We start from the raw sequence: 42,827 nt of genomic DNA, 5'->3' as shown, positions 1-42,827 counted from the left end.
GCAACCGAAGGGGGAATTATCGACTGTCATCGGGCAAGTGCCCTCACACTGGCTCCGCGACGACATCGTCGCTTTCACAAGCGGGAGCCAGCGCTACCAAGTGTGATCCGGTGCAGCATGCGCCCTCACCGACACTTCTCAAGGTGGTGCGCCGCGCACCGTTCGTCAAGGGCTCGTGGGAAGCATGCGCGCCCGGGCCGGTCGGTGGCGGCGGATTTGTTTCCGCGCGGCGGCTGGATGCCAGATGGACCGCGTAGCCGCGGTAGCCGGTGCCCGGCCTATCTTCTCTCGGGGATGGAACAGCGTGTCCAGCGGCACCCCGGATGATCTCGTCGACCACGACCCGCTGTTAAGCCTTAAACGTTTTTGCTTAATATCTCTTATCGCGCCGACGCACCAACCCGCGTCGTAGCAACGAACAAACGGTCCATGGTCACCCGCTCGCTGTATCTCTCATGATTGCCGTTGTAGTCATCGATTGTCAGCCGCCTTGCGGGCGCGGCGGGATCGGGCGGTGCTGGCGATCGGAATGGCGGCGGCGCTGCGGCGTTCGGAACTGGTTGGGCTAGCGGTGAGCGACGTCGACGTGCTGGAGACCGGCCTCGACATTCATCTCGGCCGCACCAAGACGGACCAGGCCGGGGAGGGCGCCTCGATCGCGATCCCCGAAGGGTCGCGGGTCCGGCCGAAAGCCTTGCTGATCGACTGGATGGCGGCCGCGGGCCATATCGACGGGCCGCTGTTCCGCCGCCTCACCCGCAAGGACGCGCTGACCGACGAGGCCATGTCCGACAAGGCGGTTGCGCGGCTGGTGAAGCAGTATGCCGGCGCCGCCGGGTTCGATCCGGCAAAATTCTCGGGCCATTCGCTACGTGCCGGTTTTCTCACCGAGGTGGCCGCCCAAGGCGCGACGATCTTCAAGATGCAGGAGGTGAGCCGGCACAAAACCGTGTGGATCCTGTCCGACTATTTGCGCTCGGCCGACCGCTTCCGCGACCATGCCGGCGGTCGGTTCCTCTAAACTCGCCGTAGGCGCGCCGGGAGCTCGGAACTCAACGGCGAGCGCAGCATGCTGACATCAGGTTAACATCAACAGCATATCAACGTTTGCCTTTACGCTCGTGGAGGGCGATGAACCCGGATGCTCGATCGCTTCGCGTCCTCAGCGAAGTTTACCGGGGTCCGACGCACCCTGGTCGCGCACTCCGCTTGGGGCGAATAGCTCCTCTCCCATCCCCGCTAGCTGCTCGAAAAATTGATCCATGAGCTGAAGGTGTGCCGTGGTCAGCCGAACGAAAATGCGGCGCCGATCATTCCGATCGAAGACTTTCTCGACGAGCTCCCGGTCAGCGAGCTCATTGATCCAGCGCATGCCAGTCGTCAGCGGTACCCGTCCCCCCGCGCACGTGTCACCTACCGATCGCTCCTGCCCTTCGAGCATCGCGATATAAAGGTGCAACAGCATGTCCCAGGCTGGATCCGCAAATTCGTCAGCGCCTAGGATTTCATCGCGTAGGCGGCGCGTATCCGTAATATAGCGCGCCAGCCTCAGATAGACGGCGCGTTTCCCATCAAGGCTCATGGCTCGCCACGCGGGGGCGATGAAGAAACGTCGAAATGGGCCTGCGGAATGCGCCAACGATGTCAATCTCTACATTCAATCTCCGTTACCTCCCTGCCGTCTTAGCGTGCCACTGAGCTCGCGCGTCTAACTGCCGTAGATAATTAACAAAGGTTGTAGCAAAACACTTTTCCTGCGCCATAGGGCGCTCGGACGCCAGGGAGCGGCAAAAAAAATGGCCGAGCAGCAAGGCTCGACCATGAAGTTTTAGGAGAGGATGCCTGAAAGGCACTCAAGTTGTGCGCCGCAGCAGGATTTTGTGCAAGTGCGGAAGGTGATGTTCAACATACATCAGTCGATTGGCCGCGTTTCCTCGATCGCAACTGAATCCTCGCTATGCTCCGGAAACGGCAAAGAGGGGCGATCAATCCCTGGCTCGCTTGCCATGTTCTGATGCGGTACGAAGGCAAGGATGATCAGGCTCGGTGACCACATTGCCCGCCGACGGCGGTTTTACCCTTCTCCTCTGGTTGCAGCCCCAAGCGTCATGCTTGTCGACATTGACGCAGCGTACCGATCCCCATCGCTTGCCCTCGGCCGCTTCTATCCGATCATCGTCGAAACGGAGCATGAGCACGTCGAACTGGAATCCTACTTCTCTGCACTGCAACCGGCGCCAAAGGCGCCAGACCTGCTCGATGATCGGCCCTCGGCGATCGAGACGCCGCGGATCCTCATTTCGCGCTACACGCCTCCGGCGCCAGGATGGCCGTGGATCGCGGTCACCTGCTGGCCGGTCGATATGGCTGCTGCCGCGCGCGACGTCGGCATTGCGATGGCGCGTGGGCGCTACACTATGGAAGTGTTCGAAGACGCAGCGGCGCTCGATATCCATTGCGCGACGCTATTGCACGCGCTGGGCCGGGATAATGACCTCGAACTGCGCATGCTGTCGCCGGAACGGATCGCAACCTCCGGGACCGCATGACCCGGTCTCCGGACGGCCGTTCCTGATGGGAAAAGCAGCCGCCGGGAGTGAACCGATCCTTTTCTGACAGGCGGCCGCGCCCTTGCTCAGGATCCGATGAATCGTAGGGGCCGAGCCGGCCTGATACGACGAACGTGCCGAGGGAATCGGCAGGCCGTTCCAGTCCCTCCTCAGATATTGAGCGCGGTCCGGAGCATGTGCGAAAGTCGACCGCTTTCCACGTCTGCCGGCGTCACCGCGACCACCGGCGCGATCCGCTCCATGCGCGGATGCGTGACCCGCTTGGCATCGAGATACTCCGGCGTCGCGAACCCCATCGCCTCGACCACCAGCTGCCGGATTTCGCCTGTGCTGCGCGAGCGTGCCTCGAGGATGAAATCGGGCCTGCAGGTGCCGAGATCGGTCAGCCGGTCGAACACCGGCTTGTTGATCGCCAGGTCGACGCCGGCGCGGTGCAGATCCCGCCGCACGCCGAGCAGGCCACGATAGACCTCGCGCTCAAAATTTGAATCGACCGGCACGAACCGTTGACCCGAGTAAATCGGCTGCGCGTAGGCGCGCAGCGGTGCGAAGCCCCTTGCTTCCGGGTACTGGCCAACCACCACCAGCACCAGGTACGGCCCCTTGATAAGGTTGCCCCGCACCGAAGGAGATTGCACCCGATTGGCGATCACCACCGGCTCGCTGCCGGCGGCGTAGATCGTTTCGGCCTGAAACGCGTTGGCGTAGAGCGCCAGGAACCCCTGCGGCGCATGATCGCGCGGCCATTGGCGGCCGAGCTCGCGCAACGTGGCATAGATCCGCTTCGAATGGAGCGGCTGCGCGTGCGTCCAGAAGGCGCGGGCGAGCTGCATCGCCGGTGCGATCTCCATCTGGCCGGCCGCGCCGATCAGTGCCTTGAACTCCGTTGCAATCGATCGGTCGGGAAAATCCTCCGCATAGGGCGGCGTATGATTCACGCCGGCAGCGTTCATCAGCCGCCACAGCAGGCGCGCCAGCCGCGGCACCGAGGCATGACGCGTGCGATCGTCGACGCTGTCGCTCTCCGGCCGCTGCGCCAGGTTCGCCGGCGCCGGCTTGATGACCTCGAAAAAGCCCGCCGGGGGTGCCGCCGGCGTCTGCCGGCTCCGCTGCTCCGACACGCGATTCGTCGCGTGGTCGCGAAAAAACGGACATTCCGGACGATGCTCGGACCGACCCGAGCCGGTCAGCCTTCGTAGGTAATAGGTTTCGGCTTCCGACAGATAGGCCGGCGTCAGGATTGGAGGTGCCTTGTCAGGCGGGAGGCAGTCGCAAGCGATCCAGCATTCGCCGATGCGCGCCTGCTGCACCAGCACGATCCCCGCCTCTTCGTCCTTGTGTGTCCCCTCCCCTACATACCAGCGCACCAGGGCTTTCCGCAGCTCCAGCGGCAGCGCCTTCCGCCAGCCCACCAAGCCATCACTGTGACGGTCGATCAGCCACATAGTCCGTGATCCGGGGCGCGCCGATGCCTGTTCGTATCGATCTCGCGCTTGAGAACAATCCCCGAACGGCCTATAAGCCGACCCGTTCGGAGGATAGTCTCATGTACGATCTCAATAGCTATCTTGTCGCCCAGCGCGCGGACTTGGTTGCGGTTTACACATCCGACTACGAGTTCAGTGAGGATCTTCAAGGAGAGATTCCTGACAATGTCGGGTTTACCGATGTGGTCATAAGTGTAGCCGGAGTGGCAATGATCCTTGCAGTAATACTCGGTGGTGCGTTTTTTCTCATTGCGCCGTAGGGTAGTCATTCTCCGGATGGGTTAAAGAACTCTTTGAACTGCTCCGAATTGATCTTTGACTTTAGGCCAGATGATCCGATGCGACGCTGATTGTGAAGCGATTTGGATTGGTTGATGGCCTCTCCAACCTCTACGCCGCCTTCTTCAATTATGCGTCCCGCGGCGTTCGGGTCACCACCTGTTGGCCCCATTGGCAGGCTCCCAACGCCCCGTGGGCTGTAAGAACCCCGCACATCTTCGACGCTATCAAAATCAGGTCCCTTAACGTCCACGAGATCAGGCTCGCGGATTTGAGGATTGATTTCGTTGAGGATCGATTGGCTTTTCTCGTCCATCCAACGCGCGATCAGGCCTTCGCGGATTTCCCGCTGGGTATCATTCATGTCGGTGGCCCAAATCTCAGGCGCGTTTAGATTGGGATGCTTGGCCTGTTCCTGACGGTACCAATTCGAAAGTTCATTCGAAAGGTTCTGGCTCAGGCGCATGCCGTGATCTTGGGAGTAGCGTGCCTCGCTCATGAGTTGCTCGGCGCGCTCGCGATGTTTGCGGGCGGTAGCCATCGCGGACCGTTGTTCGGAGAGCGAATCCTCAGAGCCGGACGTTGAGGATGTCGTGAGCGAATCTCTCTCGAACGATCCACCTCGTGCGTAGGTGCCATTTGATTCACTTGCACTTAGCCCGTTCGTCCGCTCTTCACGGGTACCGCTCGAAGCCGTATCGCTTTCATCCGCCCCAATCGTCCTTGCGCGGCGATCGCTCATACCTTCATTCTGAGTAAAGCTGCGCCTTAACCCCGCGCTGGCCTCAATACCAAGACCAGGAGCACGTCCACCTCCACCTCCGCCGCCACCGGCATCCGCGTCATCGCCCTGCTTCTTCGTCTGCCCTCCGGAGCCTTGCCCACGCGTACGTGATACTTTGCCAGCGGCCCCAGCATTCACAGAGTCAGAAAGAAGGGTGCTGTCTTCCAGACCCTTGGTGTGGCTATAGCTCTCGCTCGTTCCAGACCTGCTTTCATTACCGGAGAACTTCGATCCGGACTGCCGATCGGATCGCTCCACGTTCGTCCCGGACTGCCATCCTTGGCCGCTGTCGAAACCCTGACTGTGCTCGAGCGTGGTCTGAGTGCCGCTGCGATCAGTATGGGCGGCGGTGGTTGTCTGGCTTAGCGAATTTTCGATCGCTTCAGCTTCGCGAAGGTGCCAGCTGGCGGCCTTGCTCATGCTGCTGTTCAGGCCAAAAGACATATCGGGCGTCACGTCGAGCCTCGACATCGCTCCGCTCATATCGTCAACCACACGCCCGTTGCCATAAGTGCTGGACGTCGCGCCATTGTCATGCCGCGTCGTAAAGCCAGCCGCGCCTGTCGAGAAGCTCGGCGCCGTGCTCCACTGGTCGGACTGGCGCATGTTCGATGTGTGGTTGGCCCAACTCACATTGCCGTAGGCATAGTTGCCGGTGGTCTGCTCGTTCGCCGCCTGCTCGGCCGCGTTCTGCGCAGGCGCGAGCATCGACATCGAATGCCCGGCGATCGACATCGCGCCCCGCGCCATGCCGGCAGCGAGGAACGGCACGCTCATCAGCATGAAGCCGGCGATCGTCGCCGCCTCCGCGTTGACGGCGCCGATGCCCTCAAAGCTCGCGAGCGTCATGCCGGTGCCCGTGACGCCCTTCGCCGCGGTCTCGGCGCGCGTCGTGCAGATCATGTGGAGCACGACATAGATCGGCCCCCAGGCTGCAAGATAGAAGAAGCCGGTGACATAGCCCTTGAGCGTCCCGACGCCCGTCTGCGGCATCAAGAAAAGCGGGAAGATCACCGGGAACATCGCGAAAAACACCACTGTCAGCACGATGTGCAGGATCGGCACCCAGGTCATCGCCTGCTGGGCGATCGAGTTGTACGTGTTCCGCGCCTGCAGGTCCGCACGCACCTGCGCGAAGGTATCCAGCGACGCACTGCCGGTACCGCCCGACATGCCGGAGCGCGCCTGCAGGAAGGCATTGATCGCCATCATCTGCCGCATCTGGGAATGGAAGCTTGAGCCGCTGCCGGTGAAGGCCTGAGCGACCACCGGCACGTCCATCTTCAGTTTGGCCGCCGCGGCGGCGTTTGTGAGTTTTGGATAGACTTCCTTGCCCCACAGGGGCGCGTGCGCCTCGAGGATCGCCGTCCACTGAGCGGTCAGCATCTGGTAGGTGCGGTTGCAGGTGACGATCGACGTTGTGACCGACCCATCGCCGTTGCGCTGCGCCCATTGCTGCGCCCGTGCAGGCGAGCCCGGCCCGATCGCCGCCCACAGGTCCGTCGCCCGCGCGAGATCGGTCAGCGACTTGCGATAGAGCATGATGTCGCCAAAGGTGCAGCGCTTGAAATGCTCTTCGAGGTTGGTCGCGAACTCGGCATCGCGGATCTGGAAATTGCGCGTCGCCTCGAGCAGCCGCGAGCCGTAGATCATGCCGTTGGACGTGTAGTTGAGCTGCGACGGCATCACGAACACCGTCTCGGAAGTCCGGGTCAGATAATCGCCCACCTGGCTGGTGAAGCTGGCGAGGATGCCAAGCCCCCGCGGCACATTGTCCACCACCGCCGCCGCCAGCGACGGATTGACCCGGTCGGTGATACGGACGTCCACCGTCGGCACCATGAGGACGCCATACATCAGCGTCGCCTGCAGGAACCAGTTGAACCAGGCCCGCCAGTTGAGGGTGAAGGCGACGACGAGAAGCGTGTAGATCAGTCCCATCACCATCACGACGCGGAGCAGGGACTTATAGCCCCCTCCCCCCGTCCAGGCGGCGACGGCGTTGAAGACGTTGACGAGATATTCGCCGCCGCCGATCGTGAAGACCTCGACCATCGTCGCCCCCTCCCCCTACTGCAGACCTTGCGCGTTCAGCCCGCGCGAGAAGTTCAGCGCGGCCGACATGCCCGGCGACATCGAATTCTGCAGCGTCGACTCCAGCATGATCGTCTGGTCGATCAGCTGCGTCGTCAGCTGCATCTTGTTGCTCAGCTTGATGTCACGCTGGGAATAGCGTTCGCGCGCACTCGCGATCTGCTGCCGCCACTGTGCCGCGGTCTCGCTGTCAAACGTCTGATAGTGCGTCTGCGCCTGCTGGACCTTGTCGAGGAGGTTATCGAGCATCGCGATGAGCAGGTCGGTCGCCACGATTTCCGCGAGATTGTCGATATCGCCTTGCGCAAGGCTGCGGTGGGCGAAGGCCTGCACCGACAGGATCTTGAACAGCGGCACCGAGGAGATGTTGAGAAGCTGTTTTTCGATCGTCGTTAGCGGGGTATCCGTCCGGATCTTGTCGCCCATCTCCCGGATGTTGCGCGCGATCCGTGGCTTCAGCGCAATCCAGACCGGCACCGACAATGTCTGTCGGCCGACGCTGAAGCAGTCCGTATCGTTGCACTTGAGGATCGTGACCTGTCCATTGGTGCCCGTCGCATCGAGGAGCGCCGTCGCCACCGCCTCCTGGGCGGGTCCGATGATCTGCACCCGCCCGCCGACTGCGGGATCGTTCGAAGGCGTCGTGATGATCGTGCCAACCAGCGTCATGATCAGCTCGGAAAACTGCTGGTCGAACCCGCCAAAATTGTCGGCCTTCTTCAGCGCCTCCCAGGTGTAGTTGTGCTTCTCGCCGACAAGCTGGTCCTTCATCGCCGGATCCTTGTTGCCGGCGATCGTGCTGTCGCGGCGGTTGCCATTGTTGCAACCCTGCCGCGAGGCGGCCCAGTCCGAGAACATGCCCTGGCTGTTGCCGACGGCCTCGCAGATGGTTGAGCGCGTCGTCTCCATCTGCGGCCAGATGCCGCCCACAAGCGCCTGCGCGGTCTCGCAGGAGTTGATGTTCATCTGGTTGAGCTGCTGCACCTTCTGGCTGAACTCATCCATCACCTTGCCGATCTCCGGCGAGACGCTGTCGATCGCCAGCTTGAATGCGAAGCCCAGCGCATTGTTGGCCGTCGCCTTCAGCATCGCCACCAGCTCGGCGGTATTGATGAAGGAGAAGGAGCCCGCGAACAGGTCGATGCCGCCGCAGCCGGCGCGTGCGCTCGGCAGCTGCAGGTTGAACGGCGCGACGCTGCGCTGGGGGAAGCGCGTCCAGACATTGCCCATTGAATAATAGCCGGCGGACTGGCCCTCGAAAGCGCTCGGGCCACTGACATTGGCAGCGGCGCCGGCTTCCTCGAAATAGCCGTTCATCTTGGTCAGAACGTCGGCCTGCGCCGGTGCGATCGCCGCGAGATGGACGGCGGCCGCGATCCCGAGCGCGGCCCCACCTCGGCCGAGGGCGGCGCGTGCGCGCCGCCCCCACCGCCGGGGTTTCGTCGCGGATGGGGGAAGTGGGGTTGGGTTGGGCGTGTCGATGCCCGGCTGCTGGACCTGGCCCATCAATAGTCGCTCCCGACCTTTGTGTTGGTGAGGGTGAAGATGCGATCCATGATCTCGTCGGCGCTCAGGATCCCGAAGCCGATCGGGACCGTGGTGCGCGTCTCGGTATCGAACAGCACGAGCGCCGGCGTGGCATTGCCCGGCACGCCCATCCGCGCGCGCTGGCCGCTGTCGACGACATAGTTGGGGAAGTCCTTGCTCGGGCCGCCGTCCATCGACACCGCCATGACGGCCAGGCCATGGCTGTCGGCCACCGACCGCAGCACCGGCGCGAAGATCTCGCACGCGCCGCAACTCTGCGCGTAGAAATAGAACAGCCCGTAGCGCTGGCCGAGCTGGATCAGGACCGCGTCGCGATCGGCCTTGCGGTTGTCGATCCACGCGCGCTTGCCGAGCGTGCCGACGGGACGCTGCAGCGTGTAGTCGAGGTCCGGATTCTGCCAGAGCGCGCGCTGCCACACGTCGGAGAAGGTCGACGCACGATCGAGCTGCTCGCGCTGGAAGCGGACATAGGCAATCACATTCTCCTCGCTCGGATCGAGGATCGCGCGCGCCTTCAGCTCGTCGAGTTCCTTCTTCACGGCCGCCAACTGCTCAGCCGCGCTCGTTGCCGGCGGCGCCTTGGCCTGCTCCTCCGGCGGCTTGGGCTTTACGCAGTAGAACCACTGCCCCAACCGGCGCTCGCGGCAGTAGAAATCATCGCCCTGCTGCTCGGCCGCCTCACCCGACCGCGGCGCGACCTGCGCCGGCGCCGGCACGGCGAGCGCGAGTGCAACCAGCGCCGGCAGCATCTTCCAAGGATTGCCCGAAACCTTCATCCGACCCTCCCATTTGCAAGCTCGCGCAACGTCACGCGCAGAACATGTCTGTTCGCCCGGTCATGGACCGGGTCATCCTTCACCAAAGCCGCTGCCAGCGCGGCGCGCATCCGCGCGTCCGGAGCGATGCCGGACGCATCAAGCGCTGCATTCACGTCCCCCAGAATCGTGTCGAACCGCGCGTCGCGAACACGCTGCGAGCGCGTCCTCCAGAGGCGGCTAATTCGCATCACGATGCCATCCTCACCCGCCATCGCCGGCTCCATCCAGCTCGTTTGCCGCGAAGCCCAGCACCGACATCATCAGCGCGACCTGCAGCAGCTCGGAGCCGCTATCGAGCATCTTCACGGTCCCGCGCAGCAACGGCCGCGCCACCTCCCGTCCTTCGCGGGTAGGGCGCAGCCGATCGCCGTCCGGCGCCAGCCAGCGCCGCGCCACCATCCGGCCGACCGGCTGGACGATGCTTTCCACCGCCAGCGGATGCTCGAACCAGGTGCCAAGGCTTTCGCAGATCGCCTCGAGCCGCAGCGACGAACGCGCGCGATAGATGCTGAGGAAGATCGCCAGTTCCATGACGGTCATGCCCCAGGCGTCGGGCGCCTCGTCGCTGGTCAGGTACAGATCATTGTTGGCCATGGAGCTCATAATAATCCTGTATTTTCTGTTGGATGTCGGTCATCGTCTGGACCTCGTCGGGCAGGCGCGCCGCGTCGACGAACTCGGCATAGACCTCACTGAAATCCATCACCGAAAGATCGAGCCGGGCGAATTCCTCGACGGTGAAGCCCTCGCAGGTCTCGCGCTTCGGCCTGTCCCAAGGCTTGTTGATTTGCGGCCGGCCCTGTTCCTGCAGGATCCGGCTGAGCTTGCTCTCGAAGCAACAATAGGCGGTCTTCTTGGTGACGCAGACGCCAAGCACGCTGTCGGAACAGTAGGTCCCGACCCGGTGGCAAAACCCCATCCGGTCGCGCTGGTCGAGCAGCTTCTCCTCGGCCGAGCACAGGAACAGCGCCAGCAGCTGGGTTGCCGCGGCGAGGCTGAAGCCCTTGCCGGCGCAGCAGTTGACCAGCCCGAAAACCGGCTTGTGGCAGGTCTGGCGCGTGCCCGAGAAGACGGTGAAATTCTCTTCGTTGAACTCCTTGCCGGCCTGGTCGAGCGAATGCAGCCCGACCAGCGCATCGCGAAACTCAGTCGAGGCCTCGCGCTCGATCGTCTCGCACTCGCCGTTGATGCAGTAGACGTCGCCCCCGCACACCCAGCGTGGCGTGTCGCCGGGCCCCTCGGTCGGCATCGGGCAGCGATAGACCTTGTCCATCACCTTGCACCGTCCTTCCTGCGGATCGTCGAGGCAGTCCTCGCTGACGAAGCTGCATTGCGGGTTCGATTCCAGTTCGCTGCAATCGGTCGCGCCGCTCATGATAGCTGCACACGTATAGGACCGGTCCCACGCCCAGCATGGCTGCGTGACCGGCACGCCCTCGACGATCCGCGTGACCGGCTCGCTGTCCACGCACATCTCGGCGGTCTGTTGGCATGACGTGTTGCCCGCCTGCGCCGCGCATCCGCTTTCGCTGCGCACCATCGTCACGCTGCGCGTGACGTCCTGCGCGTACCAATACTGCCCCGTCCCCGGGTAGCGCAGCGCCCTGCCGCCGACGGCGGGCTGAGCCGTGCAGCTGACGATGTTGGACTGCGCTCCGCTGCAGCTGCCATTTGGGGTGAGCCCATAGCCGCGGATCATCTGGCAGGTGTCGGCGCTGCCCTTCACCCGGCACGTGCCGGCGGCGATCGCCGCGTCGAACGCCGACATCGGCGGCGCCACGCCGCTATGCCCACCGACCTCGGCATAATACTCATAGGTCGCGGTCTCGGTGACGCGCGGCTGCATCGTGATCCGGCAACTCTGCTGGCTCTGATCGAGCTTGGTGCCGGTGTTGCACGACGCCTCGTAGTAGCTGACTGCCGGCGGGTTCGTCGGCAGCGCCTCACAGGACGACTGGCCGCTCTCGAACTGCTCGCCGGCGAGATGGCCTTGCGGATTTTCCTCGACGGCAAGCCCCGCTGCGACCGCGCCCTTGATTTCTTGGCTGTCGAAGCGCGGCCGGGTGCGATCGCCATCGAAAACGGCGCGATAGCCCTCATGATTGGCGCTGGCAGCGCCGCCCTCGGACGCGAGCCGGTCGGGATCGTCGAAATAGTCGGCCTGCGGCAGATCGGTGCCCTGATAATGGGGCACGCGCTCGGCCACGCTCTCGTCCCTCGGGACCAGCGAGCCGTCGTTGCGCTTTTCCTTGCCGAAGGCCTGGCCTTCCTGGCGCGCCTGCTCGACCGTCGTCTGCGCGATCAGCGGCGCCGCGGCGATGCCGAGCCCGACGATAAGCGCCCCCAGCCATTTCATCTGAGATTGCCCTTGCGCATCTGCGCGAGCCCGATCGCGGCGACGCGCGCGCCCGGGCCGTTGGCGTCGGCGAAAGTGGTCAGCGCATAGTCGACGGTGACGTTGCCCGTCATCCGATCATGCGGCGGCACCGCGGTCCGGCAGGAGAAGCCGTCGCACAGGTCGAAGTCCGAAGAGACGGCGACATATGTGGGCACCGCCTGCACGTCGAAGGCGCGGAAGAGGCGGGGATCGATGCCGACATTGGCAAGCTGGTCCTGCTGGTCGACGACCTTGCCGAGCGCGGATGCAAAGGCCTTCATCGAGTTGTTCGGAAAGCCCCGGAATACGACGACGCCGCCGGCGGCCGCTGTGTCATGGATCAGCCGCTTGAGCGCTTCGGGAGGCATCGACAGGCTGGCGAAGACGATCAGTTGCGGCGCCTGCCCCGCCGGCTTCGATGCGTTGGTCGACGCCACCTGCAAGAGTTCGTCGAAGTCGATTGCGCCCTTCGGCCCGACCGGGAGATTCTTCGTCGCGACCTGGCGCATATTCTCGGTGCCACCCTCGCGCACGCTCAGCGCCTCCTCGCGGAAGGCATCGCCGCGGTTCTTCACCTGCTCGGAGAAGTCCTTGGCGTCCTGTTCCATCTCGGCCGAGCGGCGCTTGACCGCCTGCACGTCGAGCCCATCGACGGTCTGCGCGATGATGGCGGTGAGGCCAGTGACGGCAAGGATGCCGGCGGCGCCCCAGCGGATGATACGCATCAGAACGGAATCTCCGGATCGTTTGGCGCATCCTGGCTATCGAAGCGACTTCGCCACCATTGGGTCTCATGCCGCAAGGCGTAGCGCGCGAAATCGAAATCGCTGGCAATCGCGTGCGCCAGAACGCGGCGATGCTCTGCACGGCTTAGGAGATAGCCCGCCCGTACACCGAGTTCTTCAGCCAAGTTCCTGATACAGAATTGACGCCAGGGGCATCCGCGGGGATGCGCGTTCTCGACCTCAAAAGCATAGGCGTCATACGGGTTGTCTGGGAAATTTATAGAATAGAAGCGCAGCGGCTTTTTGCCCGGCACACGAACAATCAGATGTCGCCGGAAGATCAAAGCTAGAGTGTACATCAAGCGCCTCCCCTACAGCACACAACAGTTGCGCTTGCGCCACATGAGGTAGCCCATGTCCTCGCCATTCACCGGAAAGGCGCGGCCCGCATCGGGAGGCATCGTCGAGGATCCGATCGTCGAGCAGGCATATTCGCCGCTGACCGTCGGGATCGGATTGACCATCTGGACGCGGTATTGCTGCTTGCGCAGGATCGGCATCAGATACTTCTTGCACAGGCCCTTGGAGCCCATCGTCCCCCACGCCAGCGCCTGCCGGTGCATCTTGTAGGTGAAGCGCGACAGCGCGAGCCGCGACGACTGGACATGGCCGATCGAGGCAGGAATGTTGCCATTCATCGGGTACATTGCGCCTTGGCAGCCCGAGCACCAGAACAGGGAATCCAGCGGCAGCCCGACCGTCGCCACCGCGCAGTCGCCGGCGCACGCGGCCTGCGCGATCGGGTTGGCGAACACCGCCACCTCCGGATTGATCAGCGCGGTAAGCGAGTCATCCTGCCACAGCGGATCGATCTCCGTCATGTAGGCGATGTCGAACGACGCGCTCTCGAAGCACAGGAAGTCGGTCAGGATCTCCATCCAGTAGAGCAGCGGATAGACGTACCAATGGACGTGCCACTTGGCGGTCGACTGCGAACGCCCCCCAACCTGCGCGGGCCCTGCGATATAGCCCTGGCCGATGTCGAAGCCGGGGGCGATCCGCGTGCCGCCGAGGTTGACGAAGCACCACGGCTTGGTGGTGACGTCGGCCAGCCGCACCGGCTCCCAGAAGCCGACCGAAATGCCGATGCGCGGGAACGGTTCGGCGCACAGGCAGACCGGCGAGCTCGGGTTGCTGGGATCGGGGCGACCACTCGGCCAGATCTTCAGCCCACCCACTGACAGCGGGAACAGGCACGACCAGCAGACGTCGGTAATAGGATTGACGAACTTGCCGTGGCACGTCGGCGCTGCCTCCGCGCGCGACGCGGAGAGCGCGGTGACGATCATCGCGAGGATGCCGAGCCCGAGGATGGGGCGAAGCCACCGCATCATGCGTCGTCCCGGTTGAGCCATGCCTCATCGGCACGCTGCTTGATCAGGAAATAGACGGTACCGAGCACGAAGCATGCGACGATCAGCACCAGGATCAGCGCCGGTGCCGTCCGTACCAGCGCCGCCTTCAGCGGCTGAAGAGCAAGGATCGAGACACCGGCGGAGACGCACAGCGCCTGCCAGATGCGGCGCATCCGGCGCAGCAATGCCGTCTCCGGCGCCGCCATCGGCGTGCGCATCAGGTCAAGCCACAACGGCATCAGCCTCCCCTCCCTTGGCTCAGCGCATGCTCGGTGACGCGCATCATCCGGCCATCCTGACGGACGACGGCGGGCGTGTGTTCGATTCCGAACCGCGCGGTCAGCTTCCCTTCCTGGTCGAAATAGAAACGGCGCTGACGAGCGGTCATCGCCTCGAGCGGCGAGCCGCTGACGAAGATAATCTTGGCCTTCAGATCGTCGTAGCGACCCAGCGCCCAAGCCATTTGCGCGGCATCATCACCGTCGACGAACACCAGGTCCTGCTTGATCGCGACGAAATCGAGCGGGTTAACCCGCTGCCCGGCCCCGGCGATCAGATTTCCCTTCTGATCGGTGATGTCGCGCTCCATCGTGATCGACGGATCGAATTCCCAGCTGCGCTCGACCTCGGCCGGCGTGATGCCGGCGACGGGCGTGGGCCGCCTGACCTTCGCCTCCGCGCGCTTCGCGAACATCGCATTCGCGCGATCGATGCCGCCCGTCGCCTCGGCGTGGCGCAACTTCGCCTCGATCGTCGCCAGCAGGTCCGGCTCGATGATCGGGAAGGTCTGGCCCATGACGCCATGATCCATTGCGCCGATCGGCGAGGCGCTGGGGCCGAGCGCCATGCCGGCGAGCGCGACAACCGACACGATCGAGAGCGCCGCACGCCTCATAGCACCGGCACTCCAACACCGATCACCTGCCGGCGGCAGACGAAGCCAATCTCGGCATAGCGACTGTCAAAGCCGTCCTTGTGCGGCGTGCCGACATAGTAGCAGCCCTGCGGTATCGTCCCCGTCGCACCCGGCGTCAGCGTCTCGCCCTTGCGGGTAAGCGGTTTCATCCGAGCGACACGTTTGCCGGCCACGATGACGTCCGCGCCGCGATGCGCGACGATGTCGCCGGGCATGCCATAGACGATCTTGCCGAACATCTTCGGGCGAGGGCCGAAATGACTGATCACCAGCGGAACGTGCGGCGGATCGAAGAAGATGTAGCGGCCGCGCGCCGGCGCCTCGTGGCGGTTGATCACGAACGCCCAGTTCGGCAGCGAGTCCGTCGCGTTGATCAGAAAGAGATGATCGTTGCGCCACTGGCGGATCCCGCCGAGCACGGCGAAAACTGCCGCCACGAACAGCAGCAGCGCCCACAGCCGCTTGCGCGGCCTCCAGGATTGCGCTTCAGCCGTGCTCGACGGGATCTCAATTGCCGCCGCCACCGGGGCCTCCGAAGCTGGAAACCGAGGCGCCTCCGCCGACAGGTGAGCCCATCGGCACAGCCGACGGATCTCCCATCTGCGGACGATATTGCGGGGCGAAGGGATCGCCGGCCATGTTGCCGCCCGCCGGAGCGGGTCCGATGAAGGGCGCGGGCGCTGGAAGCGGCGCAGGCGCTCCGGGCAGTTCGGGCTCGGGTGGCAGCTCGCGCCGGGGCGCAGAGGCTACCGCCATCTCCGCGATCTGCTCGGGGGTGAGGCGGCGCGGGACCGGTACCCCAGATGCGAACACCGCCTTGCGGACGCTGGCGGTCACGTCCGACACGTTTTTCGTGAGCACCGCCTCGCCGACCAGCACCACCTCGCCTTCGGCGCCGCGGCGTTGCAGCTCCTTGTCGAGCGACACCATGAAAGCCGTCATCTCGGCCTTCACCCGCTCCGGCGGCGAACCGGAATAGCGCTGCGCCTCGACATAGGAGCCGACCAGTGCCGACAGCTTGACGGAAACGATGCGGTCCTGGCGGACGCCGGTCAGCTCATGCGTGACCCATGCGCCCCAGACCACGACCGACAGGACGCCGGCGACAGCGACGCCGTCGCGCAGCAGTGTCGATCGGAGAATGCGCTTCAGGCGTGACGAGGTTGCGACGACGGGCCTGGCCCTGGGCGTGTCGCCGAGGCCAAGTTCTCCCTGTTGCTCAATGACGGCTTCAGTCACCGGCTTTCTCCGCGGACGAGGTTGTGGGACGCGCCAAAAATGGTCGTGTCGCTGATCGCCTGTTCGTGGGGCGACCGGATCGGTTCTGCTTCGGTGCCGAGCGCGAGGATGAGACCGAGATTGGCGGCCACGACGATGACCGTGATGACGGCCAGCAGCAGGTTCGAGGCAAGGCTGTTGGTCATCGCGCGTGCGCCGAAGAGACGGCATTGCAAGCTGTCGGCAAGCGCCCGGCGATGTCGCCAACAGTCAGGCCGACAAGTACCCCGGAGAGCAGCGAGACCGCGCCGACCTTCAACAGCCGTATCCGGCGCTGCCTGTCCTTTTTGGAGCGATGCTCCACGGCGATCCGCGACACCTCTTCCTTTGGAAGGCGAAAGTCGGCCTGGTCAGCCATGCTTGCCGCCCTCGCGCAGGTCCGCCGGCACAATGCTGCCGCGCCGGAAGAACAGGATCGCCGCGAACAGCAGGAACTGCGTCCACAGCAGGATCTGCTTGAAAGACGCGATCCGCTCGCCATCGGCCGCGACATAGCGGCCTGCCATGTTGTTGAGCTGGTGCATCAGCCCGTCCGTCGAGAAACCGCCGAGCACGACGAAGAAGAGCACCAGCGCGCCCCAGGTCATCAACAGCGTCGTGCCCGCAAGGGCGAGAGAATGCAGGGTGACATAGAGCATGTCGCGCCACAGCGGGCGGGGCTGGCCCGCTTCGGCGACAGCGGCCAAGGAGATGGCGGTCTCCTGAACTGCCCGCGGGACGGCTGGCCCGATACCGCCCGCCGAGAAGCCCCGCCGGCCAAGGAAACGGACCCTCGCCGTCCGCGGCACGGCCGTCGATCCGAATGCTGTCGCCATCACCGTCACTCCGCCGCCATGGCGAGGTCGCTGCCGTCATCGGCATCGGACGTCGCCCATTTCTCCGGGTTGTTCGGGAAGGCGACCCGCTCGATCGCCCCTTCCATCGTATGACCATCGTGGATCAGCGCTTCGATCGCCGCGAAGGTCTTCGGGCTCGAGCTGAAAACCGTCGCGGAATAGGGATCGAGCACGAGCCGGCCGACCGCGAGCATGTCCGGTCCCTTGATCATCAGGTCCGAATATTCGAAGCCGTTGCGCTTCAGCGAGCGCAGCAACGCCTCGGTATGCTCGTCCATGTTGAAGCGATCATGCTTTCTAAAGTCGTTGATCGTCTCCAGCTTCTGCTGGAGGATCAGGAACCAGTCGCTGTTCTCCAACGCCGCGATCGAGCCCGCCGATTTGTAATAGTCGTTGAGCGACTGTGTCGCGGTCACCAGCGACGCGCCATATTTGCGGCAGGTGCGGGCATAGGCCTCGATGAAGTCGGCCATCGATCCGCCGCGCAGCAACTGCCAGGCTTCGTCGAGAAGCAGTGCCTTGGGGATCGAGCGATCGAGCTTGCGCATCGCCTGCTGCGCCATGAACATGATCGCGGTCAGCACGACGCTGCGCAGTTCCTCGCGCGAGGACAGGTCCGACAGCTCGAACACGGTCAGCTGCGCCTCGAGCTTGAACGACACGTCGCCCTTGAAGAACTTGCCGTAGGTGCCGGTCGACGAGAACGGCTTCATCGCGATGCCGAGATCCGCGGCCATCGGGTTGGCGGTCTCGTCCAGCGCAGCGATGACATCGTCGATCGCGCCCTTGCGCCCCTTCTCATGCCACACCTTGTTAACCGCGCCGTCGATCAGCCCGCGCTCGGTGTCGGTGAGCGGATCGAGATAGCGGGCCATCTGGTTTGTGATCGCCTTCAGCATCGCCATGCAGTCGAGGAGATAATCCTCGTCCGACTCCGCGAGCTGCGCATCGATCATCGAGAAGGGATTGAGGCAGAAGCCCGAGCCCATCGTGAACTCGACGAACGCCCCGCCCTGCAGCTTGGCCGAGTGTTCGAACGATCTGCCATCGTCGATCACGACGACGCGGGCACCGGCCCCGCACAGCGCGCCGCACAGCTCCTGCAGGCCGACCGACTTGCCGGAGCCCGACTTGCCGAACACCGCCACATTGTGGTTGCCGGCGCTGTTCTCGAACGGCGACCAGAAGAAGGGCTGGCCCCGCCGGCCGATCATCAGCATGTGCGGGATGTGGCCACCGAGATACTCGCCCTGCATCGGTGCGAGGTTGGCGGCAGAGGTGGTCAGCACCGTGCGCATCCGCTTCATGCGCTCGAGATCCTTGGCGAGGCCATTGCCCATCGTCATCGGCATCGCGCACAGCAGGCCCATCACCTGCAAATAGCGATCGTCGAGCAGGTCCCAGCCGGCGGCCCGGTAGACCGACTTCAGCACCCGCTCGTTGGAATCCCCCTTCCCCTTCGGGGAGAAGGCGGTGACGTTGTAGAAGGCACGCACCAGCTTGCGGCCCTGCTTGAGCTCATCGGTGACGTAGCGCCATTCCTGGCTCTGGTCGCGGAGCTGCGGCAGGAAGCGCGCCGACTTGCTGTCGGCGAGACTGGTCGTGCGCATGAACTTGTAGCCGGCCTTGCCGGCAGCCGCCTGCTCATCCGGAAAATCGATGCACAGGTTGGTCGCGACCGGGCACGGCATGCGCAGCTTGTCGGTGAACATGTCGCCGATGAGCTTGGCCATGTCCCACGGCGCCCAACGCTGCGGCAGGTTGCGCACGGAGAAGGAGCGCACATCGAACATGTCCGGATAGATCTCGCCGATCTCGGGCGCGCCCTCGATCACCTTGCCGGTGGGCCGAAAGCGCTCGGTACGCAGCAACAGCCGATCCGCCTCGATGCGCAGTTCGATGTCGCGGCGGATCGCCTGATCGGCGATCGGATCGAACGGGTTGTAGCTGACCGCATCGTCACCCGGGGCCGTCGTCGGCGAGGTGATGTCGTCGATCCAGCCGATCAGCCCTTCCGGGTCGATCAGCCGCGCCGAGACGCCGATCGCCGACAGCGCCGCCTTGAGTCCGTCGACGATCGAGAGGATCTCTTCCTCGGAGATGGTGCCGCTCTCCGGCGTCGAATAGGAAATCGCGACCCGATGATTCCGCAGACAGAACGGCGCGTCGGCCGACAGCGACTTCCAGACACCTTCGGTGAGGAAGTCGATCCGGTGCTTCGCCATCCGCTCATAGACGCCGGCGGCCGCATAGCGAGGATAATACCATTTCGAGAGACACTCGGAGACCCGGGGCGACATCCATTGGTGGAACTGCAGGCACCCTGGCGCCGGCACGCCTTCCGACAGGAACTGCGCGAGGATATCGCCGCTGCGCTCGTCAGCGCCGACCATCGGCGCGGCCTCCATAACGAAGCCGCGCGACGCGCTGTTGTAGTAGATACCCGTCTTGCGATCATAGCTGCGGTACGGGAGCCAGTGCGCCAGCATCGGCACGCCGAGATCCGGACGCCCCGCATCCGGACGCTTGGTGTCGCCAAGGATGTTGGACAGAAGTGTTTCGAGCAAACCCCCGTTCGCCATGTCAGTCCTCTCCTACCACTGCCGGGAAGCTCCCGGCTTTCACCGTCACCCTGGGCGCCGGCGTCGTCGCCGGCACAGCGGGTTGCCCCGCTCCCGCGGACACCCGTCGGGGGGCGGCATCCGCGGGAGCGGGCGTCGGGCTGCCTGCGGGGGTAGCCAGGCGGGCCGCGACATCGGCCTTGATCGCCGCGACCGGATCGCGGCCGCGCTCACGCGCCGCCGCGACCGTCGCGGGATCAGGAGGGGAAAGGGCTGGCGCCGAAGCCTGGGCCAGCTCAAGGCGATCGACCGCGTCGGCGAGGGTCTCAGTCTGGCGACGCGGCAAGTCACTCGCGACCTGCGTTGATGGTGCCGCCGCCGCATCGCTCAGCACCTGCGGCTGCCAGTCACCGCGCTCGACCACGGCATGGACCGCGCTCTTCTCGTGAAGGCGCCCCTGCTCGTCGATATAGGGCTGGAAGACGATGCGTAGGACCCGCTCGCGCGTCCGCGACGGCGCGACTGCCGCCGTGCGATAGGCAGGCCGAGCTTCCGGCGCTTCGCGATACGGGCCAGCGGGCGTCGTGGTACCACCCGGCACGGCAACATCGCCGGTGATCATCGCCAGCGCCTTGTCGTCGATGACGGCGCTCGGCGCGCAGATCCCGTCAGGTGCCTCACAGGAGAAGCTCCCGCTGACATTGCCGCCCAGCGACGCGCAGCCCGACACCAGCCCGGAAACCGCACCCAAAAGCACGAGCCTGCGCATCACGACCGCCCTCCCTTCAGCCACGCCTCGAGAAAGTCCTTTGGCCGATAGCCTTCGAGCATCGCGCCATCTGCGCGGACGATGACCGGCGTGCCGCGCAGATTGTGCTGGCTGGCGAAGCGCTCATTGGCATCGAGGCCGCTGGTATCGCAGCCGCCCTCGCTCTTCACCGGCTCGCCGGCATAAACGAGGTGCATCGCCTTCACGCGATCGCGTGCGCACCAGACCTGGTTGGCAAGCGGACGGCTGCCGAGGATCGAGATCGGGCGCTCGACGACCTTCACGTTCATCGAACCCAGCACCGACACCAAAGCGCGGCAATAGCCGCAGCGGAAGTCGGTGAAGATCGTGACTGTCTCGGCTGCGGCGTGGTTGCCCCAGACGATTGCGCCGTTTTCGGGCAGGCCCGCCAGCGAGAGCCTCGCGGTGCTGCCGGAAGCCGTGACCTTGCGGGGTGCGGCCTGCGGACCGATCGCGGCCGCCGCGGGGTCAGGAGCCCCCTCCCCTTCCGCATCGGCATTGGCGCGTGCCGCGCCGCCCACCAGCATGTCGGGATTGAGCTCGAGGAGGCGCGCGGCGGTGACGTCCTGCCGGGTCTCCATGTCGTAGACCCGGCCGATGACGAGATAGCGCGCGTCCTGGTCGACGTAGAACAGGTTGGCGCCCGCGACGACTTCGCAGAGGCCGGCCACGCGCTTGCAGTCGACGGAGGAGACCTTCGTCTTAGGCAGGCGATCCGCCAGCAGCGCCTCAACCCGCTTCGCCGGATTGCCGACATCGGAGGCGATCGCGACACCCGCGACCGCGGCGGTTGCCAGCAGCGGCGCACCTGCGAGCGCAGCCGGCGCGAAGACGTTGCGCGAGGGGCGACGGGCAAGCCGCCGCAGCCGATCAATTGCGGACATAGACACCCTCCAGGAAGACGACTTCGACATCGATGCCGGTCGGCATCTCGATGACGGGCTGATACTGCTCGGCGCGCTCGATCAGATATTTCGAGACCATGTCGCCGGTCTGGGCGACGCCCTCGCCGAACCCGCCTTCGAGGATCTCGCTGGTCGACAGCTTGTCGCGCTTGCCGTCGGTGTTGACCGTCGTGCCCTGGAACACCGAGTTGGCGTTCGCCGAGAAGCCGCGGCCGAAGCCGCCGGCGAGGCCGGCGATGAACGCCTGCATGACGAGACCGCCCTCGCGCGATACCACCCGGCCGCGCACGCCGGTCTTGCCGGCGAACGCAAGGAAGCCCTTCACCTCCGAGACCGCATAGCGACCACCCGGCTGCGGGCAGGTCATCTTCTGCAGTTTCACATAGACCTTTTCCGAAGACAGATCGCCGCGCGCCGCGCCATTGACGAGGCAGCCCTCGACCTTGGTCGTCAGCAGCTTGCCGTTCTGGAAGACCGAGCGCGCCGGTCCGGTAATGCGCAGCACCACCGGCAGCGGATCGGTCTGGCTGCCGACACCGGCGCTGGCGTCGACACCGACGATGACCTTGGCCGACGCGAAGCTGTTGGGCGGCAGGTAATTGACGCTGTCGGTATAGACCGTCGTTCCCGCCTCCACTGGCTTGGCCGTCCCGCCCTTGGTCGACTGGAAAGCGATCGTCTTGACCTCGCCCCCCGGCATTGCCGGGGGAAGCGCGCCTTTACCTGCGGCGCTGCCGGGGCGCTCATAGGCCTGCGGCCCGTTCGGACCGTACATCGCAGCGGGGCCAGCGGCGGGCGGCGGCGGTGCCGTGCGGCGCTCCGCCAGCTGGCGGCGCAGCTGCTCATTTTCTTCCTGATAGGCGGAGACGACACGCTGGCCATCGGCCTGCATCGACGTGTTCTGGCCGCGCAGGGAGCCGATTTCGGCTTCCAGTTCGGCGAGCCGCCGCTGCTGGCCATCGACAGACTTGAGCTGATGCTCAGCCGAGGTGAACCGCTCTTCGGACAGCGCCATCCACTCCTGCTCGGAGAGGTTGCGGTTCATGATGTCCTTGGTGGACACCTCGACCTTGTCGCCATTCGCACCGTCGCCGGCAGCCGTCTCCTCGCTCTTCGAGTCCCCGAAGATCCAGAACAGCGCGGCGAGGCCGAGCACGCCGCCGATGATCGACAGCAGCAGCACCTGCCGCTTGCGCACCGACTCGTTGGTGCCGAGATCGCCCGCCACCGGCGAGACGTCGTCGCCATCGGTCGCGGTAGCGCCGCTGTCGAGCGACTTGCGCTTGCGCTTGAAGAAATCCGCCAAAGCCATGGCTCTCACCTTCCGCTTTTCGCGACGAGATAGGCCGTCGTCACCTTGCCCGGCGCGAGGCTGGGCTCCGCCACCGACACCGCCAGCGCGCTCGCCGGCGCCACCATCGCCTCGTTCAATATGATCGGCTGGTCGCCGCGGTTCTCGATGCGCAGCACTTTGCCGGTCAGCTCCGATCCGCGATATTCCGCGATCATCTGGACCTTGAGGGCGCCGACCATCACCGGCGCCAGCGAGCGCTGGCGCATCTCGTAGCCGTCGATAACCGCATTGCCGTACATTGCCTGCACGAGCGCGACCGCCGCATCCTGCGGGCCTGCCTTCGCCGCAGGGGCGGCGTCGGCCATTTTCTCCTGCGCGATCGCCGGGTTGGACACGAAGACCTGCACCGCCTCCTCGGCGGTGACGCGGCACACGAACTTGTAGACATAGCCGCGCTTCGACGTGCCGAAGAACGACAGTGAAGGGCGCGCATAGCCGTCCGGCACGGAGAGATAGATATCCCCCCGCACCGGTTCGTTGACGACGGTGAAGTCCTCGAGCGGATTGCCCGCGGTGATCTTGGACACGCTGGCGAACTCGTCCTCGACGAGGCTGATCCGCGTCAGATCCTTCGCCGAGGCGGTGCAGTCGACCTGGCTGCTGTCGGCCGCCATGATCGTCTGGTCTGCCCAGGCCGGCGACGAGATCATCAGCCATGCGACCACGAACAGCGCGATGCCGAGGCACCGGCTGAGAAAGCAGTGCGCGCGCATCACGAAGGGGATTCCCACCGCGGCGCTGGCGAAGGTATAGCCCGCCATCAGTTGTTCTCCTCTGGCTTTTTGACGACCATGCCGAAGCCGATCAGGCGCAGGGAAACGCCGGTATATTCCCAATCGAACCGGAAGGTCCGCGGCTCGCGGGTCACGACCTTGCTGCCGACGATGGTGCTGAGATGACCCGTCACCTCCGAGCGGAGGCTCTTCGCGTCGATGGTCATGCTCTCCATCGTGAAGAACTGCGCGATCGAGGAGCCGCGCTGCTCGGTGACGATCTTCATCAGATCGCCCTTGATCTTGCCATGTGCTTTCGGCGACGTGACCGCGAGTACCGACTCCATCCAATATTCGAGATTTGTCGGGCTGCGATCGAGCACGAGCAGCGCGACGTCCCGCGTCACCAGTTCGAGATAGTCGCGAGATACGCCCGAGCTCGACAATGTCAGCGGCGAGCGCAGGATCGGCTGCAGCACGACCTCGCGACTGCGCGAGCCCGCCCACAGCAGCACTAGCGCCATGAGCAGCGCAAGAACCGCAAGCGCCACCACCAGCATGTTGCGCTGACGCAGGATGCGCTGACCCTGGCTGTGCTGGAATGCAAGATCCATCTTACCCTGCCATCAGCCGGAGGTAAGAAGGCGGTGTGGCCCGCAATCCGGTAAAGCCGCCAGGCAGATACCAATATGCGAGATGCAATAGCCAGGATGCCGCCTGACCTCCCTTTGCCTTCCGTAGTCCCCACCAGCCTGCCCCTGCGAGGGCGATGCCAATGATGATCTGGGAGGTCATCAGGCCCCAGACGAAGGGGATAACCATCGTCAGGAACTCATCCAGCGTCCACAGCCCGATCAGCTCCGGGTCGTCCAGATGAGAAGGAATCACGTAGCGATCCATCTTTGCCACACCGCCTTCAGGTCAGGACAGGATCGGTCCGCCACCGCGCCTGCCAGATGCGTGGATCAGATCGTCGCGGTAACGGTGCCCGTGACGATCGGCGCACCGACGCCGGCGCCGACGCCCACGCCGACCGGGATCGCGATCTGGCCGAGCGAGAACCGACCCGAGGCAAGCGCGACCAGGCCGCCGGCGAGCGACAGAACCGCGATGATGCGGCCGCCCGAACCTTCGAGGAAGTCGGTGAACTGGGTCAGAGCGGTGTCGAACGTCGCGTCGGCACCGGCGATCGCGCCCGACGCGCACGCGGCGACGCTCATGGCCACCGCGACGCCGGCGAGCGCCACAGTCTCCGCGCCCCGCCTGTTGAGGAAACGAGCCTTCATGATTTCCTTACCCTTTCTAGATCGACGCGCACAATCTTTGCGTCGGGATAAGGCTGCACTTTACAGTTATGCTGGCTCAACCACTGCCAATGGAACTGATGTCAGCTTGGCTTATTTCCACGACATTATCACGTTCGGTCTGGTTCAATATCGCCTTTCGTCATGGATAGTGGGACAGACCGTCGCGAAATGCAGGATCTGCCGTCCCTAGTTTCGGGACAATTCGTCCCATTGATACGAGAAAGAATTGCGAATCACTTACCGCGTGCATCGCGCGGAAAGGAGGTGGCGCAAAAGGTCTGTGCGGATGGCTTTAAGCCATAATTTGTGCACCGCTTTTTGACGAAACCAGATATCTTCAGGGGTCGATCGAAGCGCGGGAGCATAATCATGGATGATTCACTAGCGACGCTGCACATCGCTGTGTCGCAATGGTTCTGGCGCATGGCTACCGAAGCAGTACGAATCCGCTCAAACGACACCTATCGCAGTGAAATCCTCGCGGACGTGGTATCGGAGATCGCACGGGTGACCCCGGAACCGAAATGCAGGACCGCGCTCCTGCGCAAGCATTTCGAGATGATCCCAAGTGCCGGACCGATCGAGATCGAACTCCGTATCAGCAGTGATGTCGCCGATATCATCGAGAATGTTGCGGTCCTTATTGAGAACCAATTAGGCATGAAAGCATCTAATGCTGATGCCATCTCTCTTCTCTTGTATGATTTTATCGCATCTCGTCACACTACCAAAATCCTCGAGGCGATCGACGATGAGCCAAGAGCGCTTAATTGACAAAATCGCAAATGGCGACTTGAATGATAGCAATCAACAAACCGTGGGTACAAAATTTACTCACATCAGGCTGGCGTGTCGTGCTTGCGATAAAACGATATGGCGATAAACTTCGATTTTGCGCGAGGAAGGAGACAAGCGTTGAACGGCTTTTCAATGGCCGCCGCGATCAACACGATTATGTCGGCTCGGTGGGAGCACCGCGCTCACCACCGCTATGTAAATCTCTTTCGAGATTTGATGGAATCGGAAGCGCTGACACTCCGCGCAGTGGCCCTGAAATCGGGTCTATCCAAGAGCCGTGTCGGCCTCCTGCTTCATGCCGACGCCGAGAAACGACGTGAGATGTACCTTCACGAATATCACCGCCTCTTATCCGCCTTCGACCTGGATGAGATGGAAGCGATTGTCCTCGTGAATACATATCAGAACATGGCGATGGCACGCCATGCTCGCTTCCGTGCGCTGCTGAATCTATTGTCGTCGTTATTTACCGAGCTGCCACCCGCGCTTCTCAGGCGGATAGAACTGATTTCCGGCTTTGATGGAACCGAAGTTCACCGTTACTGGAAGGATCATTTAATGAACTTCGTCATCGACAAGTTGGCGGATGGAGTGTGCGAGATTGTAGCGCGAAGAGAGAACCCGTTCGAGATCGACCGAGATCTTGCAGCCCGCTTAGGAACTATTTCGCAACGTAATCAACCATAAGTCTTTTCAATATATGGCGATCGATACACCGCGAGAGAGTATCTCAGGCGTAGCGTAAGGTCGCGTCGGCAGGCTACCACGTGCCAACACATTCCAATCGCGCATGATCCGGATAACATATGACCGGGTTTCCGTAATGTCTGGCACCCGGCCGTTCTTTATCCGGCCCGGCCCGGCATTATAGGCCGCGAGCGCGACGTGGTAATCACCAAAGCGGTCGATCTGCGCGCGCAGATAGCGGGCGCCGCCCCGCAGATTTGCTGTGACATCAAACCTGTCCAGGCCGAGTGAATCTGCCGTCGCGGGCATGAGTTGGGTTAATCCATATGCCCGTTTGGGTGAAAGCGCGGAAGCGTCATAGCGACTTTCTGCCATGATCAAGGCATCGAACAGATCCACGGGCACGCCATATTCGCATGCAACGCGAGACATGAGGCCGTAATAGGTGCGTCGGCGGGCTTCCGCGCGGAAGGGCAGCAACCCGCTTGGCTTGTAACCCTGCGGCAGGCAGTCGAATGGTTGCGCCGGATTGGTCGACATGCCGCTTTTCTGCGGCTGCGGCCAAGGCGGCACAACGATCGCGCTGCAGCCAATAGCCGTCGCCAATGGTGAAGGGGGTAACGACTGGCTCCGGTGCACGAGCCGTTCGCCATCTGTACCGGCGGCGCCAACGTTTGTGGCGTCAGCCCCAGAGATGCAAGAAAGCCGCCGAATAACGTTCAGCCGGAAGTCGCTGCGGTAACCAACACTGCCGGCTGAATGGTCGCCATCGTCCGAGTGGGCAGCAGGTGGCGCTTCGGTCATGATGAGGATTTGCGCTTTGCGGCCACTTGATGCATCTGCGGTACTGGCAGCTGAAGAGACTGAACAAATGGCGACCATCACGAGACATGTTCGGACCATTCGATAACTCCCTGTCGGGCGCCGGACATAAAGCCCTTGAGAGCAGTACTCATTCGTTCCGACGCGCTTGAATCACCAGCGCTGTCACGTGCCAAGAAAGGCGTGTTACACTGAATGAGCTGCGCAGTCTTCTCCATGTCTCCGTTGAACGCTGCCAGCAAATGGCAGCTGCCATCGTGCTGCAGCAGTGCCTGGATGTAATGATGCGATCTTAGTCTTCGAGGCTTCGCAGGTGAATCTCGCATCTTTCAGTTACTTCTGTCAATAACCTCCCCACTCTTTCTATGATCCATTCCAATTCGTCATCGTTGATTCTGTAGTGTCGTGAATAACGCGCCTTTACACAAGCCGCTCTTATTAGCTCGAAACATCTCTTATGAAATTTTGTTTCAACTGGCCATATACTCTTTAAAGTCGGCTCAGTCTGTTCGGCCAGATTTCTCAGTCGAACCAAATTGTGAGTTTTTGGCGTGTAAAGCGTTTTTACGAGTATCATTCCATTATATAGATATTCTGTCGCCTGATGAAGATCAAAAGCAGCTTCATTGTTCATCCCTTGGCTCATGCAATACGATGCGACACGCATTCGGTTTGCAGCACTGGGAATCAAGTCATTAAAATGAGCCTTGGCCTCTTCGAATATCGTTTCGATTGGAAGATCGCCGGGCGTGGAAAAAGGGCGCTCCGGAATCTCAAAAAGGGCGATGCCGTCCCTGACGATGTCGCGAAAGAAGGGGCGCCCACGCTCCAGCTGGGAGTTCACGTCCTCCAGGCTGTGCACGATGAAATTCACGGGCGTTCGCAACCGAATGCCCGCGGCGAGCTCGTCGAGAAGGCGCTGTTCCGCGACCTCCCAATACTCCCAGACGTCCGTATGCTTCTCGTCCGCCACGACAACCAGCAGGTCATAGTCGGAAAAGTAGCGGCCGATCGGATCCTCGACCCAGTCGCCGCGGGCGTATGAGCCAAACAGCACGATCTTCAGGATGGCATCCTCGCGCTTCGCAGACGCCCGCTTTCCGCTTTTCGTCAAGCCAAAGGTTGCACGAAGCATATCGACCACGAAGGTGAGTTCGAGGCGTTTGCCGGAGGGAAGGTGATCGAGGCTGGAGCGCATATGGCCCGTGTCGTCCTTGAATCGCGCCTTGGCAAGGGCACCCTCTGCGCGTGCCGCCCGGTCGTAGCTTCGTCGGATCATCGCGCCCGCCTCCAGCTCTCCCGGGGCCGGCCATGTGTCCGAGCGGGTCTGCCGTCACCGCTTGATGCGGCGAAGAATATGGGCATCACTATTCCGGCACCTTTTCGCGAGGACAGTCACGATCTAGCTCCGCCTCGATTGCACGCCCTCCCGCCAGCGATTCCTCGATCCGGCGCGTCATGAAGACTTCGAAAGCGGCATCGCGTGCCGCCTTCTGTGCCGGCGTGATGTGCGTGTCAGTCAAGGCGGGAAGATCCTCCCGGGATCGGGCAGACTCCGTGCGGTACCAGTCTGCGAAAGCCTGCATCGTCAATGGGCGAACCGCGCCCCCGTTTGCAGCGACATAGGCAGCTTCCGCACGGAGATCCGCAGCCAGCCATCGCATTATCGCTGCGGCGATGCGCGCTTTCGCATCACAGTCGGCCGGCGGGAGGGTTGCGTCATCCGCAGGCGTGGCCGCTGGCGCGGCGAGGGCGACAAGCGCTATCGCACATAGGCCCGCCCGCGCCGCTACAATACTCGCATTTCGGATAAATTCGCCAGCTTCTCTGCCCTGCAAGCGCCGACCCGGTTCACGCTTGGCCCTGCCCTGTTGCCGGAAACGCGGCATCGACCTATTCTGCTGGCGGTGCCGCGCGAACGATAGGGCTTTCGGCAGGAAGGGACGTAGCAACACCTCGGTGTGCTCCATCGCCAGCACGGGCTTCTGCACGGAAGATTCCAACACCCGTCCCTTCCACTTCCCTCGTCCGCCTCGATCATCCTGCTGAGGGCCGGCGGCTTCCGCGTTGATGACAAAACGGACCAGAACGGTCGTCTGGCTCCAGCCACCCCCCGCCACATCGCGCCCAGCCGCGCCAGATTTTGACCGGTCCTTCATCGCTTCAATCCCGTCGGCGACGGCGGCTCAACCGCTGTCTCACCGCCTCCATGCCGATCATGCCCTTCCGGCCGTCCAGCCACCGTTCGAGATATGATTCATGATCGTCCAGGCGCCGGCCGAGATCGTCGACGGCGTGCTGAAAGGCGGTGATGATGGCGGTCGGCTCAAGATAAGCGAGCTGGTCCTGACGTTCGGCGACAAACTCGCCAAGCACCATCATCATGATCGCCGCCATCTTGGTTTCGCTGCTCGCGACGCCGAAATCCACGGAACGGAACATGACCCCGTAAATGATCCCATAAGGGTCAGCGTTGGTGACCTCGGCGAATAGTTTGATGCGGTCGAAGCTGACACGCTTTGTCCCCGATTCGAACTGCTCGTAGGTGCGCAATGGCATACCCATGCGCGTGGCAACGTCAGCCGCACTCAGGCCGCGAGCGCGACGGATCGCCTTCAGGGTTTTCGGCAACGTCTCGTCAGAACATCCCATTTCCAGGGGCGAGAATTTCATCCGCCACATCCTCAAGCATGTGGGGTGTAACACCGGCCCTGGTCGCCGATCACCCAGTCAAGCAACTATACTGCAACGCAATATGGCAAGAAATCAACAGCTTGATCAATGCGAATCATGCACTCGCCTTCGCGCAGCATGGTTGCGGCAAGCCGCTGCTTAGTTGCGGCATGCCCGCATTTTCCTCGCGCAGGCCGGCACCGCGTGACGCGTCAGTCAAATTCTATCAACATATCACGCGATAATTTATGTGCCGGCTGGACGATCGCCAGCTTCCAATCTCTCCTGCGATCAGGAGGACCAACAATGGAAAGAGCATCGCGGGGTAGCGACGATTACCTCAAGACGGCAATCTCGAACTGGCTCATCGAAGGGAATTGCCAGCCTGGCGCCCGGATCGCGACTGCCGCACTTGCGCAGGAACTGGGCGTGAGCACCACACCAATCCGAGAGGCTCTCGCCTATCTCGCAGGCCGTGACATCGTGGAGGACCGGTATCGACAGGGATATTTCCTTCTGGGCCTCAGCAGCGCGGCCTTTGGCGAACTTTACGGCCTTCACAGCGTCATTATCGACATCGTGCTGCAACGCATGGTCGGTGGTAAGCCTCCGCGCATCCGTCGGGATATCTGGCCCGGCTTCGCGGCCATCACGCGCGAAAGCGGCGATGTCGCCCTGATCGGCGTCCAACTCTATCTCAGCGGACGCCTGCATGTCGTCCGGCGCCTCGAACATAGATTGGTCCCAGACATCGCATCGGCCGGAAGTCGCTTCGGACAGGCGCTGGCGGCAGCTGACATCGCGCAGGCGCGCGCGGAGAGTCGGTTGTTTCACGAGAGATGCGCGGCATCCGCATCCAAGATCGCGCGAGCTTTTAGCGAACGGTGACCCGGGCTTCGCGATGACCGCCCAATATAAATCAAATATGATTTGGATATATGGGCATTCCGGCGAAATATCTCCTTGCCGCCTGAAACATGCGGCCTGGAGATGAGGAGTATCATCATGAAGGATGTTTCGAGACAATTTGACGGACGGACCTCGCGTCTCGTCCGCCTGGGCACCGCTCGGGAGCAGACGCGCGCAAGCGTCGAACTCGGCCGCGACGAGGGCAACATGATCCTGCGCTGGCCGCAGCCGTGACCAACCGGCCGGCATCGACCACGGGGCCGATGCCGGCCTCCCTAAACGTCACCGGGACCGACGACGTTGCGCAGGCCCTGCATTTTCCGCTCGCGCCCGGAGTGCACGCCGCCTTTCTCGAGGGCGGCGTCGTTTTCCTCGACCTCACGCGCGACGAGTATGTTTGTATCGCGTTCGAAACGGATGCGCTCGAGGACTTGCCCCAGCCTATAATCGCGGATCTGGCCGACGCGGGCATCCTCGCCAGTATCGATCCGGGCAGGCGTCGCCATGTGCAGGCGGAACGTCGGCGCTGGCGCGACCAGCCGCCGATGGACGTGTCAATTGGCTGCCGCGATGTTGTCTGCTTCATCCGTGCGCTCCTGATCACCGGATTGCGATTTCGCGGTCGCACGGTGGCCGATCTGCTGGCAACCGCGGCCTCGGCGAAGATCACTTCGCCCGCCGTGGGATCCGCCGGCGCCGTCGCAGCGCGCTTCGAGCGGATGTTGCTGTTTGTTCCATTTCGTTTCCGGTGCCTGTTCCGGTCCTACTTCCTCACCCATCTACTCGCGCAATATGGCCATCGTGCCGACTGGATCTTCGGGGTCAGCCTGTTTCCGTTTCGCGCACATTGCTGGCTGGCCCAAGGGCCGCTTCTCATCGGAGAGGACGCCAGCAGGCTCTTGGACTATGTCCCGATCCTCATTGCGCAGCACCCCTCCAGGTGATGGAGTTTCTTGCCTTGCGCTGGGACGTGTCGAACCCGGCAGCATCCGGGAAGGCCACGCATCTCAGATCCGTGGCGCTGACGGACAATGCTTTGCGCCGGTTGCCGCTTATCGACCGGCCAGGGCTATGGCTTGCCATCGGGTCGCGCCGAACGATGCCAGACCAGCTCGTCCTTGCGGATGGCAAGTGCGCCATCGTCGGCTTTCGCTTCACCCGTTCGGGGCGGCTGAGCAATGACCGCGAGATCTGCGGCCGGATATTGGCACGCGACGGATTTCGCGGCCTCTGCGACTGGCTGACACGCGAACGTTGGGGGGCCTATGTCGCCATCATGCCCGATCCCAAGGATTCCGAGTCGATCGCGCTGTACCGCGATCCGATCGGGGCGCTGGAGTGCGTGACCTGGCAATCCGAGGGTGTCAGGGTGGTCACGTCATGTCCGGAACGGTGGCTGGACGATGCGCGCCCCGTCAGCCTCGAGATCGACTGGGACCATCTCAAAGCCTTGCTCGCCTCTCCAGGCCTCGTTCGAAATGGTTCGCCGCTGCTCGGCGTCGACGTCGTGCAGGCCGGTTGCCTGGCGCGCTTTCCGGCCGCGGCTTCGACCGAACGGCTGTGGACGCCGGGAGCATGGTGCGCCCCGCATCGTCGGACCGATCCTTCACCCGAGGTCATGTATGCGATCGTCGAAAGCGCCATTTCCGCCTGGGCCTCGATCTATCCTGGCGCCGTCGCAGAGGTCTCGGGCGGTCTCGATTCCGCAGTGGTGGCGGCCATCGCGCGGCCGGACACCGCCTATCATTTTTCGACTTTGCAGCGTGGCGGGGACGAGCGTGAAGATGCAAGGGCGGTTGCACGGCATCTCGATATCGACCTCATCGAAGCCATGGTCGCGGCAAGTCCGCTCGATGAAGAACTGCTGACCGCCATGCCGGTCGGCTTTCGGCCAGGGCTTGGGAGCACCAGCCTTTTTCACGACCGCCCGCTTGCGCAGCGCCTGAGGGCCATGCAGACGCCTGCCTTGTTCACCGGACAGGGCGGCGACGCACTCTTCTTCCAGCCCGCGACGCCGATGATCGCATGCGATCCTGCCACGGGTGGCGCGGCATCCGGTATTGCTGGCCTGCTGGATATCGCAGCTTGGACCCGAACGCCTTTGACAGAGGTCATGAGGCACCGGATGTTTGCCCGCTGGATCGAGGGGCCGGCGGAGGCTCCGGGCAACGGCGTCGACTATGTTGCGGGGGTTCCCGATCGAAAGGCGCTGGGGCCGCTGTGGCATGGCGACGTCTCACAGCTCGGACCAGCCAAGCGTATCCATCTGCTTGCAATCGCCAACATGCAATCGGCGTTTGGATCTTCCTGGTGTGACGAGGTCGCGGACGTAGTGCACCCCCTTATGTCGCAGCCGATCATCGAGCATGTGCTGGGTCTGCATGCGCGCACGCTCGTTCAGGGGCGCCGGGATCGCGCGCTGGCGCGATCGGCTTTCGCTAAGGAGCTTCCGCAATCGCTGATTTACCGCCGCGGCAAGGGCAGCCTGACGGCGCATTTCGGATTGATGCTGGCGCGAAGCGTCCCGTTTCTTCGCAACTATCTCCTTGATGGTGCGCTGGCGTCTGCAGGCCTGCTCGATCGGTGCCGCCTCGAGGTCATCCTCGAGCGCGATCATCTCACCCGCTTCGATCCCTACGCGCAGATCTTCGCGACGCTGCTGGTCGAACGCTGGTCGCGCGGCTGGCTGAGGCGGATACCCCATGCCGATCCAGCAACCCGGCGCGATCGCCTGACGGTTGGCGCCGGAGGTAACGATCGAACCAGCTGATGATCTGTCCCATCATGTTGCGCACATTTGCCGGGCTGCTGATCACATGGCGTTCCCCCCAATAGGTCAGGAGCATCGCGTCGCGATCGTAGCGGTCCAGGGCGGAGAACAGCGCCTCCGCCTGATCGACGGCGAAGATGTCGCGATCGGATGCGATGAGCAACGCAGGTGCGGTCACGCGATCGGCCGAAAAGATCGGACTTGCGGCGACGTAGCGCTGGGCGGCGGCCCACGGTGGGGCATTGAGTGCCGGCTGGCCGCTTTCGGCCCAGCCGGCAAGGCTAGTCGTCGACCGGCCATATTCGGGTGCGACCCGAGTTGCGGGAGAAAAGCCGCCGTGGGCGGCGACAAGGTCATAGGCGCCGGATGCGAGGACGATCGCCTTGTACCGGTGATCCGCAGCCGCTGTCACTGCGCCCGCATAGGCGCCGAAGCTATGTCCCCAAAGCCCGACCGAATGTCGGTCGATACCCGCGCTTTCCGGAATGGCAGCGATCGCGGCGGCGATCTGGTCAGCGAAAGCGAAAGGCAGGGGTGCGTCTTCGGGCAGCCGCGGCATGCTCGGCGCCAGCACCGCATAACCCGCAGCGGTGAGAAGCTGCGCGTTGGTCTGCCGCCAGCCGCCGGCCAGCTCAAGCCCGGACGATGGCACCGCGCCAAACGTCCGTCCAGGATAGGGAATGACGATCAGTGGCCATCCCCTGGCGGGGCGCACGCCCGCCGGCGGCATGTAAAGCCAGCTGGTCAGGAGCCCGGTCTCGCCGGGGTGATGCACCGCCAGGCGGCGCGCGGGCGTCACGCTGGCCAGATGTTCGTTGATCCTGGTGACCAACCTGGCGCCGCCGATAGGAGGCATCAGGATCAATCTGCTGCTCGCGTCGCGATCGGCGCAACGCAGAATGGCAGCCCTTTGTGCCGGCAACCCGATTTCCGGCCGGCACTGGTCGGATGCGGCTATGGTGACCTCGCCCGTTGCGGCAATGAAGGTCCATGTCTTGCGGTCTGTCGTCGTCGCAAAGACACTGCCCGCGGAATCCACCTCTATCCGATCGGCGCCGGGAGTGATCGCACGCGGCTGGCGCCCGTCGAGGCACCAGGCCGCATTGCCTGCAAGCATCGTGGTCGCGCAGATCGAGGTGCGCGCGAGCACCGCCGACGGGGCGCCAACCCCCGAGGTCAGGGGGCGCGGCCCGTCAGCGCCAAGCTGGTACCAGTCATTGCGCCGAGGCTGCCGCCCTTCAGGGGTGGCAAAAACGAGCAGCTTATCCTGCCGCCACGCCAGATCGACATGGAATGGCAGCGACGGAGGTCCGGAAACGACCGGTTGGATACCGGCGAGCCGCACCATCATTGCGGTGGCGGCGTCGCGCCTGACGTGCCAGATCGCGCCTTGCGTCCACGGCTTGCCAGCGGCCCGCGCGAACAGCGCCAGGTCGCCGCTGTCCGACCAGCTCAGACTGTCTTCGGCGACGTCGCATCCCGCGCAGGGCCGGGAAACTCCGGCCTTCGCGGGTGTGATGATCAGCAGGCGATGGCGCGCCGTGCTGGTCCCGATCGTAACGGGCCGATCCGGATCGAGCGGCACCAGCGCGCCCCGCTCCACGGCCGCAATCCGACGCTTGTCAGGTGATGGCACCAGGCGGGTGAACCGCCCCCGCGCCACTTCCCTCGCCGTGCCGGTTGGAACGTCGACCTCCAGCAGTGCCTGGGGCGGCGGGATGCTCGCGACCTGTCGCCAGTGCCCGCTTCCCACGGCTGTCACCGCAGACGGCCCTCCCGATGCCATCGCGCCCCAGCGCGCCGGAAGCACATCGCTGGCCTCGCGGCCGATGCGCAAGGCCCAGGGCAGCGCACCGTCCTGCTCGGCGATCGCGACAAGACGATCGTCCGATACCCATGTCAGCGTGGTGATGCCAGGCACATAGCTGGGCGTCACACCGAGCCATCGTACCGTGGCAGATCCAGCCGCGACAATACCTAGCTGCCACTTTCCGGCACGCCAGGCACCGATGGCCAGATGATCTCCGCTGGGGGAAGTGCCATAGAGTATCGCGGGAAGATCCGCATCAGCGCCTCGCAGAAGCAGGCTGGCGGCTTCTGGCACGTCCGTCCGGAAGAGGAAGAGCCGGCTGCGCATGACCGCCTCCGGCATGTCGAAGCGCGGAGCGCGCTCGCTGCCGACGAGCTGTTCGAAGGCCACCCATCGTCCCTTTGGATCCGCCAGCACGGCGCCGAAGCTTTCCGTCTGCAACAGGTCGTCGACCGTGTAGCTGCGCGCGGCGCAGGTCGAGGCATGGAGCAGGGCAATGCAGGGAAGAATGGCAAGCGCGAGGGATCGTGTCATCACGGCCTACCAGCGCTTGCTGATCTGGAACGAGATGAACCGGCCGGTCGCGTCCGCATTGGCCGCGTCATAGCCGGCACCGACGCGTGAATCGAAGAAGGGCGGGTCGCTGTCGAACATGTTCTGAACGTTCAGCGCGACCGTGATATTGCGCGCCGCACCGCCAAATTCAGGGCTGAAGCCGAGATGGATGTCGGCCGTGGTCCAGGAACCTATGCGACGTCCGGTGAGGTCGTGATAGCGATCGACATGATTGACGCCGACCAGCGCGTCGAACGCGCCTCGCCGCCATCCTGCAGTGAATCGCCCGCGCCAATCGACCGGTCGGCCGGCCAGATCGAGCTGGTCAATGGACGGCGAGGTCGGCGTGAGCGCCTGACGATAGCGAAAGAGGTAGGAAAGATTTGCGCCGATGTCGAACTGGTTGGCACCGGCCGTAAAGTTATAGCCGGCGGAAAGATCGACACCGCTCACCTCGAGTGCTCCCGTATTGACGTAGCGCAGGTCGACGATCGCGCCGATCGCCTCCGGCGGGAAGGCACTGCCGCCGCCCAGCGAAGGGTCGTTGAGCAAGGCCTCGATCTCGGCGCGATCGGCTGCACTTGTCGCCGGCGAGAGGAAGCGCACGAATGGCGCAAAGGCGGGATTGATCAACGCATTGGGGCGATCGTCGAAGATTGGCTGGCCGATGCGGTTCTTGAAGCGGGTACGAAACACGCTTGTCGATATGGTGACGCCGGGCACAAATTCGGGCCCGAGATCGATGCCGGCGGACCAGGTCGTCGCTGTCTCCGGCTCGAGGTCGGGATTCCCGCCGGTCAGCTGGATCGTCGCTGTCGATATGCCCTGGGCATTCTCCAATATGCCAGTCGAGAGTCGCGTCGGATCGAGGATCTCGCGCAGGTTGGGGGCGCGGAACGAAGTGCCATAGCTCGCATTCAGGCCGATACCGGGTGCCGGCATCCAGCGCGCGCCAAATTTGGGATTGGTCGTGGTGCCAAAGCTTGCATAATCCTCAATACGCACCGCCGCGCTCAGATCGAGCGAGCGCAGACCCGGCATGGCATTGCCGGGTCCGACCAGGGGCACCTGCAACTCGCCGAACGCCGCCCTTATGCTTCTCCCGAACTGGATGCGACTGAGCGGCAGCGGGGTTGCCGACATGATATAATCCTCGCCGCTGCGCACGAAGCTGTCGCGTCGAATGTCGATGCCCGCAGCCAGCCTCGCCGCCCCGCCTGGAAGCGTCGCGAATGGTCCATCGGCCTGCGCATGATATGTCGTGATCCGGCTGCGGTTCAGGCTGGACGTGTAGCCGCTGCCGACGAAGGAGAGGATTGCCGGCGCATTCGACCGGCCGTTGCCATAGGGATTGAAGAAGCCCTCGGCAGCCGTGCTGAATGATGTGGCGGGGTCATCGGCGATGTTGCCGAGCGCCTCGTCGAGATTCCGCAGATTGAGCGTGTTGCTGCTGGTGTTGCGGTCGCGTTGCTGCGCGAAGGCGGCAAAGCCGCTGATGCGCCAGCGGCCAACGTCGACGTCGAGGCCACCGGCCGCCATCATGGTTACGGCATGGCCGGCCTGCCGCGTGCCGCCGAGTTCGGTCCTGAAGCCATAGGCGATGAGATCGAGCGGCGCCCCGGTGGGCGAAACGAACCAAGGATTGGCGTCGCCGATCGTCAGGATCGTCGAGGCAGCCAGCGTCGTCGACCGAAACCTGCGATGCGAATAGCGGCCTTCGCCCCAGAGTCGGATATTGTCGCCGACATTCTGGGACATTGTCGCATAGGCGCTATGCCGTCGCTGGTACGGGATGAGATCGGTCCCCTGGCGAAAATTCTCGAGATTGGTCGTACTGCGCAGAAAGTCCGACGGATCGAGTGCGCGCCCGTCCTGATCGGAGGGAATCCCGAAGGCGGGCCCGAACGCCCCGGTCGAGGGGTCGAAGCCGAGGACGTTGCCGGGCAGGCCGAGGAACAGGCGGTGGTCACTGCCGCCCAGCGGACGCGAGTCCGCCGAGCGGGCATAGCGGCGACTGTCGGAGGCAAGCGCGCTGCGACGCTCATAGTCATAGGACAGGAGGGCATTTCCCGTTGACCATGCCTTGCCCATCGTGTGGCTGACATGGACGTTGTGCATGCCGCCGCGCGTGACCGTGCCACCGCGCAAGCGGCTTTCCATACCGTCAAGATCGTCCTTCAGGATGACGTTGACCACGCCGCCGACAGCATCCGCGCCATAGATGGCCGATGCGCCGTCGAGCAGGATCTCGATCCGCTCGACCGCGCCCGCTGGAATGTTGGAAATATCGCCAAAGTCACCCATGGACCCCGAGCCCGCGATCCGGCGACCGTTGACGAGGACCAGCGTCGCATCCGCACCGAGGCCCCTGAGGTTGACGCCGGTCGCAAGGCTGGCATTGCCGCCGGCGCCATCGGTGAAGGCGAGCGCGCTCTGTTCGGTCGCCATTCCGCCGAAATTGAACGGCAGGGCGGCAAGCGCCTGCGCCACCGTGCCCTGACCATTGCGATCCATCTCCGCGGCGCCGACCGTGCGGCGTGGTGAACCCACCGCGGATCCGCCGCGGATATGCGAGCCGGTGACGATGATGTCCCGGTCGCTCGCAACGGGCATCTGCTCGCCCCGCTCATCGGCGACTGTCGGCGATCCGGCCGGTCCGCTCTCCGCGCCGTCGGTCCTGTCGTGTTGCTGGCCCCCTTCCAATCCCAGGCGGTCGGTTCGATCGGTCGGTCGGTCGAGTACGAACACCCGTGGCGCCGCGCGGCGAATGCGAATGCCGCTGTTCTCCAGAAGCCGTCGCAATGCAGTCTCCTGTCGAAAGCTTCCGCGCAGCCTGCGGACCAGCAGCCCGCGCGCCAGCTCGGGCGAATAAAGCAGCTGCACGTCGGCCTGCTGTGCATAGAGAATGAGCGCGTCGGCAAGCTGCCCGGCGGGAATGTCGAAGCGTGACGGACCGGCCGGAGCTTGGGCAACTGCGCGGTCGGGGACAAAGCTCGCCAGGGCCGCCGGCGCGAGCAGGCCGAGGCAGGCCAAAGGTCGAAATGCAATCCTGTTCATCTTTCCCCCATGTTCGATGGAGCCTCGGCTTGCAGGCCCTCATGGGAGAAGACGCGTATCTGCCCTTCCGACCCTAATGGTCGACCGGATAAATTTCGGACGCCCTTTGTACATCGGCTGCGAGCGATATGGTTCGTTTCCCTTCGGTCGCATCGAGCGGGAGCAGGGTCGTCACGGCTTTGACAAAGCCGTCGGTATCTCTGAGGTCGAACGAGCCGCTGACCGGCTGCCCGGCAAAGCTGCGATCGGCCAGCCGCAAGGGCTTGGCGGCATAGCGGTTGATCTGCGCCAGTGCTTCGTCGAGAGGCGTCGCGTCGAAGACGACACGACCGTTCAACCAGGCGGTGGCGCGCCCTGTATCCACCTGCCGGACTACCGGCGAAGCTGACGGCAGGGATCGCCACTGCTCCCCGGGCGAAAGGCGGACCGCCGCCCCATTCCCGTGTCGCACCTGAACCCTGCCGTCGATGAGCGTCACGACCGTCGCGCCTCGCAAACGCCGAACATCGAAACGCGTGCCGGTTGCCGTGACGACGACGTCACCGGCGGCAACGCGGAAAGGACGGCGGCTGTCGTGCGTCACTGAGAAGATCGCCTCACCGCGCTCCAGACGGACGCGGCGCTCGTCCGCGGTCAGCGCAACGAAGATCTGCGTATCGGCGTTGAGCTGCACCTGTGAGCCATCCGCCAGGGTGATGTCGCGTCGCTCCCCCACCTGCGTCTCGATGGCGTCGCGGCCGGTGCGCCCGGGAACAAGCAGAAGGCCCGCGGCGACTGCCAGAAGCGCGGCACCTGCCAGTCCTAGCTGGGTCAGGCGGTTGGGGATACGGGACCGGCGCTTGCCCCGCAGCAAGGCCGCATCGGTCGCCTCCCGAATTTCAGGCGCCGCCGCCAGTGCTTCGCTGTCGCTCCAGAGTCTCTCGGCGTCTGCGAAGGCATCCGCATTTCCTTCCGCGCGGCGCCACAAGAAGAACGCGTCGAGCGTCGATCTGGCGACCGGCTTGCTGTTCAGTCGAGCAACCCAATGGGCTGCCTCGGCGCGTCGACGGTCGCGATCCTGCTGTTCACCGTCCATGTCGCGCACTAGTCGCCCAGCCGGCGCATGCACATCTCCAGGGCCTTTCCCATGCGCCACTCCACGGTTTTCACGGAAACACCCAGGTGCGTTGCAATGTCCTGATTGGTCATCCGCCTGAACCTGCTGAGCAGGAATACATCACGATAGATCGCGGGCAAATCGAGAATGATGTTCTTGAGTTCGAGCGCCGCCTCCTGATCGCCGAGTGCGCGCGGGCCGGCCCAGCCATGCTCGACGGGGCGGGTGACGGGCACTTGTTCGCGCACGCGTTCGTGGCGTTTGCGATCCCGCATCAGGTTGAGCGCGATACGCGCCAGGAATGCCCGCGGGTGGTCGATCTGTGCCGGCGGGCTGCGGATCAGTCGCAACCAGGTATCCTGCGCAATATCCTCGACCTCGGCTGCAGAAATCCGGAAGTTGCGGCGCAGGCGGCGTCGGAGCCATTCGGCATCGCGCTCGTACCATCCGGCAACCGCAGTCTCCATCCCGGTGAGATTATGCGTTTTGCCATCAGAATTGCCCATGAGCGGCCACTCCACATTTCGGAGGGGCCGCGTCAGCACACCGGGAATCCTCGTGCGCCCGCACGGCCGATCAACCGATCGTCCGTGACAGGATAGGGGCCATGCCGGCGCGAAGCTCTGGCATGGGCGGCGCTGCACAGGGGATTCCACGCCCCTGCTGCCGGCCTTCCGGCAGCAGGGCAAAGCTGAAGCAAAGCCGGCGCCTGTTCAAGTCAGAAAAGATGCATTTGGTCGTTGGCCGGCACCGCCAGGCAGACCCGCCGGTGCAATGCGAAACCGTTAGTCCGCCAGCTCGGGGATCGACATCGCATATTCGGGCATCGGCCCGTAATGCCCCACGTCGCATCGATCTTCATTGATCGCCTTGCTTTTGCACTTCAGCGGATTTCATCGGCACGCGCCCTGCGATTGATCCAATCGCCCACACGACGCGGTGTTACACCGCTGGCGAAACCGCCGCTGGATCGCCGCGTCCCCGGATCGCAGGGTTCGCGTGCCGCCCTCGCGGCCACGCAGGGCGAGGCGCCGTTGCAACCCGTCAGTTGGCCTGCCCAAGGGCGATTTTTACATCAGGATCGATCGTGTAGACCGCTTCGCGTTGCGCGCCGCGGTTCGCATGGTCAACGCGATATCCTTGGTAGTGGCGTCGGACCAGGCCGGCGCGGACGAGATCGGACACGGCCCTGCTGACGTTGCACCGGCCGACATTGCGCAGGCGGGTGCGAACCTCTTCAGCGAGGATGGCTTCCGCCTGGCCAGGATCGTCTGGCAGTGTCCCGCCTTCCATGAGGTCGGCCCTGACCTGCTTCAACAATGCTTTCCTGCGCGCGTCGCGCTGCGCCATGGGGTCATCGCCTCGCTCAGCCAGGCCCGGATCGGAACAGCCTCGCCATGCTCGGAGACGTACGGCCCGGCGCTGTTGTCGCTGCCTGCAGCACGCGCAATCAGGTTGAGAACCATGAAGGCATAGCGGGGACGTTTCGACACGCCGGCCAGTCGCTCGAGCAGATCCGGCAAGCTGGCGATCGCGGGCATTGTCCTGGCCGGATGGGCTTCGGCGTCGGGCTGCGTCGCGGCGGCCGTTTGCGTACGACGGTCGGTGCGAGTGTTCGCGTCAAACAGGTCCGGCTGGTGCATGGAACATATCAAGCACGGCGGACACGGATTGTGAATCCTGAAAGACTTGCTTCCCTTCGAATTGTCACACGTGACACTTTACCAGTGCGCCCCGATAAAGTGTCACACGTGGCTTTCAAAAGACGCAATGCAAAAGGTGGATTTGATCGGTCTCCTCAACGGGAAGACATGGCATAGCGGCACATTGGCACGCGGCCTCGCCCGCCCCGCGCTGATCAAGATGTTTTCGTATCGGCTCGCGCGTCGCAGCTGGGGGACAACAGCATTGTACGCGGCAAAAACATCCTGAGTGCGACCCAATGCTATTGTCCCAAGCTGCCCGGCACCTCCGATCGCTGGCGGGATTCCGCAGATATGAGCTCTGCACATCCGCCTTTGCTGAAACGGCTTTGGATCGTTCGATACAGCGAGCGTGCGGGCAACTTCGCGCGGGATCGCGCCGCTGGGGCGGCTGCCGGTACCGGTTCCCGTGCCAGCCACGCCGGGGCCAGCCGCGCAGCTTGCCCACCTGCCGTTTGCCCGGCTGCTCGATCGCGCCCGGGGCGCGCTCGACGCGCATGGCCGCGCCTTCCAGCTCCGCGATAGCAGTGCGCTGGCCGATTTCAACGCGGCCTCGCGTGAGCATCGCTTCCACGTCGTCGACCTGATCAGTGGGCAGACCAGTTCCTATCTTGTCGCGCATTGCCGCGGCTTGGATCCGAGCCGTTCCGGCTTCCTGCAGAATTTCTCCAACCGGCCCAATTCGCTGGCGGCGAGCGTCCCCGCTTTTTTGCAGCTGCTGGAGATTCCATGACTTTCTGACGTGCCTGATCCTACACCATTCTCTGGACCACCGAGCCGCTGGGCTCTGATCGCTGTAAGTGGAAACCAGGGGGTCACGTCACAAACTTCCCCTTATAATTCGCGATTGTCGATAAATGTGCAGTGCGGCGCCGCCGCTGCTGATATCGGCGCATCTGGTGCGCAGACTACCGATAATGTGAAGCCGCGAAGCCTCGCAATCGCCCCGCAGCCGGCCCTTCTGCCAGATTGGCACACCGCTTGCTGAGGGCTCACCATTATCGGCAACGGGCGGGATTTGGCAGATGCCAGTGGAATTCGTAGGCGCGCTCGCAGCGCGTGATCAGTTGCGCGGTCCCATCGGGCTTGGTGCGGGCGGCACGCTCGACCTGGACTTTCTGCGCGATCTGGCGCGCGCGCACGAGCACGCGGACTTCGATCGCGTCCTGATGCTGGCTGGCGGCGAGTCC

Annotated in this window: 44 protein-coding genes and 2 pseudogenes (1 of these 46 cut by a window edge); 11 read left to right on the top strand and 35 right to left on the bottom strand. The window is 63.8% G+C overall.

Translation table 11 applies throughout. The features are described 5' to 3' along the window. Positions 1-478 precede the first annotated feature (478 nt). Positions 479-1,021, top strand: a complete 543-nt coding sequence (locus FHS96_RS26410; RefSeq protein WP_429598951.1) for a site-specific integrase — start codon at positions 479-481, stop codon at positions 1,019-1,021. Positions 1,022-1,162: 141 nt separating this feature from the next. Here FHS96_RS26410 and FHS96_RS26405 read toward each other — a convergent pair whose 3' ends face one another. Further along, positions 1,163-1,639, bottom strand: a complete 477-nt coding sequence (locus FHS96_RS26405; protein WP_429598949.1) for a hypothetical protein — start codon at positions 1,637-1,639, stop codon at positions 1,163-1,165. 394 nt (positions 1,640-2,033) lie between these two features. Between FHS96_RS26405 and FHS96_RS26400 the strand changes: the two genes are divergently transcribed. Continuing rightward, positions 2,034-2,549, top strand: a complete 516-nt coding sequence (locus tag FHS96_RS26400; protein ID WP_429598946.1) for a hypothetical protein — start codon at positions 2,034-2,036, stop codon at positions 2,547-2,549. A gap of 170 nt (positions 2,550-2,719) precedes the next feature. On the opposite strand, the gene FHS96_RS26395 is transcribed toward FHS96_RS26400, so the two are convergent. After that, a complete protein-coding gene (locus FHS96_RS26395) occupies positions 2,720-4,015 on the bottom strand; it encodes a hypothetical protein (protein WP_429598943.1) in 1,296 nt (431 codons plus the stop codon). 23 nt (positions 4,016-4,038) lie between these two features. On the opposite strand from FHS96_RS26395, the gene FHS96_RS26390 reads away from it, so the two are divergent. Next, complete coding sequence (locus FHS96_RS26390; RefSeq protein ID WP_429598941.1) at positions 4,039-4,317, top strand: hypothetical protein; 279 nt, start codon at positions 4,039-4,041, stop codon at positions 4,315-4,317. A gap of 5 nt (positions 4,318-4,322) precedes the next feature. On the opposite strand, the gene FHS96_RS26385 is transcribed toward FHS96_RS26390, so the two are convergent. From FHS96_RS26385 to FHS96_RS26270, 24 genes are all read right to left on the bottom strand, one after another. Beyond that, on the bottom strand, positions 4,323-7,175 hold the full coding sequence (locus FHS96_RS26385) for a conjugal transfer protein TraG N-terminal domain-containing protein (RefSeq protein WP_429598939.1): 2,853 nt from the start codon (positions 7,173-7,175) through the stop codon (positions 4,323-4,325). Positions 7,176-7,190: 15 nt separating this feature from the next. After that, positions 7,191-8,591 carry a conjugal transfer protein TraH gene (locus FHS96_RS26380; protein ID WP_429598966.1) on the bottom strand — a complete coding sequence of 467 codons (1,401 nt, stop codon included), beginning with the start codon at positions 8,589-8,591 and terminating at the stop codon, positions 7,191-7,193. A gap of 128 nt (positions 8,592-8,719) precedes the next feature. Beyond that, entirely contained in the window at positions 8,720-9,538 is an 819-nt protein-coding gene (locus tag FHS96_RS26375) for a conjugal transfer protein TraF (RefSeq protein ID WP_429598936.1), read from the bottom strand. Continuing rightward, on the bottom strand, positions 9,535-9,792 hold the full coding sequence (locus FHS96_RS26370; RefSeq protein ID WP_429598933.1) for a hypothetical protein: 258 nt from the start codon (positions 9,790-9,792) through the stop codon (positions 9,535-9,537). The genes FHS96_RS26375 and FHS96_RS26370 overlap by 4 nt, the downstream gene beginning before the upstream one ends. Beyond that, a complete protein-coding gene (locus FHS96_RS26365; RefSeq protein WP_429598930.1) occupies positions 9,782-10,183 on the bottom strand; it encodes a hypothetical protein in 402 nt (133 codons plus the stop codon). The genes FHS96_RS26370 and FHS96_RS26365 overlap by 11 nt, the downstream gene beginning before the upstream one ends. Beyond that, a complete protein-coding gene (locus FHS96_RS26360) occupies positions 10,161-11,936 on the bottom strand; it encodes a conjugal transfer protein TraN (protein ID WP_429598926.1) in 1,776 nt (591 codons plus the stop codon). Before FHS96_RS26360 ends, FHS96_RS26365 begins: the two co-directional genes overlap by 23 nt. Beyond that, positions 11,933-12,682: a type-F conjugative transfer system pilin assembly protein TrbC gene (trbC, locus tag FHS96_RS26355; protein WP_429598923.1), complete on the bottom strand. Its 750-nt coding sequence runs from the start codon at positions 12,680-12,682 to the stop codon at positions 11,933-11,935. The genes FHS96_RS26360 and trbC overlap by 4 nt, the downstream gene beginning before the upstream one ends. Continuing rightward, on the bottom strand, positions 12,682-13,041 hold the full coding sequence (locus tag FHS96_RS26350) for a hypothetical protein (protein WP_429598920.1): 360 nt from the start codon (positions 13,039-13,041) through the stop codon (positions 12,682-12,684). Before FHS96_RS26350 ends, trbC begins: the two co-directional genes overlap by 1 nt. Before the next feature lie 12 nt (positions 13,042-13,053). Continuing rightward, the gene (gene traU / locus FHS96_RS26345; protein WP_429598918.1) at positions 13,054-14,076 is read right to left on the bottom strand and encodes a conjugal transfer pilus assembly protein TraU; all 1,023 of its coding nucleotides are present in this window, start codon (positions 14,074-14,076) and stop codon (positions 13,054-13,056) included. Further along, the gene (locus tag FHS96_RS26340) at positions 14,073-14,336 is read right to left on the bottom strand and encodes a hypothetical protein (protein WP_429598915.1); all 264 of its coding nucleotides are present in this window, start codon (positions 14,334-14,336) and stop codon (positions 14,073-14,075) included. The genes traU and FHS96_RS26340 overlap by 4 nt, the downstream gene beginning before the upstream one ends. Next, complete coding sequence (traW, locus tag FHS96_RS26335; RefSeq protein ID WP_429598912.1) at positions 14,336-14,992, bottom strand: type-F conjugative transfer system protein TraW; 657 nt, start codon at positions 14,990-14,992, stop codon at positions 14,336-14,338. Before traW ends, FHS96_RS26340 begins: the two co-directional genes overlap by 1 nt. Then, positions 14,989-15,537 (bottom strand): S26 family signal peptidase, encoded by a 549-nt coding sequence (locus tag FHS96_RS26330; RefSeq protein WP_429598909.1) that lies wholly within the window; start codon positions 15,535-15,537, stop codon positions 14,989-14,991. Before FHS96_RS26330 ends, traW begins: the two co-directional genes overlap by 4 nt. After that, positions 15,521-16,252 carry a TrbI F-type domain-containing protein gene (locus FHS96_RS26325; RefSeq protein ID WP_429598906.1) on the bottom strand — a complete coding sequence of 244 codons (732 nt, stop codon included), beginning with the start codon at positions 16,250-16,252 and terminating at the stop codon, positions 15,521-15,523. The genes FHS96_RS26330 and FHS96_RS26325 overlap by 17 nt, the downstream gene beginning before the upstream one ends. Continuing rightward, positions 16,249-16,437, bottom strand: a complete 189-nt coding sequence (locus tag FHS96_RS26320) for a hypothetical protein (protein ID WP_429598904.1) — start codon at positions 16,435-16,437, stop codon at positions 16,249-16,251. The genes FHS96_RS26325 and FHS96_RS26320 overlap by 4 nt, the downstream gene beginning before the upstream one ends. Then, entirely contained in the window at positions 16,434-16,649 is a 216-nt protein-coding gene (locus FHS96_RS26315; protein WP_429598901.1) for a hypothetical protein, read from the bottom strand. Before FHS96_RS26315 ends, FHS96_RS26320 begins: the two co-directional genes overlap by 4 nt. Continuing rightward, a complete protein-coding gene (locus tag FHS96_RS26310; protein ID WP_429598898.1) occupies positions 16,642-16,977 on the bottom strand; it encodes a hypothetical protein in 336 nt (111 codons plus the stop codon). The genes FHS96_RS26315 and FHS96_RS26310 overlap by 8 nt, the downstream gene beginning before the upstream one ends. 134 nt (positions 16,978-17,111) lie before the next feature. Then, on the bottom strand, positions 17,112-19,709 hold the full coding sequence (gene traC, locus FHS96_RS26305) for a type IV secretion system protein TraC (RefSeq protein WP_429598896.1): 2,598 nt from the start codon (positions 19,707-19,709) through the stop codon (positions 17,112-17,114). A 1-nt stretch (position 19,710) separates the two neighbouring features. After that, the gene (locus FHS96_RS26300; RefSeq protein ID WP_429598963.1) at positions 19,711-20,457 is read right to left on the bottom strand and encodes a TraV family lipoprotein; all 747 of its coding nucleotides are present in this window, start codon (positions 20,455-20,457) and stop codon (positions 19,711-19,713) included. Continuing rightward, positions 20,457-21,362: a DsbC family protein gene (locus FHS96_RS26295; protein ID WP_429598893.1), complete on the bottom strand. Its 906-nt coding sequence runs from the start codon at positions 21,360-21,362 to the stop codon at positions 20,457-20,459. The genes FHS96_RS26300 and FHS96_RS26295 overlap by 1 nt, the downstream gene beginning before the upstream one ends. Next, the gene (locus FHS96_RS26290) at positions 21,349-22,695 is read right to left on the bottom strand and encodes a TrbI/VirB10 family protein (protein WP_429598890.1); all 1,347 of its coding nucleotides are present in this window, start codon (positions 22,693-22,695) and stop codon (positions 21,349-21,351) included. The genes FHS96_RS26295 and FHS96_RS26290 overlap by 14 nt, the downstream gene beginning before the upstream one ends. Positions 22,696-22,700: 5 nt before the next feature. Next, positions 22,701-23,498 carry a type-F conjugative transfer system secretin TraK gene (locus tag FHS96_RS26285; protein ID WP_429598887.1) on the bottom strand — a complete coding sequence of 266 codons (798 nt, stop codon included), beginning with the start codon at positions 23,496-23,498 and terminating at the stop codon, positions 22,701-22,703. Beyond that, positions 23,498-24,064 (bottom strand): type IV conjugative transfer system protein TraE, encoded by a 567-nt coding sequence (locus tag FHS96_RS26280; RefSeq protein WP_429598884.1) that lies wholly within the window; start codon positions 24,062-24,064, stop codon positions 23,498-23,500. The genes FHS96_RS26285 and FHS96_RS26280 overlap by 1 nt, the downstream gene beginning before the upstream one ends. Before the next feature lies 1 nt (position 24,065). After that, complete coding sequence (gene traL / locus FHS96_RS26275; protein WP_429598882.1) at positions 24,066-24,350, bottom strand: type IV conjugative transfer system protein TraL; 285 nt, start codon at positions 24,348-24,350, stop codon at positions 24,066-24,068. A 65-nt stretch (positions 24,351-24,415) separates the two neighbouring features. Further along, a complete protein-coding gene (locus tag FHS96_RS26270) occupies positions 24,416-24,670 on the bottom strand; it encodes a hypothetical protein (protein WP_429598960.1) in 255 nt (84 codons plus the stop codon). Positions 24,671-25,126: 456 nt separating this feature from the next. On the opposite strand from FHS96_RS26270, the gene FHS96_RS26265 reads away from it, so the two are divergent. Together FHS96_RS26265 and FHS96_RS26260 are read left to right on the top strand one after the other, a co-directional pair. Continuing rightward, positions 25,127-25,531: a hypothetical protein gene (locus FHS96_RS26265; RefSeq protein WP_429598879.1), complete on the top strand. Its 405-nt coding sequence runs from the start codon at positions 25,127-25,129 to the stop codon at positions 25,529-25,531. Positions 25,532-25,672: 141 nt separating this feature from the next. Next, positions 25,673-26,242, top strand: coding sequence for a hypothetical protein (locus FHS96_RS26260; RefSeq protein WP_429598876.1), 570 nt, complete (start codon positions 25,673-25,675; stop codon positions 26,240-26,242). 6 nt (positions 26,243-26,248) lie between these two features. On the opposite strand, the gene FHS96_RS26255 is transcribed toward FHS96_RS26260, so the two are convergent. From FHS96_RS26255 to FHS96_RS26240, 4 genes are all read right to left on the bottom strand, one after another. After that, positions 26,249-27,046, bottom strand: coding sequence for a lytic transglycosylase domain-containing protein (locus FHS96_RS26255; RefSeq protein WP_429598872.1), 798 nt, complete (start codon positions 27,044-27,046; stop codon positions 26,249-26,251). A gap of 310 nt (positions 27,047-27,356) precedes the next feature. After that, positions 27,357-28,343 (bottom strand): HEPN domain-containing protein, encoded by a 987-nt coding sequence (locus FHS96_RS26250; protein WP_429598869.1) that lies wholly within the window; start codon positions 28,341-28,343, stop codon positions 27,357-27,359. An 88-nt stretch (positions 28,344-28,431) separates the two neighbouring features. Then, on the bottom strand, positions 28,432-29,223 hold the full coding sequence (locus FHS96_RS26245) for a hypothetical protein (RefSeq protein ID WP_429598867.1): 792 nt from the start codon (positions 29,221-29,223) through the stop codon (positions 28,432-28,434). A gap of 4 nt (positions 29,224-29,227) precedes the next feature. Then, positions 29,228-29,737, bottom strand: a complete 510-nt coding sequence (locus tag FHS96_RS26240) for a helix-turn-helix domain-containing protein (RefSeq protein ID WP_429598864.1) — start codon at positions 29,735-29,737, stop codon at positions 29,228-29,230. Between the two features lie 306 nt (positions 29,738-30,043). On the opposite strand from FHS96_RS26240, the gene FHS96_RS26235 reads away from it, so the two are divergent. From FHS96_RS26235 to FHS96_RS26220, 4 genes and pseudogenes are all read left to right on the top strand, one after another. Continuing rightward, a complete protein-coding gene (locus tag FHS96_RS26235) occupies positions 30,044-30,625 on the top strand; it encodes a GntR family transcriptional regulator (protein WP_429598862.1) in 582 nt (193 codons plus the stop codon). 117 nt (positions 30,626-30,742) lie between these two features. After that, positions 30,743-30,880 carry a hypothetical protein gene (locus FHS96_RS26230; protein WP_429598860.1) on the top strand — a complete coding sequence of 46 codons (138 nt, stop codon included), beginning with the start codon at positions 30,743-30,745 and terminating at the stop codon, positions 30,878-30,880. Next, on the top strand, positions 30,877-31,590 hold the full coding sequence (locus tag FHS96_RS26225; RefSeq protein WP_429598857.1) for a lasso peptide biosynthesis B2 protein: 714 nt from the start codon (positions 30,877-30,879) through the stop codon (positions 31,588-31,590). Before FHS96_RS26230 ends, FHS96_RS26225 begins: the two co-directional genes overlap by 4 nt. Next, positions 31,590-33,260, top strand: a pseudogene (locus FHS96_RS26220) (asparagine synthase-related protein); the annotation flags it as partial. The gene FHS96_RS26225 and the pseudogene FHS96_RS26220, both read left to right, overlap by 1 nt. 4 nt (positions 33,261-33,264) lie before the next feature. On the opposite strand, the gene FHS96_RS26215 reads toward FHS96_RS26220, so the two are convergent. The 5 genes and pseudogenes from FHS96_RS26215 to FHS96_RS26195 all read right to left on the bottom strand — a co-directional run bounded on the left by FHS96_RS26215 (position 33,265) and on the right by FHS96_RS26195 (position 41,577). Continuing rightward, a complete protein-coding gene (locus FHS96_RS26215; RefSeq protein WP_429598854.1) occupies positions 33,265-35,760 on the bottom strand; it encodes an alpha/beta hydrolase family protein in 2,496 nt (831 codons plus the stop codon). Between the two features lie 6 nt (positions 35,761-35,766). Next, positions 35,767-38,838, bottom strand: coding sequence for a TonB-dependent receptor (locus tag FHS96_RS26210; protein ID WP_429598851.1), 3,072 nt, complete (start codon positions 38,836-38,838; stop codon positions 35,767-35,769). Positions 38,839-38,911: 73 nt separating this feature from the next. Next, positions 38,912-39,913, bottom strand: coding sequence for a FecR family protein (locus FHS96_RS26205; RefSeq protein ID WP_429598957.1), 1,002 nt, complete (start codon positions 39,911-39,913; stop codon positions 38,912-38,914). 8 nt (positions 39,914-39,921) lie between these two features. Beyond that, positions 39,922-40,479: an RNA polymerase sigma factor gene (locus tag FHS96_RS26200; RefSeq protein ID WP_429598849.1), complete on the bottom strand. Its 558-nt coding sequence runs from the start codon at positions 40,477-40,479 to the stop codon at positions 39,922-39,924. A 499-nt stretch (positions 40,480-40,978) separates the two neighbouring features. Beyond that, a pseudogene (locus FHS96_RS26195) lies at positions 40,979-41,577 on the bottom strand (hypothetical protein). A 412-nt stretch (positions 41,578-41,989) separates the two neighbouring features. Between FHS96_RS26195 and FHS96_RS26190 the strand changes: the two are divergent. Both FHS96_RS26190 and FHS96_RS26185 read left to right on the top strand, forming a co-directional pair. Continuing rightward, on the top strand, positions 41,990-42,370 hold the full coding sequence (locus FHS96_RS26190; RefSeq protein WP_429598846.1) for a murein L,D-transpeptidase catalytic domain-containing protein: 381 nt from the start codon (positions 41,990-41,992) through the stop codon (positions 42,368-42,370). A 292-nt stretch (positions 42,371-42,662) separates the two neighbouring features. Continuing rightward, positions 42,663-42,827, top strand: the 5' portion of a protein-coding gene (locus tag FHS96_RS26185) for an LLM class flavin-dependent oxidoreductase (RefSeq protein ID WP_429598843.1). The gene runs 990 nt beyond the window's last position; only the first 165 of its 1,155 coding nucleotides appear in the window; the start codon lies at positions 42,663-42,665; its stop codon lies off the right edge, out of view.

Origin of the sequence: Sphingomonas zeicaulis (assembly GCF_050433225.1) — a bacterium.
Classification (GTDB): Bacteria; Pseudomonadota; Alphaproteobacteria; order Sphingomonadales; family Sphingomonadaceae; genus Sphingomonas_D; species Sphingomonas_D zeicaulis.
Note: the sequence above shows the minus strand (reverse complement) of the source record. Positions and strands in the feature narration are given on the sequence as shown.

Coding starts and splice junctions, on each gene's coding strand:
- FHS96_RS26365 (WP_429598930.1), bottom strand. CDS start 10,183: ATGAGCTCCATGGCCAACAATGATCTGTACCTGACCAGCGACGAGGCG.
- FHS96_RS26235 (WP_429598862.1), top strand. CDS start 30,044: ATGGAAAGAGCATCGCGGGGTAGCGACGATTACCTCAAGACGGCAATC.
- FHS96_RS26375 (WP_429598936.1), bottom strand. CDS start 9,538: ATGAAGGTTTCGGGCAATCCTTGGAAGATGCTGCCGGCGCTGGTTGCA.
- FHS96_RS26210 (WP_429598851.1), bottom strand. CDS start 38,838: ATGAACAGGATTGCATTTCGACCTTTGGCCTGCCTCGGCCTGCTCGCG.
- FHS96_RS26250 (WP_429598869.1), bottom strand. CDS start 28,343: ATGATCCGACGAAGCTACGACCGGGCGGCACGCGCAGAGGGTGCCCTT.
- FHS96_RS26390 (WP_429598941.1), top strand. CDS start 4,039: ATGCCTGTTCGTATCGATCTCGCGCTTGAGAACAATCCCCGAACGGCC.
- FHS96_RS26240 (WP_429598864.1), bottom strand. CDS start 29,737: ATGAAATTCTCGCCCCTGGAAATGGGATGTTCTGACGAGACGTTGCCG.
- FHS96_RS26400 (WP_429598946.1), top strand. CDS start 2,034: ATGATCAGGCTCGGTGACCACATTGCCCGCCGACGGCGGTTTTACCCT.
- FHS96_RS26360 (WP_429598926.1), bottom strand. CDS start 11,936: ATGAAATGGCTGGGGGCGCTTATCGTCGGGCTCGGCATCGCCGCGGCG.
- traL (WP_429598882.1), bottom strand. CDS start 24,350: ATGGATCGCTACGTGATTCCTTCTCATCTGGACGACCCGGAGCTGATC.
- FHS96_RS26290 (WP_429598890.1), bottom strand. CDS start 22,695: ATGGCTTTGGCGGATTTCTTCAAGCGCAAGCGCAAGTCGCTCGACAGC.
- FHS96_RS26285 (WP_429598887.1), bottom strand. CDS start 23,498: ATGGCGGGCTATACCTTCGCCAGCGCCGCGGTGGGAATCCCCTTCGTG.
- FHS96_RS26385 (WP_429598939.1), bottom strand. CDS start 7,175: ATGGTCGAGGTCTTCACGATCGGCGGCGGCGAATATCTCGTCAACGTC.
- traC (WP_429598896.1), bottom strand. CDS start 19,709: ATGGCGAACGGGGGTTTGCTCGAAACACTTCTGTCCAACATCCTTGGC.
- traU (WP_429598918.1), bottom strand. CDS start 14,076: ATGATGCGGTGGCTTCGCCCCATCCTCGGGCTCGGCATCCTCGCGATG.
- FHS96_RS26315 (WP_429598901.1), bottom strand. CDS start 16,649: ATGGCTGACCAGGCCGACTTTCGCCTTCCAAAGGAAGAGGTGTCGCGG.
- FHS96_RS26295 (WP_429598893.1), bottom strand. CDS start 21,362: ATGTCCGCAATTGATCGGCTGCGGCGGCTTGCCCGTCGCCCCTCGCGC.
- FHS96_RS26280 (WP_429598884.1), bottom strand. CDS start 24,064: ATGGATCTTGCATTCCAGCACAGCCAGGGTCAGCGCATCCTGCGTCAG.
- FHS96_RS26265 (WP_429598879.1), top strand. CDS start 25,127: ATGGATGATTCACTAGCGACGCTGCACATCGCTGTGTCGCAATGGTTC.
- FHS96_RS26215 (WP_429598854.1), bottom strand. CDS start 35,760: ATGACACGATCCCTCGCGCTTGCCATTCTTCCCTGCATTGCCCTGCTC.
- FHS96_RS26270 (WP_429598960.1), bottom strand. CDS start 24,670: ATGAGCGTCGCCGCGTGCGCGTCGGGCGCGATCGCCGGTGCCGACGCG.
- FHS96_RS26245 (WP_429598867.1), bottom strand. CDS start 29,223: ATGAAGGACCGGTCAAAATCTGGCGCGGCTGGGCGCGATGTGGCGGGG.
- traW (WP_429598912.1), bottom strand. CDS start 14,992: ATGAGGCGTGCGGCGCTCTCGATCGTGTCGGTTGTCGCGCTCGCCGGC.
- FHS96_RS26320 (WP_429598904.1), bottom strand. CDS start 16,437: ATGACCAACAGCCTTGCCTCGAACCTGCTGCTGGCCGTCATCACGGTC.
- FHS96_RS26350 (WP_429598920.1), bottom strand. CDS start 13,041: ATGTACACTCTAGCTTTGATCTTCCGGCGACATCTGATTGTTCGTGTG.
- FHS96_RS26340 (WP_429598915.1), bottom strand. CDS start 14,336: ATGCCGTTGTGGCTTGACCTGATGCGCACGCCGATGGCGGCGCCGGAG.
- FHS96_RS26395 (WP_429598943.1), bottom strand. CDS start 4,015: ATGTGGCTGATCGACCGTCACAGTGATGGCTTGGTGGGCTGGCGGAAG.
- trbC (WP_429598923.1), bottom strand. CDS start 12,682: ATGCGTATCATCCGCTGGGGCGCCGCCGGCATCCTTGCCGTCACTGGC.
- FHS96_RS26230 (WP_429598860.1), top strand. CDS start 30,743: ATGAAGGATGTTTCGAGACAATTTGACGGACGGACCTCGCGTCTCGTC.
- FHS96_RS26205 (WP_429598957.1), bottom strand. CDS start 39,913: ATGGACGGTGAACAGCAGGATCGCGACCGTCGACGCGCCGAGGCAGCC.
- FHS96_RS26300 (WP_429598963.1), bottom strand. CDS start 20,457: ATGCGCAGGCTCGTGCTTTTGGGTGCGGTTTCCGGGCTGGTGTCGGGC.
- FHS96_RS26255 (WP_429598872.1), bottom strand. CDS start 27,046: ATGACCGAAGCGCCACCTGCTGCCCACTCGGACGATGGCGACCATTCA.
- FHS96_RS26370 (WP_429598933.1), bottom strand. CDS start 9,792: ATGGCGGGTGAGGATGGCATCGTGATGCGAATTAGCCGCCTCTGGAGG.